52 protein-coding genes are annotated in these 44,449 nt (G+C 59.4%); 21 read left to right on the top strand and 31 right to left on the bottom strand.

Annotated elements, in window-relative coordinates; genetic code table 11:
- Positions 1–18: 18 nt before the first annotated feature.
- On the bottom strand, positions 19–303 hold the full coding sequence (gene rpmB / locus B2344_RS03600) for a 50S ribosomal protein L28 (protein WP_034817354.1): 285 nt from the start codon (positions 301–303) through the stop codon (positions 19–21).
- 251 nt (positions 304–554) lie between these two features.
- Between rpmB and B2344_RS03595 the strand changes: the two genes are divergently transcribed.
- Entirely contained in the window at positions 555–1,442 is an 888-nt protein-coding gene (locus B2344_RS03595; RefSeq protein ID WP_206991848.1) for a DUF3108 domain-containing protein, read from the top strand.
- A 5-nt stretch (positions 1,443–1,447) separates the two neighbouring features.
- On the opposite strand, the gene B2344_RS03590 is transcribed toward B2344_RS03595, so the two are convergent.
- The gene (locus B2344_RS03590; protein WP_206991847.1) at positions 1,448–2,467 is read right to left on the bottom strand and encodes an RluA family pseudouridine synthase; all 1,020 of its coding nucleotides are present in this window, start codon (positions 2,465–2,467) and stop codon (positions 1,448–1,450) included.
- Between the two features lie 88 nt (positions 2,468–2,555).
- Here B2344_RS03590 and B2344_RS03585 point away from each other — a divergent pair, with 88 nt between their 5' ends.
- A complete protein-coding gene (locus tag B2344_RS03585) occupies positions 2,556–4,265 on the top strand; it encodes an alkaline phosphatase D family protein (RefSeq protein ID WP_290484679.1) in 1,710 nt (569 codons plus the stop codon).
- Here the strand turns inward: B2344_RS03585 and B2344_RS03580 are convergent.
- The 4 genes from B2344_RS03580 to B2344_RS03565 form a co-directional block, all read right to left on the bottom strand.
- A complete protein-coding gene (locus tag B2344_RS03580) occupies positions 4,262–5,020 on the bottom strand; it encodes an SDR family oxidoreductase (protein WP_206991845.1) in 759 nt (252 codons plus the stop codon). The genes B2344_RS03585 and B2344_RS03580 overlap by 4 nt on opposite strands.
- Positions 5,021–5,025: 5 nt before the next feature.
- On the bottom strand, positions 5,026–5,355 hold the full coding sequence (locus tag B2344_RS03575; RefSeq protein ID WP_290484678.1) for a hypothetical protein: 330 nt from the start codon (positions 5,353–5,355) through the stop codon (positions 5,026–5,028).
- A gap of 65 nt (positions 5,356–5,420) precedes the next feature.
- The gene (locus tag B2344_RS03570) at positions 5,421–5,588 is read right to left on the bottom strand and encodes a YdcH family protein (protein ID WP_034817340.1); all 168 of its coding nucleotides are present in this window, start codon (positions 5,586–5,588) and stop codon (positions 5,421–5,423) included.
- Between the two features lie 111 nt (positions 5,589–5,699).
- Positions 5,700–6,389, bottom strand: a complete 690-nt coding sequence (locus B2344_RS03565; protein WP_290484677.1) for a GGDEF domain-containing protein — start codon at positions 6,387–6,389, stop codon at positions 5,700–5,702.
- Between the two features lie 124 nt (positions 6,390–6,513).
- Here B2344_RS03565 and purE point away from each other — a divergent pair, with 124 nt between their 5' ends.
- The 7 genes from purE (at position 6,514) to B2344_RS03530 (ending at position 13,357) form a co-directional block, all read left to right on the top strand.
- Positions 6,514–7,008: a 5-(carboxyamino)imidazole ribonucleotide mutase gene (gene purE, locus B2344_RS03560; RefSeq protein ID WP_290482357.1), complete on the top strand. Its 495-nt coding sequence runs from the start codon at positions 6,514–6,516 to the stop codon at positions 7,006–7,008.
- A complete protein-coding gene (locus tag B2344_RS03555) occupies positions 7,005–8,084 on the top strand; it encodes a 5-(carboxyamino)imidazole ribonucleotide synthase (RefSeq protein WP_206991841.1) in 1,080 nt (359 codons plus the stop codon). Before purE ends, B2344_RS03555 begins: the two co-directional genes overlap by 4 nt.
- Positions 8,085–8,088: 4 nt before the next feature.
- The gene (locus B2344_RS03550) at positions 8,089–8,844 is read left to right on the top strand and encodes a creatininase family protein (RefSeq protein ID WP_206991840.1); all 756 of its coding nucleotides are present in this window, start codon (positions 8,089–8,091) and stop codon (positions 8,842–8,844) included.
- Positions 8,845–8,930: 86 nt separating this feature from the next.
- Positions 8,931–9,662 (top strand): ABC transporter ATP-binding protein, encoded by a 732-nt coding sequence (locus B2344_RS03545; protein WP_034817328.1) that lies wholly within the window; start codon positions 8,931–8,933, stop codon positions 9,660–9,662.
- Entirely contained in the window at positions 9,659–10,414 is a 756-nt protein-coding gene (locus B2344_RS03540; protein WP_051608033.1) for an ABC transporter permease subunit, read from the top strand. Before B2344_RS03545 ends, B2344_RS03540 begins: the two co-directional genes overlap by 4 nt.
- 1 nt (position 10,415) lies before the next feature.
- A complete protein-coding gene (locus B2344_RS03535) occupies positions 10,416–12,308 on the top strand; it encodes a Gldg family protein (RefSeq protein ID WP_290482358.1) in 1,893 nt (630 codons plus the stop codon).
- Complete coding sequence (locus B2344_RS03530; RefSeq protein ID WP_206991837.1) at positions 12,305–13,357, top strand: DUF4340 domain-containing protein; 1,053 nt, start codon at positions 12,305–12,307, stop codon at positions 13,355–13,357. The genes B2344_RS03535 and B2344_RS03530 overlap by 4 nt, the downstream gene beginning before the upstream one ends.
- On the opposite strand, the gene B2344_RS03525 is transcribed toward B2344_RS03530, so the two are convergent.
- Positions 13,358–14,008 carry a DUF1223 domain-containing protein gene (locus tag B2344_RS03525; protein WP_206991836.1) on the bottom strand — a complete coding sequence of 217 codons (651 nt, stop codon included), beginning with the start codon at positions 14,006–14,008 and terminating at the stop codon, positions 13,358–13,360.
- A 117-nt stretch (positions 14,009–14,125) separates the two neighbouring features.
- Positions 14,126–16,813 (bottom strand): aconitate hydratase AcnA, encoded by a 2,688-nt coding sequence (gene acnA, locus B2344_RS03520; RefSeq protein ID WP_206991835.1) that lies wholly within the window; start codon positions 16,811–16,813, stop codon positions 14,126–14,128.
- 118 nt (positions 16,814–16,931) lie between these two features.
- Here acnA and ccmA point away from each other — a divergent pair, with 118 nt between their 5' ends.
- From ccmA to B2344_RS03495, 5 genes are read left to right on the top strand one after another with little or no spacing between them, the layout of a single operon-like run.
- Positions 16,932–17,510, top strand: coding sequence for a heme ABC exporter ATP-binding protein CcmA (ccmA, locus tag B2344_RS03515; protein WP_290484676.1), 579 nt, complete (start codon positions 16,932–16,934; stop codon positions 17,508–17,510).
- Entirely contained in the window at positions 17,507–18,172 is a 666-nt protein-coding gene (ccmB, locus tag B2344_RS03510) for a heme exporter protein CcmB (protein WP_290484675.1), read from the top strand. Before ccmA ends, ccmB begins: the two co-directional genes overlap by 4 nt.
- Positions 18,173–18,193: 21 nt before the next feature.
- Positions 18,194–18,925, top strand: coding sequence for a heme ABC transporter permease CcmC (ccmC, locus tag B2344_RS03505; RefSeq protein WP_290484674.1), 732 nt, complete (start codon positions 18,194–18,196; stop codon positions 18,923–18,925).
- A 4-nt stretch (positions 18,926–18,929) separates the two neighbouring features.
- Entirely contained in the window at positions 18,930–19,094 is a 165-nt protein-coding gene (locus B2344_RS03500; RefSeq protein ID WP_290484673.1) for a heme exporter protein CcmD, read from the top strand.
- Entirely contained in the window at positions 19,091–19,615 is a 525-nt protein-coding gene (locus tag B2344_RS03495; protein WP_290484672.1) for a redoxin family protein, read from the top strand. The genes B2344_RS03500 and B2344_RS03495 overlap by 4 nt, the downstream gene beginning before the upstream one ends.
- Before the next feature lie 16 nt (positions 19,616–19,631).
- Here B2344_RS03495 and B2344_RS03490 read toward each other — a convergent pair whose 3' ends face one another.
- The gene (locus B2344_RS03490; RefSeq protein WP_206991829.1) at positions 19,632–20,363 is read right to left on the bottom strand and encodes a MarR family winged helix-turn-helix transcriptional regulator; all 732 of its coding nucleotides are present in this window, start codon (positions 20,361–20,363) and stop codon (positions 19,632–19,634) included.
- A 127-nt stretch (positions 20,364–20,490) separates the two neighbouring features.
- Here B2344_RS03490 and B2344_RS03485 point away from each other — a divergent pair, with 127 nt between their 5' ends.
- Complete coding sequence (locus tag B2344_RS03485; protein ID WP_206991828.1) at positions 20,491–21,042, top strand: NUDIX hydrolase; 552 nt, start codon at positions 20,491–20,493, stop codon at positions 21,040–21,042.
- Here B2344_RS03485 and B2344_RS03480 read toward each other — a convergent pair.
- Together B2344_RS03480 and B2344_RS03475 are read right to left on the bottom strand one after the other, a co-directional pair.
- Positions 21,039–21,680, bottom strand: coding sequence for an inner membrane-spanning protein YciB (locus tag B2344_RS03480; RefSeq protein WP_206991827.1), 642 nt, complete (start codon positions 21,678–21,680; stop codon positions 21,039–21,041). The genes B2344_RS03485 and B2344_RS03480 overlap by 4 nt on opposite strands.
- Positions 21,681–21,790: 110 nt before the next feature.
- Complete coding sequence (locus tag B2344_RS03475) at positions 21,791–22,651, bottom strand: DMT family transporter (protein WP_206991826.1); 861 nt, start codon at positions 22,649–22,651, stop codon at positions 21,791–21,793.
- 104 nt (positions 22,652–22,755) lie between these two features.
- Between B2344_RS03475 and B2344_RS03470 the strand changes: the two genes are divergently transcribed.
- The gene (locus B2344_RS03470; protein ID WP_290484671.1) at positions 22,756–24,492 is read left to right on the top strand and encodes an N-acyl-D-amino-acid deacylase family protein; all 1,737 of its coding nucleotides are present in this window, start codon (positions 22,756–22,758) and stop codon (positions 24,490–24,492) included.
- Here B2344_RS03470 and ftsY read toward each other — a convergent pair whose 3' ends face one another.
- The 8 genes from ftsY to B2344_RS03430 form a co-directional block, all read right to left on the bottom strand.
- Positions 24,493–25,881 (bottom strand): signal recognition particle-docking protein FtsY, encoded by a 1,389-nt coding sequence (ftsY, locus tag B2344_RS03465; RefSeq protein WP_290482362.1) that lies wholly within the window; start codon positions 25,879–25,881, stop codon positions 24,493–24,495.
- Positions 25,878–27,155 carry a tRNA (N(6)-L-threonylcarbamoyladenosine(37)-C(2))-methylthiotransferase MtaB gene (gene mtaB, locus B2344_RS03460; RefSeq protein ID WP_290484670.1) on the bottom strand — a complete coding sequence of 426 codons (1,278 nt, stop codon included), beginning with the start codon at positions 27,153–27,155 and terminating at the stop codon, positions 25,878–25,880. The genes ftsY and mtaB overlap by 4 nt, the downstream gene beginning before the upstream one ends.
- A gap of 78 nt (positions 27,156–27,233) precedes the next feature.
- Positions 27,234–28,043 (bottom strand): diaminopimelate epimerase, encoded by an 810-nt coding sequence (dapF, locus tag B2344_RS03455; protein ID WP_206991823.1) that lies wholly within the window; start codon positions 28,041–28,043, stop codon positions 27,234–27,236.
- A 64-nt stretch (positions 28,044–28,107) separates the two neighbouring features.
- The gene (locus B2344_RS03450) at positions 28,108–28,524 is read right to left on the bottom strand and encodes a hypothetical protein (RefSeq protein WP_034817298.1); all 417 of its coding nucleotides are present in this window, start codon (positions 28,522–28,524) and stop codon (positions 28,108–28,110) included.
- Positions 28,525–28,564: 40 nt separating this feature from the next.
- Positions 28,565–29,617 carry a MaoC family dehydratase gene (locus B2344_RS03445; RefSeq protein ID WP_290480340.1) on the bottom strand — a complete coding sequence of 351 codons (1,053 nt, stop codon included), beginning with the start codon at positions 29,615–29,617 and terminating at the stop codon, positions 28,565–28,567.
- 38 nt (positions 29,618–29,655) lie between these two features.
- Positions 29,656–29,913, bottom strand: coding sequence for a hypothetical protein (locus B2344_RS03440; protein WP_034817295.1), 258 nt, complete (start codon positions 29,911–29,913; stop codon positions 29,656–29,658).
- 89 nt (positions 29,914–30,002) lie between these two features.
- On the bottom strand, positions 30,003–30,350 hold the full coding sequence (locus B2344_RS03435; RefSeq protein ID WP_290484669.1) for an ArsC/Spx/MgsR family protein: 348 nt from the start codon (positions 30,348–30,350) through the stop codon (positions 30,003–30,005).
- A 53-nt stretch (positions 30,351–30,403) separates the two neighbouring features.
- Complete coding sequence (locus B2344_RS03430) at positions 30,404–31,285, bottom strand: HpcH/HpaI aldolase/citrate lyase family protein (protein WP_206991820.1); 882 nt, start codon at positions 31,283–31,285, stop codon at positions 30,404–30,406.
- Between the two features lie 85 nt (positions 31,286–31,370).
- On the opposite strand from B2344_RS03430, the gene B2344_RS03425 reads away from it, so the two are divergent.
- From B2344_RS03425 to B2344_RS03415, 3 genes are read left to right on the top strand one after another with little or no spacing between them, the layout of a single operon-like run.
- Complete coding sequence (locus B2344_RS03425) at positions 31,371–31,886, top strand: hypothetical protein (RefSeq protein WP_290482364.1); 516 nt, start codon at positions 31,371–31,373, stop codon at positions 31,884–31,886.
- Between the two features lie 38 nt (positions 31,887–31,924).
- Positions 31,925–33,043: a serine hydrolase domain-containing protein gene (locus tag B2344_RS03420; protein ID WP_290484668.1), complete on the top strand. Its 1,119-nt coding sequence runs from the start codon at positions 31,925–31,927 to the stop codon at positions 33,041–33,043.
- Positions 33,044–33,046: 3 nt separating this feature from the next.
- Positions 33,047–33,670 (top strand): LysE family translocator, encoded by a 624-nt coding sequence (locus B2344_RS03415; RefSeq protein ID WP_290484667.1) that lies wholly within the window; start codon positions 33,047–33,049, stop codon positions 33,668–33,670.
- 92 nt (positions 33,671–33,762) lie between these two features.
- Here the strand turns inward: B2344_RS03415 and rarD are convergent, their stop codons facing one another.
- Positions 33,763–34,671, bottom strand: coding sequence for an EamA family transporter RarD (rarD, locus tag B2344_RS03410; RefSeq protein WP_290482366.1), 909 nt, complete (start codon positions 34,669–34,671; stop codon positions 33,763–33,765).
- 60 nt (positions 34,672–34,731) lie between these two features.
- Complete coding sequence (locus B2344_RS03405; RefSeq protein WP_206991815.1) at positions 34,732–35,775, bottom strand: aspartate-semialdehyde dehydrogenase; 1,044 nt, start codon at positions 35,773–35,775, stop codon at positions 34,732–34,734.
- A gap of 122 nt (positions 35,776–35,897) precedes the next feature.
- Between B2344_RS03405 and B2344_RS03400 the strand changes: the two genes are divergently transcribed.
- Complete coding sequence (locus B2344_RS03400; RefSeq protein ID WP_290480951.1) at positions 35,898–36,269, top strand: nuclear transport factor 2 family protein; 372 nt, start codon at positions 35,898–35,900, stop codon at positions 36,267–36,269.
- 5 nt (positions 36,270–36,274) lie between these two features.
- Positions 36,275–37,072, top strand: a complete 798-nt coding sequence (locus B2344_RS03395; protein ID WP_290484666.1) for a TIGR03084 family metal-binding protein — start codon at positions 36,275–36,277, stop codon at positions 37,070–37,072.
- On the opposite strand, the gene leuB is transcribed toward B2344_RS03395, so the two are convergent.
- The 10 genes from leuB to B2344_RS03345 all read right to left on the bottom strand — a co-directional run.
- Positions 37,069–38,121, bottom strand: coding sequence for a 3-isopropylmalate dehydrogenase (gene leuB, locus B2344_RS03390; RefSeq protein ID WP_290482368.1), 1,053 nt, complete (start codon positions 38,119–38,121; stop codon positions 37,069–37,071). The genes B2344_RS03395 and leuB overlap by 4 nt on opposite strands.
- Positions 38,122–38,264: 143 nt before the next feature.
- The gene (locus B2344_RS03385; protein WP_206991812.1) at positions 38,265–38,537 is read right to left on the bottom strand and encodes a hypothetical protein; all 273 of its coding nucleotides are present in this window, start codon (positions 38,535–38,537) and stop codon (positions 38,265–38,267) included.
- 116 nt (positions 38,538–38,653) lie between these two features.
- Positions 38,654–38,830 carry a hypothetical protein gene (locus B2344_RS03380; RefSeq protein ID WP_206991811.1) on the bottom strand — a complete coding sequence of 59 codons (177 nt, stop codon included), beginning with the start codon at positions 38,828–38,830 and terminating at the stop codon, positions 38,654–38,656.
- A 23-nt stretch (positions 38,831–38,853) separates the two neighbouring features.
- Positions 38,854–39,483: a 3-isopropylmalate dehydratase small subunit gene (gene leuD / locus B2344_RS03375; protein ID WP_290484665.1), complete on the bottom strand. Its 630-nt coding sequence runs from the start codon at positions 39,481–39,483 to the stop codon at positions 38,854–38,856.
- A gap of 10 nt (positions 39,484–39,493) precedes the next feature.
- A complete protein-coding gene (locus B2344_RS03370) occupies positions 39,494–40,336 on the bottom strand; it encodes a VOC family protein (protein ID WP_290484664.1) in 843 nt (280 codons plus the stop codon).
- A 6-nt stretch (positions 40,337–40,342) separates the two neighbouring features.
- Entirely contained in the window at positions 40,343–41,326 is a 984-nt protein-coding gene (gene cysK / locus B2344_RS03365) for a cysteine synthase A (RefSeq protein ID WP_206991808.1), read from the bottom strand.
- A 79-nt stretch (positions 41,327–41,405) separates the two neighbouring features.
- Positions 41,406–41,987: a hypothetical protein gene (locus B2344_RS03360; RefSeq protein ID WP_206991807.1), complete on the bottom strand. Its 582-nt coding sequence runs from the start codon at positions 41,985–41,987 to the stop codon at positions 41,406–41,408.
- 188 nt (positions 41,988–42,175) lie between these two features.
- The gene (gene leuC, locus B2344_RS03355) at positions 42,176–43,570 is read right to left on the bottom strand and encodes a 3-isopropylmalate dehydratase large subunit (protein WP_290482371.1); all 1,395 of its coding nucleotides are present in this window, start codon (positions 43,568–43,570) and stop codon (positions 42,176–42,178) included.
- 60 nt (positions 43,571–43,630) lie between these two features.
- Positions 43,631–44,065 carry a SecDF P1 head subdomain-containing protein gene (locus B2344_RS03350; protein WP_156947948.1) on the bottom strand — a complete coding sequence of 145 codons (435 nt, stop codon included), beginning with the start codon at positions 44,063–44,065 and terminating at the stop codon, positions 43,631–43,633.
- 99 nt (positions 44,066–44,164) lie between these two features.
- The coding region (locus B2344_RS03345) for a 50S ribosomal protein L19 (protein WP_290484663.1) at positions 44,165–44,449 on the bottom strand (285 nt) is incomplete at its 5' end.

The raw sequence follows: 44,449 nt of genomic DNA, 5'->3' as shown, positions 1-44,449 counted from the left end.
GCCCAAAAGGGCCAGACCTTAGGCGACAGCTTTCTTTTCGATGTCGCGCTTGATCTTCAGGGCCTTGGAAGACAGGGCATCTTCCTTTGCCTTCGCCAGGAACGCATCCAGGCCGCCGAGCTTGTCGACAGTGCGCAGGGCTTTCGCCGCGATGCGCATGCGGAAATTCTGGCCCAGTGCATCGGAATGCAGCGTAACCTGTACGAGGTTAGGGCGGAAAATCCGCTTGGTTTTCATTTGCGAGTGGCTCACATTGTGGCCAGTCATCGGCTTGGTGCCGGTAAGTTCACATTCGCGGGACATGGCCTCGCTCCGAATAGGTCTATAGGGATCTCGAAGGCGCGTCGTTACAGGGCAGATGGCCCCCGTGTCAACTCTGAGGATCAGGCATTTCGGCAGTTTTCCGGTTGCGGGTGTCATCCGCTGTCATACTTGTTGAATGCAAACCCCATCCGAATGAGGCATGATCAGGGCATGGCTGTTCAGGTGGTGTTGGAGAAGACGGGGTATAGGGGATGTTGTAACCTAGTGCTCCGGAAAGGATTCTGGTTCAGATGAAACGCGCTTTCCTTCTTGCCTCTGCTGCAGGACTCGCCCTCGCTGGTTTTTCAGCTGCCGATACGGCCCCAAGCAGTGCGGCCCCCGCTGTCCTTGCCAATGTTAAGGCCGGTGAGGCCACACGCATGGTCTATGAACTGGAGGCGAAAGCCTATGTCCTGTTCATCCCGGCAACCGGCCGGGCCCATTTCGATGTCGAGATGCGCCCCGATACCTACAATATCAAATCACGCGTCAAGGTGACCGGCATCGCCGACTGGTTCGTGAATTACGACATGCACCTGCAGGCCTCCGGCTATACGCGCGGCGACGAGCTGAAGACCTATAATTACGTGTCGCAGAACCGGGACGGTAAAAAGAACCGCCGGGTCAATCTGACAATCACGGATGACGATTTCTCGATGACTGCCAATCCGGTCTTCGGGAATCTGGGCGAACCCCCGGCCACGGTTGAGCAGGTCCTCAAGACGAATGACCCGATTACCGCGCTCATCACATTCGCGCTCGAGCCCCGCGCGCCAGGTGCTGACCCGTGCGGCGGTCCGATCCGTCTGTTCGATGGTCGCCAGCTGACCTATCTGCACCTTGAAAATGCCGGCACGAAACAGATTGATGTGAAGGCTTGGTCTGGTGAAGCCATCGAGTGTCACATCACGATGGAAAAGGTCGCTGGCTACAAGAAGGACAAGTCTGACAATGACAATCTGTCAGGCATCGACGGCCCGCTACGCATGTGGCTCGCACCCCTGCCAAATGGTGCGACCGTTCCGGTGAAAATCCAGGCCGATACAGACAAGATCGGCAAAGTCACCCTTCAAGCCTCGAAACTCTATTTTGAGCCGGTTGTAACATCAGAAGCCGCGCTGAATTCTGACGGCGGCTAAACTCGTTACTTTTCGATGGGCAGGCTTCGCAGCGCATCGATCAGCTCAGACATGTCTTCTGGAAGAGGCGCTTCGAACCGAAGCGCCTCTTTCGTTATGGGATGTACAAAGCCGAGCACAGCGGCGTGCAAGGCCTGACGGGGAAAGGCGCGCGCCGCATTGGTTCCCGCAATGTGCGCATCGCTTTGCCCATGGACTGTAATCCCCTTGTGACGTCCATAAACCGGATCACCAATCAGCGGTGCGCCGATATGCGCCATATGCACCCGTATCTGGTGGGTCCGGCCAGTTTCCAGCTGGCATTCCATCAGCGCCGCTGCAGGCAGCCGAGTGCCCTTGTCTCTGGTCCCGAACGTTTCGAGTGCCCGGTAGTGCGTGACGGCGTTGCGGCCAACACCGCTTTCAGGGTTACGCACCACCGCCATCTTCTTCCGGTCTGCAGTGGACCGGGCGATCGGCATGTCCACCGTACCCGACAATGGCCGCGGCGCGCCGCGCGTCACCGCAAGGTATTTGCGTTCAATATCGTGTTTCTGGAACAGTTCAGACAGGCCGAGATGCGCCGCCTCGGTCTTGGCCGCGACCAGAACGCCGGTCGTCAGCTTGTCGATCCGGTGAACAATGCCCGGCCGCTCTACCCCGCCAATTCCCGAGAGTTGTCCCCGGCAATGATGGAGCAGCGCGTTGACCAATGTGCCGTCCCAGCTGCCGGGTGCCGGGTGGACTGCCATACCGGATGGCTTGTTGATGAGGATCAGGTGCTCGTCCTCAAACAGGACGTCGAGCGGGATGTCTTCCGGGTCTGGTGTTGCAGGAACAGGCTCCGGCAGCTTTATCAGATAGCTGGCACCGGCGATGGCACTGCGCTTCGGGTCCAGCACGGCCTCCCCGTCGAGCGTAACCGCGCCTTCAAGAATCAACGCTTTCACGCGCGAGCGCGACAATTGCTCAGCCTTTGAGGCGAGAAAAGTATCAAGCCGGGTGCCGGTATCGTCCGCAGTAGCAGTAATTTTCAGGGTGTCCATTGTGGCGCTTATAGACGAACTTCCGACTGATCGTCATGCTATTGTCAACAGACCGGACTAGGGGAGGTTCGGAACACGGGAGAGAACCATGACCAAGATCACTCGACGCGGCCTGCTGGGCGCTGCTGCTACCGGAACCCTGAGTGTTGCCGCCTGCGCAACCACGGCTACCAATGTTGCGCCAAAGCCGGCGCCATATGCAGGCGAGGTTGAGTTCCTCCATGGAGTCGCATCCGGTGACCCACTCAGTGATCGGGTCATTATCTGGACCCGCGCCACCCCCAAGACCGGCACTGGCCCGATCCCTGTCTCCTACAGCGTTACCGATCCCGAAAATCCCTCCGCCCCACCTATCACCGGCACAGCTATGGCAACTGCATCGCGAGATTATTGCGTGAAGGTCGACGTTGCCGGGCTCAAGCCGGGCAAGGCCTATTCCTACGCCTTCAGCGTTGCGACCGAAGCGGGCAATGTCGACTCGCCGGAAGGTCGCCTGAAAACAACGGCGCTTCATGGGGACGCCCCCGTGCGCATGGGCGTAGTTTCCTGCTCAAACTGGCAGTTTGGATATTTCAACGCCTATGAAGCGTTGTCGAAGGAAGAAGACCTCGACGTCATTCTTCATCTTGGTGACTATCTGTACGAATATGGCGTGGATGGTTACGGAGCCGAAGTGGCGACCGAGATTGGCCGCGTTCATGATCCGATCACGGAGATGGTCACGCTCTCCGATTACCGGATGCGCCACGCGCAATACAGGAGCGACCCTGCCCTGCAGGCTGCACATGCGCTCGCGCCATGGATTTGCACATGGGATGATCATGAAAGCACAAACAATTCCTATCGGACGGGCGCCCAGAATCACAATCCAGAAGAAGGCGAAGGCGATTGGTCGGATCGCAAACAGGCTGCCATTCAAGCCTACTTCGAGTGGATTCCATTGCGTGAGCCCGCTGCGGGTGAAATCACATCCGCCGTCTGGCGGAGTTTCACCTTTGGCGATGTCGCCACCATCCATGCCCTGGAAAGCCGCCTGACGGGGCGCTCACCCGATGTCAGCTGGTTTGATGCGCTCACCGGCGTTACCGACCAGGACGTCATGATGCAACGCGTCGCCGAGACCCTGGAGACAATCAATGATCCAGCCCGCACCATGCTTGGATCAGAGCAGGAAGCCTGGCTGTCCGGCGAGCTCAAAAGCTCGGTCGAGCGCGGCAAGGCCTGGCAGGTTCTCGCCAACCAGGTCGTGATGGCCCGGACAAAACTGCCGAATTTCCAGGAAACTCTGACGCCTGAACAACTCGCCGCGCAAGACAACGGCTTTGTCCAGACCATGGTTGGCTTTTCAGCGCTGGGCCTGCCATTCAATCTGGATGCGTGGTCCGGGTTCCCTGCTGCTCGCGAACGGCTCTACGCGGGCGCCGCTGCGGCAGATGCGAAACTGATCACACTGGCAGGAGACACACACACGGCCTGGGTGAACACACTCTATGACGCCGAGGGTGGCAAACGCGGCGTCGAGTTCGGGTGCACCTCGATCACTTCACCGGGCACAGGCGCCTACATTAAGGGAATCCCCGATCTGGGCGAACAATTCGCCGACGCAAACCCGGAAGTGAATTGGCACGATCCGTTCAATCGTGGTTACACAATCGTCACCCTGTCGAAGGACACGGCGCGCGCAGAGTATCGCACCGTGTCGAACATCCTGAGCCGAGACTATGCGGTTGAAACGGTAGCTGTGTACGAAACAAGCCAGGAAAATGGCACACTGAGCGATCTGGTAAGCGTCGCCTAGTCGAGGATACCGGCGAGGCTGGAGCGTCCACCGTCCAGCTTCAGCAGCTCGCCGGTAACAATGGCGGCTTCTGGAGAAGACAAGTACCGGGCAGCATCTGCAATTTCATCAGCAATCGCTGCGCGCCCCAAGGGGGTGCGCCGGGTTGTCCAGCTTTCAATACGCTCTTCACGAGGGCGGATGGCGATGATGCCGTTGACGCGTATTTGTTGTTCAGCCAGCTCGACAGCGCCGGCCTTGATGACACCCAGTACGGCAGATTGGGTAATCGTCTCAGTGAACCGTCCTGGCATGGTTGCCATGGCCGAATAGGACAGGACGAACGTGACGGCCCCCTTCTGGCGGATGCGTTCAACACCAGACTCAGGCAGGTCTTCTTGCTCAGAAATCCGTTCGGAAAAGACCTTCAACGCCAAGGCCGCGCCGCGTGTGGCCTTGGCCACCGCCTTGTCGAATTTCTCCTGCGCGAAGTCTTCCAGTGAATCTGCAGCTTCAATATCCGGAATGACGATCAGATTGTCGACTCGGCCAAACGCCTCGACCGCTACGGTTAGCGCGTTGCGCAGACCGAGCCGCGTATGCAACTCACCATGATGGAGCAATACTTCGTCTGGCACAGCGTTACGTGAGGCGGCTATCCGGTCATCAGAAGGGTCAGCCGCGACGACATGATGACCAAACTTGCTGAACCGACGTGCGACAGCGTCTCCAACCTCACGGCCGAGACCCAGGATGACCGTGACGGGCTGAGCCATAGCCCCTAGGCCCTGGTATCTGTTGTTGGATCAGCGACAGGTCGGCTACGCCTTGTGCGGATGTCATCTCCGACCACGGACAGACGGTCGTTCAGCCGGTGTAGCGCTGCCAGAATTTCGGCCAACAAGCGTACGACGATGTAAAGAAAGCCGAGTACAGCCAAACTGGCGACGATACGTCCGATTCCATGGAAGACATGGCCGCTGAAGATCTGTCCCAACCCTGATAGCACAGCGAACGCTGCGGCTATGACGAACAGTATGGCGAGGACGCCCGTAGCCTGTTTGACGGCTCCAAGCGTCATCGCTCTTTCCTGATCAAAAATCTCGCGCATGCGTTTTCCTTATGCCTGCTGAAATTCAGGCTAGGGCACAAAGATGAAGGCGAGGTTTCGAGGCCCTAGCTCGCTTCCAACACGTGAAGCTGTTGCTTGATCTGCAGTTTTTCGCGCTTAAGGCGTTTTAATCGAAGGGCATCTGCCGACGGTCGTTTCTGTTCCTCGTGGATAATCTCGTCGAGTTTGCGGTGCTTGTTGGCGAGCTCATTGATCCGGCCTTTAAGCGACATGGCAGTCTCCTTCTTGCTGTTAAGTTGTTGTGTCTTAACGGCAACAGTAAATCACAAGAGGTTGGGGGCGTCACGGGGGGCGGCCCCCGGAATCGCGCTCAAACGCGTGAATTATTGTTTACCTGCCTGCTGGCTGGTTTTCCTGCGCGCTTTCTGGGCGAACATCGCCTGGTCGGCCAGTGCCAGCAGGCTTTCAGCGTTCTGGCCCACCTGCCATTCGACCACACCACAGGACGCGCCGATCCGGACTCCCGGATGGGCATCATCGCCATCACTCCGCACCACCAGCTGGTCGACTTCATGTGTGAGCTGCTCTGCCTTCAGCCGGCTGTCGTCCACATTGGCCTGCGCCAAAACGATTCCGAATTCATCCCCGCCTAGTCTGCCCACGATATCGGTCTCGCGCGTATGGCGCAGCAACAGCTCCGCGATACGGATCAGCACCTCATCGCCCGCCGCATGCCCGAACACGTCATTGACCTGTTTGAAGTGGTCGAGATCGATATAGATCATCGAAAGCGGTGTTCGGAACCGCGCCGCAAGGGCGATTTCACGCCGGATCTCTCGTTTGAAGGCCCGCCGGTTGAAGACGGGACACAGTGCGTCATTGTCGGCGAGTGAAACCGCCTCATCAAGCGCGTCTCGCAACTCATCTGCGTCTTCGCGCAAAACCAACACTTCATCACAGAGGGCTTCAATGGCGGCGCGGGCCCTGAAATCCAATGCTGACAGGTCAACGCCCAGCACATTCAGCAGTGCCAATCGTTCCGTCGCCTTTGGAGTGTAGAAGTCGTCCGCCATGTCGGAAGGTTAAGCAAATATTACGCCGAGATACAGTCATTCCTGCCGCGTGAGCCAACACGCTGGCAGTTGACGCCGCAACCCGCTTACTTATGTTGCGCGTTTTCCAGCGGCGAGGCTTCCCATGACGGACACAGATTCCCCACAGGTCGGCATTATTATGGGTAGCCAGTCTGACTGGCCAATCATGCGATTGGCCGCTGAGATCCTCGAGGAACTGGGTGTTACGCACGAAACCCGCATCGTGTCCGCCCACCGCACACCTGACCGATTGGTTGAGTATGCAAAATCCGCGCGCGGACGCGGCATGAAGGTCATTATCGCTGGCGCTGGCGGCGCTGCCCATCTGCCCGGCATGGCCGCGTCGATGACCCCCCTTCCCGTGCTTGGTGTGCCAGTTCAGTCGCGGGCCTTGTCCGGCATGGATAGCCTGCTTTCCATTGTCCAGATGCCGAAAGGTGTGCCCGTCGGCACGCTGGCCATCGGTGAGGCTGGCGCGTCGAATGCCGGACTGCTGGCTGCGTCGATCATCGCCCTTCAGGATCCTGTCGTCGCAGACAAGCTGGATGCGTTCCGCCAGGCCCAGACGGACAAGATTGGCGAGTCTCCAGAGGCATGACGATGATCGCGCCCGGTCGCACCATCGGGATACTGGGCGGCGGCCAGCTCGGCCGTATGCTGGCTAGCGCCGCGAACCAGCTTGGCTTTGATGTCCACATTTTTTGCCCGGAAACGGACTCCCCGGCGTCGCGCGGTGCGCGCAAGACTTGGAATGCCGATTACCTCGACGCCGATGCAATGCGTGAATTCGCAAAATCCTGCGATGTCGTCACACTCGAGTTCGAGAACATCCCGGTCGAAGCAACAGACCTGATTGCGTCATGCGGAGTCGCGCTGCATCCCGGGCCCAGATCTCTCGCCATCTCGCAGGACCGCGCCGAAGAGAAGGCATTCCTGAACCGGATCGGCATTCCAACAGCGCCCTACGAAGTCATTGAGTCGGCAGCTGACATTCCTCCTGCCCTGAAGCGTGTCGGGGGCACGGGCGTGCTGAAGACCCGCCGCGATGGATACGATGGCAAGGGGCAGACTTGGGTCCGTGCGGCTGACGAGGCCCAGGCGGCATGGTCCGCCATTGGAGAGGCCCCAGCAGTGCTGGAAGCAGCCATCCCCTTCGAGTGTGAAATTTCAGTCATTGTCGCCCGTTCCAGCGCCGGTCAAACGCTGAGTTGGGCACCCCCACGCAACATGCATGAAGACGGCATTCTGGCCCGGTCGGTCGCGCCATCCGGTCTCAGCAAAGCCGTTGAAACCGAAGCCCGCGAAAAGGCCATGAAACTGGTCGACGCCCTCGACCATGTCGGCGTCCTCGCCCTTGAATTCTTTGTACTTTCAGACGGGACGCTTCTGGCCAACGAGTTCGCCCCAAGGGTTCACAATTCCGGTCATTGGACACCGGAAGCCTGCCAGACAGGCCAGTTCGAACAGCATATCCGCGCCATCTGCGGCTGGCCCCTCGGCGATACCCGCCGCCTCCATGACGCAGAGATGCGAAATCTGATCGGTAATGAAGGCTTGGTTGACCCGACGAAGCTGAACGCCGATGAGACTCTGACCCTGTATGGAAAGAGAGACGCCCGACCCGGCCGCAAGATGGGACACATCACGCGCCGGATTGCCCCCAGAAAGGACTGAATGCATGCTGCTTCCCGTTTCGACCTGGACTGACATCGAAACCTGGCTGAAGACGTCCAAGACCATCGTCATCCCGATTGGCTCCATGGAGCAGCACGGGCCTAATGGTTTCATCGGGACGGATGCGCTGTGCCCTGAAATCATTGCCCACGAAGCCGAAAAGCTAGCGCCGGAGGACATGCTGGTCGGCCCAACCTTCAGTGTCGGCTGTGCCCAGCACCATCTCGGCTTTCCCGGCACGATCACGTTGCGCCCCTCAACCATGATCGCTGCAATGGCGGACTGGACCGAAAGCCTGATGCGGCACGGCTTTGAGCGTATCTACTGGCTGAACGGCCATGGAGGAAACATCGCCACGATTGAAGCGGCCTTCTCTGAAATTCACGCCCGGCGCAGCTTTGACCCGCGCGGCGAGGACAATCGTCACGGCCTGAGTTTGAAACGTCGCGACTGGTGGGATTTCAAATCCGTCATGTCCTTGTGCAACCAGCTCTACCCGGTCGGTCATGGCAGCCACGCCACCGCATCGGAAGTTTCGGTGACATATTACGGCTACCCCGATCATGCCCGCACAGATGTGGAAATGACGCCAAAAATCGCCCCGAACGGCAAGATTGGTGATGCCGTGCAATATCGCCGCGACTTCCCGGATGGCCGTATCGGATCGGACCCCACGCAATCGAATGTGGAAGACGGCGGAAAGATCGTGGCAGCCGCTGCGCAGGCGGTGCTGGACGAGGTACGCCGCTTCTCCGCATAGAGCGGGTCGCTTCTACTTTAGGCCACTGGCCAGACTCGCCGAAGAACGGTATCACGAGGCTCCCGGGAAAGGATCTGTCGCGAAGAATGCTGGACATTCAGAAGCTGGAGAAATCCTTTGGTGAAAAGCGGGCCGTGCAGGGCCTGTCCTTCACCGTAGAAAAGGGAACCGTGCTCGGTTTTCTCGGCCCGAACGGGGCGGGAAAGTCGACCACGATGCGTATGATCGCGGGTGTGTTGGAGCCGGACTCCGGCGACGCCACGATTGACGGCAAGTCAATCGTCTCAGCCCGTCGCGAGGCGCAGGCCGCTTTGGGCTACCTGCCCGAGGGCGCGCCGCTATATGACGACATGACCCCACCAGAATTCCTCGCCTTCATGGCGGCTGCTCGGTCCCTCCCCCGGTCCGAACGTAAATCGGCAATCGAACGCGCCATTGCGGACTCTCGCATTTCCACCGTTTGCGGACAAAGGATCGGATCGCTCTCCAAGGGCTATCGCCGCCGTGTCGGCCTGGCCGGCGCCATCCTGCATGATCCACCAGTCTTGCTGCTGGACGAGCCCACCGATGGCCTAGACCCCAACCAGAAGCGAGCTGTGCGCGCCCTGATCGCGCGTATGGCGCCGCGCAAGGCGATTGTCATCTCCACGCACACGCTGACCGAAGTTCCGGCCATGTGTACCCGCGCCATTGTTGTGGATCGCGGCCGTATTGTTGCCGACGAGACGCCCGAAGGCCTGTTGAAGCAATCTGCAGATGGCACGCTTGAAAGCGCGTTTACGCGGCTAACCGACCAGGCAGAGGCCGAATCCGCATGAACCGGTTCCGTCAACAATTCGACAGTTTCCTGCCGACCTTCCGGCGCGAGCTTGGCGCATACTTCGCAACACCTATGGCCTATGTTTTCCTCGCCGTGTTCCTGCTCTCTATTGGCATGTTCACATGGGAGGCCGCCCGCTTCTTCGATACAGGCACTGCAGACCTGTCCCCGTTCTTCGTCTGGCATCCCTGGATCTACATGATCTTCCTGCCAGCGCTCGCCATGCGCCTCTGGGCAGATGAAACCAGTGCCGGAACCGACGAGCTGCTGCTTTCCCTGCCCCTCGGCATGCCGGGCCTGGTGCTGGGAAAGCTCTGCGCCGCATGGACCGTCGCGGCTGTCGGGCTGGTCCTGACGCTACCGATGTGGATCACCGTCAATTATCTCGGCAATCCGGACAATGCTGCCATCGCGCTGACCTATTTTGTCAGCCTTCTGATGGCTGGCTCCTACCTCTCCATTGGGGCCGCTATCTCCGCCCTCACCCGCAGTCAGGTCACCGCCTTTGTTATGAGTGTTGTCGTGGCCTTCGTGTTCACAGCCGCTGGATGGCCCCTCGTCTTGTCCGGTGTGAAGAGCCTGTTCGGCGCGGGCCTTGCCGACCTGGTGGCCCAATTCTCATTCCTGTCGCATTTTGAGGCTGCGCAGCGCGGCGTGCTGGAATTGCGGGCCGTTCTGTTCTTCGTCGGCTTCATGACGCTGTGGACCATCCTCAACGGCCTGTGGGCATCTCGTCAGAGGCTCGGCTGACATGAAGGCGAAACACTACCTCATCATCGCAACAGCGCTCACGGCAATCATTTTCGTTGCGGCAAACCTTCTTGTACAGAAGGTCTTCACTGGCGCGCGCATCGATTTTACCGAGAACAATCTCTACACACTCTCGGACGCGACAAAGTCGACATTGGAGTCCGTGGCAGAACCAGTCGATCTGACTTTTGTCTACACACGTAGCGCCGGGCAGGATTTCCCGGCCATCCGCGCCTATGCCGCGCGTGTACGCGAATTGCTGCAAGTCTATGAGAGCCAGTCCGGTGGCAATGTCCGCGTGACCGAGATCGACCCCCTTCCCTTCTCGCCGGCTGAAGACCAAGCGCTCGCCGCGGGCATCACTGCGATCGATACAAACGGCAGCGATCCGCTCTATTTCGGCATCATCGGTCGCAACTCCATTGACGACCAGCGGGTCATTCCCTTCCTCGCACCCGAACGGGAGGTGACACTAGAATACGACCTGACCCGTATGGTTGCGCGGCTGGACGATCCAGATCCGCCCAGAGTCGGGATCCTGTCTTCGCTGCCCGGCATGACCGCACCCGGAGGTGAAGGCGGGTACACGCTCCTGCGCGACATACACAAATCGTTCGATGTCGAACCAATCGCGGAAACTTTTCAGTCATTGCCTGAAGACCTGGACGTCTTGCTCATCGCTCAGCCGCCACTTCTGTCCCCACGCCAGGAATGGCTGATCGACCAGTTTATCTTGCGAACAGGTCGCGCCGTGATTCTCGTGGACCCCGCTGCCAAGACGGTCGCAAGCACGGGTCCGTTCAACATGAGTGACGCGGCCACGTCCTCCTCCCTCATGGCTTGGGGAGATGCCTGGGGTGTGGAACTGTCGACCGCCGCGGTCGCTGACGCCGCCAGCGCCCTGCCCGTTCCGGTCGATACCGGTGGCGGACGCATAGAGGAACTGGCGCATCCGCTGTTTCTTGGCATACCAGCCGGAGACATGAATCAGGATGACCTGATTACCGCAGACCTCAGCCGAGCAGTCAATTTCGGCGCACCGGGAGCTTTCTCTACTGAAGACTTGGCCGCGACCCTTGAGATGACGCCCTTGCTCTCCACAGGGCCAAGCCCTTCCTTCATTGATGCATCGGACGCCATCACCGACATGGCGCCCCAGCAGGTGCTGCGTCAGTATCAAACTGAGCCAGCCCCGCTCGTCCTAGCCGCAAGACTGTCCGGCAGGCTGAGCACGGCCTTCCCGCAAGGTGCGCCGGCTTTCGATGAACCATCCGATCCAATGCTGGCAGAGATCGCGCGCGCTGAAGCCGCCGCGGCCCTGCCCCACATTTCGCAAAGTGAAACCGATGCACAAATCGTCCTCGTCGCTGATGTCGATTTCATTGCAGATGACTTCTACATAATTCCCAACGAACAGATCGTCGTTGCCGACAATGGCGCGCTGGTCCTGAATGCGTTGGACGCACTGGCTGGGAGTGGAGAACTCTCACGCCTCCGGTCGCGTGCGCCCAGCCTGCGCCGCATGGGGCGAATAGACCGTATGCGGGAAAATGCCGAAGCGATCTATTTCCGCCAGCAATCAGCTCTGCAGGACAATCTCCAGACGGCGCAGGCGCGATTGGAAGAGTTGCAGGCCATCGGTGCAACGGATGGATTTTTCTCTGGCGACCTCGAGGCCGATCTGACCGAAGCCGAGCGTACGGAACTTTTGGACCTCCGCCAGAAGATCGTCGAGTTGCGCGCCCGATTGCGGGAAATCGAGCGCAACTACCGGCGCGACATCGACCGTCTCGAAGGCACGCTCAAAGCCATCAATATCTGGGGCGGCCCATTTCTGGTCTGTTTGATCGGACTATTCGTCTGGTATCGCCAGAAGCGGAAAGCGACAGCATGAGCGATGTGAGATCAAAACAGCGGATTCGTCGTCTCCAGATTATGGGAGGCATTGCGATTGGCCTGACTGCACTGACATTTACTGCTCATAGTCTTCACGGCCCATCTGCGCGGTCGTCTGAACGCGACGGCCAGCGGGTGATCCCCGATTTTGCCGCCATTCGCGCCGATGCCAGCGAGATTCGTGTGACCTTGTCTGATGAAGCCTACACGCTGGCCAACACGCAGGATGGCTGGAAAATGGGAGGCCCGGACGGTTATCCCATCCGCCCCGACCGGCTTGCGGAACTTGCAACGGGCCTTGAAGGCCTGAGCTGGGGCGAAGGGCGCACGCGCGATCCCGACAAGCTGAATCGTATCGGTCTTGGTGACCCGCGAGATGGCGGCACTGGTGCATTGGTCGAAATTCTTGATGAGGATGGCAAGATCACGGCCGCCCTGATTACGGGGCGCAAGGACAGCCGCGTCTATGGTCGCCTGCCAAGCGAGGAACAGGCCTTTCAGGTCAACGGGGACTTGCCGCCACTCTATAGTCATGACGCTTGGCTCGATTTCGATATTCTGGACATCAATTCAGACGCCATCTCGGCCGTAAGGCTCTTCGATTCCATGGGCGAGAGTCTGTATTTGCAGCGCTCTGTCGGATCGAGCGACCGCAGCTTTGTCCCTGGTCCGCCTTTTCAGGACTTCAGATTGGTCAGCCGTCTTGCTGCCTCTACGCCCGCCCTCGCCCTGACGCGGTTTGCACCCATTGGGGTGAAGCCAGCCAGCAAACTGCAAACGCGCACTGTCGCGCGCCATATCACCGAGACCCATGACGGGTTGGAAGTCGAGCTTCGCGCTTTCAGGGAGCCTGATGGGTATTTCGTGACCCTGCGGGCCATTGAAGCCGGCGAAGGCGCCCATCGCGGCAGCACGATCAATGACAAGGCCGAAGGCTGGGCCTATCAGCTGGCAGAGTATGACTGGAATGAATTCACGCCGCGCGTGTCCTCAATTGTGAGAGCGCCGGTCATGGCTATCGAGACCGGACAGCCTGCCCAGCCCTGATCAGGGCGCGATCACCATTGTTTCGAGAACGGGGCCGAAACCAGCTTCCTGGACAATAATCGCACAACCAGACTCACAATGCGGAACACTGAGTTCGACTGGATTTCCCAACCATGGCCCAAGTGCAGATACCCGCGTAACCGGATGGAGCATATCGGTCGTGTTGGCTTCACCGGACAGGTAATCAACAAGCCAGATATCAGCCAGATCCGGCACTTGCCCCGACAGACGAATTTTGTCGCCGGTACGCACAAGTTGGACATCGAAATCTGACTTGTCCTGAATCTTCGCAAGCGCCCGCTCGACATAGTGGCGCTTGTTGCCTGCGCATTGTTCCTGTCCATTATAAACCGTTTGCGGCGTATAAGGGCCGCGCAATCGGAAGCGATCTGTATAGCCCCGCTGTCGATCCTTGGACTCCGTCATCGCCATCGGGTCCTTGTCGCCAAGATAGTCCCAATAGTCGACGGACCAGGTCAGCACGAGCAGGTCATCGCGCTCGGCATTCACCGCCTTCAACGTTTTGTGGGCTTTTGGGCAGGCGCGGCAATTCTGGGACGCAAACAGCTCCACCAATACCGGACCTTCGGCAAAGGCGGGTGCCACCATGAGTTCCATGGCAAGCAGGAGGGAAAGCACAATTCGTATCATTTCAGTCCCAGTTTATAGAGCCAACTCCGCTTCCGTGACAGTCACAGGGATGTGAGGGCTGCAAAAAAGCCCCCACAGCACGCTGCAGGGGCTCTCTGATCAGAAATCGCGAACCGCTCAGGCTGCTGCGCGGGCGAGGTTCCGCAGCACATAGTGCAGGATGCCGCCATTGCGGTAATAGTCGAGTTCGTTCTCGGTATCGATGCGAACCGTCGTATTGGCGGTGAAGCTCGTACCGTCTTCGCGTGTGATCTCCACGGCGAGCGTCTGGCGCGGCTTGATTGAATCGATTCCCTTGATGGTCACCTGCTCTTTACCGGTCAGGCCGAGCGACGCGGCACTCTCCCCGTCAGCAAATTCGAGTGGCAGAACACCCATGCCGATCAGGTTTGACCGGTGGATCCGTTCAAAACTGCCCGCGATGACGGCGCGAACGCCCAGCAGGACCGTACCCTTGGCCGCCCAGTCACGCGACGACCCATTGCCGTAAAGATCGCCAGCAAACACAACCAGCGGTGTACCTTCGGCTTCATACTTCATGGCCGCATCATAGATCGGCATCTGCTCAGCGTCCGGATAGTGTACCGTTACGCCGCCTTCGACACCCGGAACCATCTGGTTCTTGATGCGGATATTGGCGAACGTGCCGCGCATCATGACTTCATGGTTGCCGCGGCGCGAGCCGTAGGAGTTGAAGTCCAGCGGAGAGACCTGGTGTTCCTGCAAGTACACACCAGCCGGGCTGGAGGCCTTGATCGATCCGGCCGGAGAGATGTGGTCGGTCGTGATGGAATCACCAAACAGTGCCAGGACGCGCGCATTCTCGACGTCCGCCGGTGCGTCGATATCCAGGCCCATACCTTCAAAGTAAGGCGGGTTCTGAACATAGGTGGAGGCTGGGGGCCAGCTATAGGTCTGGCCACCGGACACTTCGATGCCCTGCCAGTGCTCGTCGCCCTTGAAGACGTCGGAATAGCGCTCGGCAAACATTTGCGGCGTCACGGCTTTCGACATAATCTCGGCAATCTCGTGCGAGGTTGGCCAGATGTCTTTCAGGAAGACGTCATTGCCGTTCTTGTCCTTGCCCAGCGGATCCGTGGTCAGGTTCACGCGCAGCGAACCTGCGATGGCATAGGCGACGACCAGCGGTGGAGAGGCAAGATAGTTGGCCTTGATGTCCGGGCCGATCCGGCCTTCGAAGTTACGGTTGCCCGACAACACCGAACAGGACACGAGATCGCCATCGGCGATCGCTTTCGCCAGTGGGGCTTCGAGTGGACCGGAATTACCGATACACGTCGTGCAACCATATCCGACGAGGTTGAACCCGAGCGCATCGAGTTCATCCGACAGGCCGGCCTTGTCGAGATAGTCAGTGACAACCTGCGAGCCCGGCGCAAGGGATGTCTTCACCCAGGGCTTGCGGTTCAGGCCCAATTCGCGCGCTTTCTTGGCCACAAGGCCAGCAGCAATGAGAACGGACGGGTTGGACGTATTCGTACAAGATGTAATCGCCGCAATGAACACGTCACCATGCGTGACGGTGTAGTCCTTGCCTTCGACCGCGATTGGTTCAGCGGCATCGGCTGCCTTGCTGAATTCCTTCGCCATGGCTTCGGCAAAGGCGGTGTCGCCTTCGGACAGCAGGACGCGATCCTGCGGACGCTTCGGGCCGGAAATCGACGGCACAACTGCGCCAAGGTCAAGTTCCAGCGTATCAGTGAAGATCGGCTCAGCCTGTTCCGGACGCCAGTAGCCCTGTGCCTTGGCATAGGCCTCGACGAGGGCAACACGCTCGGCGTCACGGCCGGTATTGGTGAGGTATTTGACGGTGTCCTCATCAACCGGGAAGAAGCCACAGGTCGCGCCATATTCCGGCGCCATGTTGGAGATCGTCGCCTGGTCTTCGAGGGTCAGGTTCGACAGGCCCGGGCCGTAGAATTCGACGAATTTGCCGACGACGCCCTTGGCGCGCAGCATTTGCACAACTGTGAGCACGAGGTCGGTCGCTGTGGCGCCTTCTGCCATCTTGCCGTCAAGACGGAAGCCGATGACTTCCGGGATCAGCATGGAGACTGGCTGACCCAGCATGGCTGCTTCGGCTTCAATGCCGCCAACGCCCCAACCGAGCACGGCGAGGCCGTTGATCATGGTCGTGTGCGAGTCGGTGCCGACGCAGGTGTCAGGATAGGCAACGGTTTCGCCGTCTTCATCTTTTGTCCAGACCGTCTGGCCCAGATATTCGAGGTTCACCTGGTGGCAGATGCCGGTGCCCGGTGGCACAACGCGGAAATTCTTGAACGCAGTGGAACCCCAACGCAGGAACTCATACCGCTCCTGGTTGCGCTTGTATTCGATTTCGACGTTCTTTTCGAAGCTGTTCTCGCCGCCGAAGCTGTCGACCATGACCGAGTGGTCGATGACGAGGTCGACCGGGACTTGCGGGTTGATCGCGTCTGCTGACGCGCCGAGCTTCTGCGCGGCATCGCGCATGGCTGCAAGGTCAACCACAGCCGGAACCCCGGTGAAATCCTGCATCAGCACACGAGCCGGACGGTAGGCGATCTCGTGGCTGACACCGCCCTTGTTCTCAAGCCAGGATTTGAATGCGAGAATGTCGTCCTTGGTGACGGTCTTGCCGTCCTCATGGCGCAACATGTTCTCAAGCAGGACCTTGAGGGACGCAGGCAGGCGGGAAACGTCGCCAAGACCGTTTTCTGCGGCTGCGGACAGCGAGAAATACGTGTAGGTCTTGCTACCGACGGTAAGTGTGCGTTTTGACTTGAAGCTGTCGAGGGACGGCATGGGGAGGGAACCTCGCGTCTGAAATTATCGATCTGCGGCGATGAGCCGCCGCGCTGGTCTGTCTCATATAGGCCCTAGTGCATTGAGGCAATTGGGACAAAGGGTCTAAACGGGACATATGAGCGCCAGCGCCCTCCTTTCCGCAGCCGATATCGGCATGATCCGCGGCGAACGCCTCCTGTTCCGGGAGGTGTCCCTGTCCTTGGCGCCGGGCGAAGCAATTGTCCTGCGCGGCCCGAATGGCGCGGGCAAGACGACGCTGCTGCGTATTCTCGCAGGCCTGACGCAGGCCGAGACCGGCACAATTGACCGCAACGCGCCGCATCATTGGGTGGCCCACCGGGACGGATTGAAACCGCATGAAACGCCGCGAGAGCATTTGACCCTCTGGGCACGCGCATGGGGACAATCCACAACAGACATCGAGCCTCTCCTGGACAAAATGGGGCTTTCGCGTCCGTCAGATGTGCCCGCCAAGCACCTATCGGCCGGACAGCGCCGCCGGACCGCCCTTGCCCGTCTGCACCTCGAATACCGCCCTGTCTGGCTACTGGACGAACCCCTGACCGCCCTCGATACTGACGGAAAGGCTCTTCTACTCAACATGATCGCCGCCCATCGCGCCCAAGGGGGCGGGATCATTGCAGCCATTCATGGCAATGCTGAGTTCGAAATTGATATGCAGGTGGATATTTGAGCCCCACACCCATCCTCTCCGCCTTCCGGCAAGCGCTGGGCGAAGCCTGGGCGGGCGGCGCCGGCGCGCTGCTGCCGGTGGGCTTCTTCGCAGGCGCCGCAGTTCTCGTGCCACTCGGCGTCGGAACGGATCCGGCAACCCTGCGCACGATTGGTCCCGGCATTCTGTGGGTCTCGCTGGCGCTTTCCAGTCTCGTAACATTGGAGCGCATCTTTCAGGCGGACGCCGAAGATGGCTCGCTGGATCTCTGGTTACAGACCAGCGCCCCCGCCGCCTCTATTGCCGCAGCAAAGACATTTGCGCACTGGCTGACCGCTGGCCTGCCCCTCGCCCTGCTCTCCCCCTTGCTGCTCCTGATGTTCCAGGCCCAGATTGGCGGCGCATTGCTTGAGAACATGCTGTACTATGCGATTGGCGGGCTGGCCTTTTACTTCTGGGGCGGCGTAGGGGCAGCACTCGCCGCGACCGTACGCCGAGGCGGACTGTTGATCAGCCTGATCGCCCTGCCCCTTTACGTCCCCACCGCCATATTTGGCGCCCTCGCCATGGGAGACGGCCCAAGCAGCGCCGCCGCCCCATTATTTCTCGCTGCCTCAACGCTGTTTGCGTTGGCTGTCGCACCATTTGCCATGGGTGCAGCCCTGCGCTTGGCGGCAGACTGAGGGAAGGGTATTCCGAACGCGATGTTTTCCTGGTTCGCCAATCCGCACCGTTTCCTGATGCTGTCCAGCTGGCTCGCGCCCCTGTTCTATGCGGCCGCAGCCCTGTTGATTGCATGGGGGCTCTGGCAAGGCCTCTGGATGGTCCCAAAGGATGACTATCAAGGCGGCGACATCATGCGAGTCATGTTCATTCATGTCCCGGCCGCATGGCTTGCCATGGCCAGCTATGTCGGCATGGCCGTGATGAGTTTCGTCTGGTTTATCTGGCGCCACGAGGTTGCCGACATTGCCGCCAAGGCGATCGCCCCGCTCGGCGCGACATGGACAGCACTTTGCCTTGCCACCGGCGCCATCTGGGGCAAGCCGACTTGGGGCACCTGGTGGCAATGGGACGACGCCCGGATGATGTCTGTCCTCTTCATGTTTTTCCTCTTCCTCGGCTACATGGCCCTGCGCGCCGCGATGGATACGCGCCAGAAGGCCGCGCGGGCCGGCGCCATCCTTGCCATGGTGGGCGCGCTGAATGTGCCATTGATCAAGTTTTCCGTGGACCTCTTCACGTCCCTGCACCAAGACGCCAGCGTCATCACGCCGGAAGGCCCAAAAATGGCCGCTGTCTATCTCTGGCCATTGCTGATCAGCTCGCTGGGTCATTCGCTACTGTTTGCCGCCCTTGTCATGACGCTGATGCGGGCCGAAATATGGACCAGACGCGCTGCCCAGTCCCGGGCTCGCCTGATGACAGGAGACTGATCCCATGCTGCCAGATTTTGATTCCAATGCCGCATTCATCTGGGCGAGCTATTCCGTTGGCCTGCTCCTTATCGGCGGCGCGATGGCGAGTGTCTGGCTGAAAGCCCGCGCGGCAAAGACTGAATTGATCCGTATCGAAGCGCGCATCCGGGCCCAGAAACGCGGATGAAGCGCTGGCTCGCAATTGTTCCGGTCGGAGCGCTCGTCGCTTTTGGAGTCATTGCAGCCGGACAATTGATCAATCCCAAAAAGGGCGACTTCAAGCGCAATTTGCGCAGCGCGCCCGATACGGCATTCCCAACCCTCGATTCCGCCCCCCTCAGCTTCGCTCCCTCGCCGACCGGCGGCACTATTGCCGTAAACCTGTTCGCAAGCTGGTGCGCCCCCTGCGAAGCGGAGCACAAATACATTTCCGAACTGTCCGCCGCATATCCGGACCAAGTATTCGGCGTGCTCTACAAGGACATACTGGACGACGGCCTCGCCTTCCTCGACCGGCTGGGCAATCCATACACGCGGATTGCACTTGATCCGGACGGTCAGGGGGGACTCGATTTCGGCCTGACCGGCGTGCCGGAAACGTTTGTTATCTCAGCTGACGGTGAGATCATTGACCATGTCCAGGGTCCGCTGGACGAAGATTCGGTCAAAAAAATAGGCGAGGCGCTGAAGAGCGCCCCGCCGAATTAGATCCGTTTCCGGAGCCTTACTTCTTCGTCGCTTTGCGAGCTTTCTTCACCGGAGCCTTTTTGACGGCCTTGGTGGTCGTGGCTGGCTTCGCTTTCGGTGCTGCTTTCGCTTTGGCTTTAGGCGCAGCTTTCTTGGCTGGCGCTTTTTTCACCGCAGGCTTCGGAGCGGCTTTTGCAGCTGGAGCTTTCTTGGCAGCGGGCTTTTTAGCCGGAGCCTTCTTTGCAGCAGGCTTCTTGGCTGGAGCTTTCTTCACTGCAGGCTTCGGAGCAGCTTTTGCGGCCGGCGCAGGAGCAGCAGGCTTTGGCGCAACAGCGGCTTCAGCCTTGTCAGCCTCAGCAACCATATCCTTCAGACCGGATACCAGCGTGGCTTGCTTGGTTTTCGGCAGGGCTTCGAAGATGGCTGCATCAGCCTTCTCAACAGCTGGAAGAGCTTTCTCGTAAGCTTTCTTGCCTTTCGCCATCAGCGAAACGACCTTGGCGCGCTTGTCCGTTTTGGAAGCGACGCGCTTGATGAGGCCAGCCTTTTCCATACGAGCGACCATGTCGGCCAGCGTCGAACGGTCGATTCCGGTTGCGTTGACGAGGTCGGACTGGCTGACGCCATCATTGCCTGAGAGAGCGGCAAGGACAGAGAACTGGCGCAGGGTGATACCTGCTGCGGCAAGCGCAGAAGCCGATTCATTGGCGGCAATTTGCTGGGCACGATGGAGCAGATGGCTCGGTGAGGTTTTAAGATTGTAGGTCATGATGGTAGTCTTTCTGTGTTTATTTAGGCGTTGGGCGCGATGGATAATCCGGTTATTGGTCTGTTAAGTATACGACCCGTGTGCGGATCAACATTCACCCCAATACAAGCAAGAGGCTTAAGGTTCGATGACGGAGGAATTATCAAATGGTTTCTTTTCTCAAGATTTCAAACTGAAAATACCTTCTGGCGACGACCGAATACGCCGTGTTTGCTCACATTGCCAGTTCGTAGACTACATAAATCCGAAAATTATTGCAGCTTCAGTTGCGACAAAAGGTGACAAAATCCTGCTTTGCAGGCGCGCGATTGATCCGCGTAAGGGATTCTGGACGCTTCCAGCCGGGTTCATGGAGGTCGGGGAGACCGTTGAAGACGCCGCTAAACGAGAGGCTCGGGAAGAGGCAAATGCCGATATCAGCCTGGGTCAAGTTCTTGCCGTCTACTCCGTTCCCCGCATTGCGCAAGTCCATGTCATGTTCAGAGCAGAGTTGGTGTCGGATATTTCGCCTGGGCCCGAGAGTGAGGAAGTCGCCCTGTTTGACTGGAAAGACCTACCGTGGGCGAATCTTGCCTTTCCGACCGTCGTCTGGGCCTTGACCCATTTTTCCAGCGTTCGAAACCGCGCGGCATTCGTGCCGTTCTCAAATCCGCCCGGCACCGAGCAATTGACCCGCTAGGTATCTGCTTCCTCGGGCTTTCGCATATGCTTCAGCGTATACGGCGTATTCGCCAGCGCAAAAACCACACCGATCACGATGTTGCCGAGCTTCCAGTTCGCCCACGTCGCCTCGGAAAAGTTACGCCAGAGAAACTCGTTCCACGCCGCCATGGCAACAAAATAGAGCCCCCAGCGAATAGCCAGGGTTTTCCAGGCGTGATCTGGCAGATCAAATACGGTGTGGAACAACATTTTCCAGATGTTCCGTCCCACGGCGAGCCCGCCAAAGATCACGCCTGCATAAAGCAGATTGATGATCGTCGGCTTGATAAACAGGAACAGCTTCGACTGAAGCAGGATACCTGCCGTACCGAACGCCCCAATCAAGGCGGATGAGACAATCAGGAATGGCGGGATTCTTTCACCGCGGATCAATTTCTGAATAATCACGAAAGCGGTGAAGACGATGAGTACGCCGGTCGCCCAATAAAGCGCGGTATCCTTGGTAAACAACCCTTCGCCTTCCGGGAATCTCAACATCACGTTGTAGATACCGATAAACGCCAGCGTCGGGCCGAGTTCGGTCCAGATGCTGCCAGCTTTGGCCGTCGCATCGCTCAGCTCAGCTGAGCCTTCCGTGTTCTGTTTCTTTGTCATCACTTCTCTACGCGTCTCGGCTGCTGCTGGATTGGTCACAAGCTGTAGCTCCCCTCAGACAATAGTCGACCTAATAAATCACGAACGCAGATGCAGCGATCTGAAACAAGCTATGCCCCGACTTGCATGGAGAGGAGCCCCGCGGCCAGCAAAGCGGCGGCACATATTCGTCTGTACCCGAATCCCTCCTTCAGGAATATAGCCCCAAGGGCCGCAGCGAACACGACCGATGTTTCCCGCAAGGCGGTTACAATGGCGGCATCTGTCAGTGTGTAGGCATAGATGGCGAGCGCATATGAGAACGTGCCCAAAATCCCACCTGCGAGCCCTCCCTTCCATTGTTTCGCAATGGCAGCGCGTATACGTCCCCTGCGCTGCATGCAAGCGACGACGGTTACGCCGATCCAGTCCAGCAGGAATAGCCAAACCACAAAAGTCATCGGATTCGGCATAGCGCGAGCGGCGCGCGTGTCCGCCACAGCATAAAGACCAACGCCCAGTGCAGTGAGCACGGCCCAGATCAGGGCGTCCCGATCAAGCCGCCGCGTTGAGGCTGTCGTTCCCGTCGGCAGGGCAAACAGAATGATGGCAAAGCTGGCCACGGCCAGCCCGGCCATCTGGAGTGCCGTCAGATGCTCGTGCAACGCAAAGACAGCAAAGCAGGCGGTCGCGAGCGGCGCCAGGCCTCGCATCACGGGGAAGACCAGAGACAAGTCGCCCCTGTGCAGCGCTCGTACGAGACAGAACTGGTAAATCCAGTGAACCACGACCGAAACGCAAATGAGCGGCCAGGTCTCTCTCGGCGGGGTGGGAACAAAGGGCGCAAAGGGCAGGACGCTTAGCCCCATGACGATCGCAACCGCCATGCGCGCTGTCAGGACGTCGCCGCCCCGCTTCACGAACATGTTGGTGGCGGCAACCGTCACTGCAGACAAAAGGCACAGAACCACAGGCAGAAGCGTCATCGACATTGCGGCGACCTATGCACGACTTGCTGACGCGTGGGAAGGATTTGACTCTTGCCCGGTTGAGGGTCTGACTCGCCTCAAACAAGAAACTCCGGAGGAAACCCATCATGACGCACGATCTGGTCTTGCGCGGCGGAACGATCATAGACGGCACAGGCGGCGAAAGCTTCGAGGGCGACGTCGCTGTTTCAAATGGGATGATTACGGAAGTCGGAAAAGTCTCTGGCCGCGGCATCGAGGAAATCGACGCGCGCGGACAAATCGTGACTCCCGGCTTTGTCGACGTCCACACGCACTATGATGGTCAGGCAACCTGGACCGGATCAATCAGCCCGTCATCCCTGCACGGCGTCACGACAGTGGTGATGGGAAATTGCGGCGTCGGATTCGCTCCGTGCAAGCCTGAAGATCATGATCGCCTCATTCGTCTGATGGAAGGCGTGGAGGATATCCCCTTCCCTGTTCTGGCCGAAGGCCTGCCTTGGAACTGGGAGAGCTTTCCCGACTATCTCGACAGCCTGTCGAATGGACAATTCGACGCTGACATCTGTGCGCAGCTGCCTCATGCGGCCCTGCGGGTCTATGTGATGGGCGAACGCGGCGCCAATCGGGAGCCGGCCACTGAGGACGACATCCGCCAGATGCGGGCTTTGGCAACCGAGGCTATCCGCGCAGGCGCGATCGGCTTTTCGACCTCCCGCACACTGAACCACCGTACCAGCGACGGTCAGCCTACGCCCACCCTCACCGCGAGCGAAGCCGAACTCACGGGCATCTCGCAAGGCGTGGCAGACGCCGGACGGGGCGTCCTGCAATTCGTGTCGGACTTCGATGATCCGGAAAAGGAAGCAGCCATGCTGCGCCGTATTGTCGAAGCGAGCGGCCGGCCATTATCTGTCTCGCTGGCCCAGGCAGATATTGCCCCGGAAGGCTGGCGGCGCTTGTTGGGCGCCATCGAACAGGCCGCCGAGGATGGCCTGCCAATGCGTGCACAGGTCGCCCCCCGTCCGGTCGGCGTGTTGCTTGGCTTTGAATTGACGCTGAATCCATTCAGCGCCTACCCGGTTTACCGTGAAATCGCGAACCTGCCTTTTGAAGAGCGCATAAAACTGCTGCGCACTGAAGACTTTCGCAAACGATTGCTGGCCGACGCACCGGACACAGATAATCCCTTCCTGAAAGTCATGTTGCGAAGCCTCGGAAAGATCTTTCAGCTTGACGATCCAGTAGATTATGAGCCCACACCTGATCGTACGCTGGAAGCCATTGCAGCCCGGCGAGGCATATCGCCAGAAGAAGCCGCACTCGACCTGATGCTGGAACGGAAGGGGCATGGCATGCTCTACCTGCCCTTTCTGAACTATTCCGGTGGCTCGCTTGACCCATCCTACGAGATGATGCTCAGCCCTGCGACACTGCCCGGCCTGTCAGACGGCGGCGCGCACGTCGGCATGATCTGTGATGGCTCTTTCACCACCACGATGCTGACCCATTGGGTCCGCGACCGAACACGGGGCCCACGCATTCCCATTGAGCACATCGTGCACCGTCAGACCCGCGCCACGGCACAATGGATCGGACTGAATGATCGCGGACTGGTAGCCCCGGGCTACCGTGCCGATCTGAATGTGATCGACCTCACAAACCTGAAGCTCCACTTGCCTCGCGTGGACTATGACCTCCCCGCTGGCGGTCGGCGCCTGATGCAAACTGCCTCCGGCTACACAGCAACAATACTAAACGGACAAATTACCCACCGAGACGGAGATCCCACCGGTGCACGCCCCGGCCGCCTGCTGCGAGGAGCCAGGGAACCCCAATCGACCGCCATCGCCGCCGAATAGTCAGTCCTGAATTCCGACCAAAGCCTTCGAGAAGGCCTCCGCGCTGAATGGGCGGAGGTCTTCTGCTTTTTCGCCGATGCCGATGAAGTGGATCGGCAGGTCAAACGCCTCCGCAATGGCCACCAGCACACCGCCCTTGGCCGTGCCATCGAGTTTGGTCATGACGAGACCTGTGACGCCCGCCGTATTTCTGAATGCCTCGACCTGGGACAGCGCGTTCTGGCCAACGGTCGCGTCCAGCACGAGAATGACATCATGCGGCGCAGTCGGGTCCAGCTTACGGACAACACGGACGACTTTTTCAAGCTCGGCCATCAACTCAGCCTTGTTCTGCAGCCGTCCAGCCGTGTCGACCAGCACAAGATCGAGATCGTCCGCCTTCGCCTGTTCCATCGCCTCGTAAACAAGGCCTGCCGCATCGGCGCCCGTAGGCTTTGACATGACAGGAATACCGGCCCGCTCGCCCCAGACCGTAAGTTGCTCAATCGCCGCCGCCCGGAATGTGTCACCTGCGACGAGCAGCGCCTTAGCCCCCTGCTCTGTCAGCTTGGACGCAATCTTGCCGATTGTGGTCGTCTTGCCGGAGCCGTTGACCCCGACGAACAAGACAATGCGCGGACGCGGACCGTCTGAGAAGTCCACGATCTTTTCGCGAGGTTTCAGAACGTCGGTGATTTCATCCGCCAGCGCCTGTCGGATTTCGTCTTCGCTGATTTCCTTGTCGAACCGTTCCTTGGCGAGATTGCCCGTCACCCGCATCGCTACCTTTGCGCCCAGATCTGACGTGATCAGCAGGTCTTCGAGTTCTTCAAGAGTCTCATCATCAAGTTTCCTTCGGCCGAATACAGCCAAGCCGGACGTCAATCGCGCCGAAGACCGGGACAGGCCGGATCCGAGCTTGGCCACGAACCCCGGATCATTGGCTTCCGCTTCCATGGCCGCCCGCGCAGCAGCTTCACGCTCAGCGCGCATGCGTTCGGCCTCGCGCCGATCTTCGAGCAGTTTGAGTTCTGCAGCCGCCTTCGCCTGCGCCGCTTCGCGCTCTTCCTTGGCCTTGCGGGCCCGTTCGGCCTCTTCCGCAAGACGCGCGGCTTCCGCATCATCCGCACGCGCCTGAGCGGCGGCACGTGCCTCATCAGCTTTGCGGACTTCCTCATCCAGCCGCTTTGCTTCTGCGGCCGCTGCCTCGGCCTCGCGCGCCTGTCGCTCTTCCCAGGCCTTGTTAGCCTCGGCGACCTTGCGCTCGATCTCTTCCTGTTCGGCAATCTTTTGCGCAGCTTCAGCTTCCCTGGCCGCCAGTTCATCCGCTGACAACTCCGGCGATTCCATTGCTGCGCCAGCCTCTTTCAGCTCTTCTTCTTTTTTCTTTTTTCCGAACCAAAGGATCATGCGGTCAGCGCTCCGATCAGCTGTTTTCCATCCTGCCGGACTATACGTGCGCGTACCGGGCGTCCAGCTTCGCCCGGATCACTCTCGAACTGTACCGGCGTGAAGTCCGGCAGACGCGCGGAGTTCCCGCGCTCGACCAGAGCTTCAACAGTCTGGCCGTCATATTTCCTGAGATGCCGCTCCAACGCCGCCGCGCCGACGTCTCTCAGACGCGCGGCGCGCGTTTTCACCATGGCCTTGTCGAGTTGCGGCATGCGCGCAGCCGGGGTGCCGGGACGGGGCGAATACGGGAAGACGTGCAGGAAGGACAAGCCGCACTCTTCCACGAGCCGGGCCGAATTCTCGAAATGGGCTTCGGTCTCGGTCGGGAAACCGGCAATGATGTCCGCGCCGAAGGCGATGTCAGGCCGAACCGCGCGGAGACGGTCTGTCAGCGCGATAGCATCGGCGCGCAGATGCCGCCGTTTCATGCGCTTCAGGATCAAATCGTCTCCGTGCTGAAGGGACAGATGCATGAAAGGCGCAAGTCGAGGTTCCGCCATGGTCTCCATCAAGGCATCATCTATCTCGATGGCGTCGATGGAGGAAATACGCAGCTGCTTCAGCTCCGGCGCCAGTTTCAGGATGCGCTGGACCAGATTGCCGAGTTGCGGCGCGCCCGGCAGGTCTGCGCCCCAGCTTGTGAGGTCCACGCCGGTCAGCACAACTTCATAATGGCCGGTCTCGACGAGGCGTCGAACCTGATTGACCACCTCCCCTGCCGGGACAGACCGGGAATTCCCACGGCCATAAGGAATGATGCAGAACGTGCAGCGATGGTCACATCCATTTTGGACCTGGACATAAGCGCGGGCGCGACCTTCCATGCCATCAATCAGGTGTGCAGCGGTTTCCCGCACTGACATGATGTCATTCACGCGGACCTTTTCGTGCCCGCCCAGCAATTCGGCCGGCCGCCAGGTTTCCGCCTGCATCTTTTCATGATTGCCGATGACGCGGGTGACTTCCGGCATCTTTGCAAACATGTCCGGATCGATCTGCGCAGCACACCCTGTCACGAGGATCGGCGCGCCCGGATTGTCTTTTGCCGCCCGCCGGATGGTCTGGCGCGCACTGCGGACGGCTTCCGATGTGACGGCGCATGTATTGATGATCACCGCATCATTCAGGCCAGCATCGGTCGCATGCCCGCGCATCACCTCGGATTCATAGGTGTTCAGGCGGCATCCGAGCGTGATCAGCTGCGGGCTGGAAGGGGATTTGGTCTCAGTCATCGCGATGTGTTGCAGCGGACATCGCGCCGTCAGCCCCGCAAATCAAGGGATCTGTGCAGGATGAATCCTTTGCCCAGTTCAGATTTCGGTCTCGAATTCCAGCTGCACAGGTCCGGTCATGTAAACCCGGTCATCGGATTCCTGCCAGTCGATGATCAGCGTGCCACCATCGAGAATGAGGTTGGCGCGGCGGTCGGTGAGCTTTGCCCGGGCGGCGCACACGAGCGCCGCACACGCTCCGGTGCCACACGCCTTGGTCAGGCCTGCCCCCCGCTCCCAGACACGAAGGCGAATGTTCTGCCGGTCAATGACCTGCGCAAACCCGACATTCACCCCCTCAGGAAAGGTCGGGTGCCATTCAACGAGCGGCCCGATGGCCGGAATGTCGTAATCGTCGATATTCTTCACGAAGAACACGGCGTGCGGATTGCCCATCGAGACCACTGCCGGACGGGAGAGCCAGGGATTGTCGATCGGCCCGACTTTCACATCAACGCCGCGAACGTCCATTTTCTCGGAAAGCGGAATGTCTTCCCACCCCATCAGGGGCGAACCCATGTCGACGGTTATCTGGCCATCCTCTGCGGCAAACGCTTTCAGAACATCCGCTTCGGTCTGGATGGACACCCGGTCCTTGCCGGTTTCAGCCAGTAACAGTTTGCCTACACAACGGGAGGCGTTGCCACAGGCAAAGACTTCGCTGCCATCGGCGTTCCAGATGCGCATGAATACGTCGCGCGCGACATCACGCTCCAGCGCAATGATCTGATCGGCTTTTAGGTCTTCGGCAATCTGGCGCACCTGGTCGGTGCTCGGCACGAACGCAGTCGAGCGGGCGTCGAATATGGCAAACGCGTTGCCAGCACCATTCATCTTCCAGACTTTCATTCGCCTGCCCTTAAAGGGTTTCCCCCGTCCCGAAAAGCGGAACCTCGTCAGATATTTCGCGCGTCTACTTGGGTAGCCCGAACGACACAATCCATCCAGCCACCTGGATGACCAGCGCTGCCACCAGCCCCGCCCCGACAAAGGGATGCGACACGAAGATGGCGAGCGCCACAATGCCCAGACACGCATAGTCGACGATATCGCTCGACATCAGCCATCCCTGAGGTTGCCGGAAGCGCCGCACGTCAAAGAGTGTGACCGTGCGCCAGACGCGGCCCATGTCGGGCGGGCCAAAGGCTTCCTGTAGCTTCTTGGGATCCCGGATACCGGTCATCTCCGCAAGATCGGCGACGGTCGCCTCGCCAAGCGCAACATTCCGCTTGCGAGCGGACGTGCCGATCAGGCTGACAATTGCCGACAGCACCACCGCAATTGCGATGGCGAACAGCGTGAAATCGTCAAAAGGCCCATATCCGCTCATGCGGCATCATATAGGGAGCGCGCGCCGAAACGGAAGCGCCTTACCGCTTGCGTGGAATGGCGGCCCAATAGTCGAAGTCGAGCAGAACACCATCGGCATACTTCCCATCCTCGCCCTTATAGGCGAACGCGCCCGGATCCTGATCCTTCACTGCCACGAGGCGCAAGCGCAACCCGCCAACCTTGTCGGACAGCTCAGCTTTCTCAAGCACTTCGCTCCAGGCATAGATCGTGTCACCGGCAAATAGCGGACTGACATGGCTGCCGGCATTGATCGCCAGCATATGGCCCGCATTGGCGAGACCATTGAAGGCCAGCGACCGCGCGATGGAAATTACCACACCGCCATAGATCAGGCGCTTGCCGAACCGGCTGGACTTCTGGCCATGCGCATCGAAATGAACCTTGGCGGTGTTCTGGTAGAGGCGTGTCGCAATCTGGTGCTCCGCCTCTTCCACGGTCATGCCGTCGACATGATTGATCTTCTCGCCAACCGCATAGTCTTCGAACATGTATTCGCTGCCGGCGAGGGATGTATCCCAAGCCTCCATGGAGGCAAACCCGGACAATTCGGCCCCGGGCACACTCTTTGGCAGGTCGGGTATCACCACGTCTGGCGCGGGTGAGTTGGCATCCCGCTTGTTGACCATGACCCAGCGCACAAAGGACATGACTTCTTCGCCGCGCTGATTGGTGCCGCGCGTGCGCACCCAGACGACGCCGGTCTTGCCATTGGAGTTTTCTTTGACGCCGATCACTTCCGAAACCGTGTTCAGCGTATCGCCTGGCAGGACGGGTTGAGAGAAGCGACCATCGGCATAGCCAAGGTTCGCCACCGCATTCAACGAAACATCCGGCACGGACTTGCCGAACACGACATGGAAAGCGTGCAGCGGATCAATCGTGAGGCCCGGATAGCCGGCGGCTTTGGCGAATTCAGATGAGGAATACTGGACAAACCGGCCGCCGGTCAGCGCGCGATAGAGGGCGATGTCGCCTTCAGTCAGCGTCTGCGGCGTCGCATGCGCGAGGGGCATGCCCACGAAAAAATCTTCGAAGAAATGGCCGGGATTGGATTTCGATGTGCTGGTCATGCGCCCCTCAGATGGAAAAGGGGCAAGACTTCCCGGCGTCAGGCCTGGATTTGCCCCATATACAGATCAGCCAGCACCTGACCGTCACTGGGCGAGGAAATCAAGGCGGGTGAGACGAAGGGCAGCAGGAAAAGTGCGATGATCGCGGCCCCCAACAGGCCAGCCATCATTTGCTGCTCACGGTTCTCGGAGAACTCATCGAGCATGCGTGGTCCCGCCAACATGTACGGCACCCCAAGAGTGCAAAATGCAGAAAAGGCGATCAACACCGCCGCAAGAGTCATGAACACGATCATGCCCACAGCCTTGCCATGCAGATATTGAATCTTCGCGTGAGAGATCGATGAAATTTCATCGATCTCCCCGCAATATCAGCCGTGTAATACTATTTCAGCTCGAGCAGTTTCTCGATCGGACGGCCCAGCACGGCCTGCTTGCCGACAATGCCGATGGGGCGCTGGATGATCTTTGGATCGGCGGCCATCGCCTGGAAGATCTCGTCATCTGTCGAAGTCGCATCGATGCCGAATTCGGCAGCATTCTTGTCGCGCAAGAACTCGCGCGGCGAACTGGCACCCATCTTTTTGGCGATGTCCTTCAGCTCATCCAGGCTGAGTTGCTCGGAAGCATTCATGTATTTCCGGACCTCCGGCTCGACGCCGTTCTCCTGCAACAAGGCGAGCCCCTTGCGCGACGTGCTGCAGCCGGAATGGTGAAGGAGAGTGTAGGTCATGCGTATTCCTGAATGTGTTGGTTTACCATATGAATGCCCGAGAGCATTGAGGATCAGCTCTCAAAAGCCCGGATGGCTTCATCCATGGCCACAGTCCGGCGGGCTTCGTCGAGATGGAGCAATTCGGTCATCTTGCCGTTTACCTTCAATACGCCCTTGCCGGCATTCTGAGGGTCTGCGAACGCCTCAATCACGGCCTGTGCATGTTCCACATCATGCGGGCTCGGCGCGAAGACGCGGTTGGCCGTGTCGAGTTGCGATGGATGGATCAGCGTCTTGCCGTCGAAGCCGAGGTCACGCCCCTGTTCACACTCGTCGATCAGGCCCTGCTCGTTCTTGATGTCATTGTAGACGCCATCAATCGCGACGATGTTGTAGGCGCGGGCCGCAGCCATGCTCATGCCCAGAGCCGTCTGGAAAGCCAGCCGGTCCGGCGTCATCCGCGCGCGGTATTCCTTGGCGAGATCGTTCGTTCCCATCACGAACGTCGTCATACGGGTGCGGCCAACGGCTTCGGCAATGTCCTGGATGTTCAGGATCGCCTTGGGCATCTCGATCATCACCCAAAGCCCCATCTCGGCCGGGGCGCCGGCGCGGCTCATCGCGTCGTCGAGACGATCAATGTCGCTGCCATCAATCACTTTGGGTGCAAGCAGCGCATGTGCGCCCGCTTCAACCGCCATCTTGAGGTCGGCTTGGCCCCATTCGGTATCCAGCCCGTTCATCCGGACCACGATTTCACGGTGGCCATAACCCCCTGCGGTCACGGCCGCGCGGATCGTATCACGCGCGGTCTCCTTGGCTTCCGGCGCCACGGCATCTTCCAGGTCCATGATGACCGTGTCCGCGGGTAGCGTTTTCGCCTTTTCCAAGGCGCGCTCATTGGCGCCGGGCATGTAGAGGCAGGATCGGCGGGGACGGTGAACGTGGGACATATGTGACAACTCCTTGACCTGAACTGTCCATTTGATGCGTGATTGCGAGCCGAATACTCGTCCCGCACTGCACCGAGATGGATCAATGATGTTTCGCCTGCTCTTACTGGCTCAAATCTTCCTGTTTTGCGAGCCTACCTTTGCGAAACCCATTACGCTGATCGAGTTTCGCAACGAATTCCTCATACGCGAATTCCAGTCCGTCAAAATCGGGTATATCGACACGCACCCCACAATGTCCGCAGCGATGGACAAACAGGGGTTCGAGGCCGTGCTTCGGGAGTGCTCCCAGATCGACGGCACCTGCCAGACGGCCCGCTTTACGGCCTGCCGGGACCTGCCTGGTTATTCGCGACTGGAAACGCTGGAACTTGCCAATCAGATGAATGAGGGCTTCAACCCCGGAACCGCCTACGCGAAAAAGGGTCCTTCTCCGAGTGGGATATGCGTGAGATTCCACGTCTCCTTTAGGGGAGAGGATGAGTTCGGCCTCAGGCAGATCTTCGAATGGCAGCAGGCGCTCGAGGATTTTACAGCCTCCGTAGACAGCGACCTCACCAGCCGTGTTGCCGCCGATGTGCGGGCCTTGGTTCAGCCGTAACGCTTGTCGGCCAGTTCGGTTTATGCGAGCCAACACCGATGACTGATACAACATCTGACAGCTGGCCAATGGCCGGACATGCCGACAGCGGATTTGAATCTGTTCGCCGCGTCTTCGAAAAAAACTTCGAGAATGGCGAGGAGCTCGGCGCCGGATTCGCCGTCATCAAGGACGGCAAGGTCGTCGTGAACCTGGTCGGCGGCTGGGCTGACCGGAAGAAGGAACACCCATGGTCAGACACCACCCTCATCCCGGTCTATTCGACCACCAAAGGTATCGCAGCCATCGTCCTGGCCCATCTGGTGGAGCGCCTGCCGGGCGGCTTTGAGACGCCCGTGGCCGATGTATGGCCCGAATTTGCAGCCAATGGAAAAGGCGCGGTCACAATTGCCGAAGTTGCGAGTCACCAAGCGGGCCTGCCCGGCTTTCCGGAAGAGATCGACCCTGAGCTCTGGCTCGATCCGCCCGCCTGCGCCGCCGCACTGGCGGAATTGGCTCCGATGTGGTCACCGGGCAGCGCGCATGGCTATCATCCCCTGACCTGGGGCTATCTCGTCGGAGAGATTGCACGGCGCATCAGCGGCGAAACGCTCGGTACGACGCTAAATTTGCTGTTTCCGAACGTCGACTTCATGATCGGCACACCCGCCAGCGAGCATGATCGCTGTGCCGACATCCAGCGACCGCGAGAATTGGCAGAACTTGGAGAGATTACCCCGCCGCGACGCGCAGCATTTGTCAGCAAATGGGCCGCCCCAAATCGCGGCGGAGCCATTTGGCGCGAGATCGAAATTCCGTCGGCAAACGGCCACGGAACAGCGCTCTCGGTCGCGCAACTCTATGAGACCTACACGACCAATGGCGAGGGTGTCATGAGCGACGCCACTTTCGAGGCACTCAGCACGGCGCGAACACATGGACCGGATCTGGTTCTGCCCATGATCACCAGCTTCGGCGCTGGCATCATGCACAATACCCACGGCATGTTCGGACCCGAACCCACCACGCTCGGCCATTGTGGCTGGGGGGGCTCCATGGCGATAGCTGATCAGCGCAATGGTTTGACGTGCGCCTATGTCATGAACAAGCAATCCAATATTCTCGTGGGTGACCCGCGTGCGGTACGACTGGTTGAAGCGGTCTATGACTGCCTCTGATCCATGCTGAACCATATTGACTGGGCCGCATTCCTGATTGCCATGGCGGCAGTGGAATTGACGCCTGGTCCCAATATGGGATGGCTCGCCGCGCTGTCGGCGCAGCAGGGCCGCGCAGCGGGAATGCGCGCTGTCGCAGGCATCACACTGGGGCTGGCGGCCCAGTTGGTGGCTGCGGCCACAGGCCTGTCGGCTCTGCTCGCCGGAATGCCCATGCTCTACGACACGCTACGATGGGCAGGCGTCGTATTCATGGTCTATCTCGCCGTTGAGGCTTGGCGGGATACCGGATCCGTCTCACCACTCAATCGAAACAAGGCGGCGGGCTTCTGGCGGGGTCTGGTTGCGAATTTGTTGAATCCCAAAGCGCTTGTGTTCTATCTCGTCGTCGTCGGGCAGTTTGCCAGCGATACCGCAGGACCAATCTGGTTGCAGATTGTTGCGCTGGGCGTCATCCACCTGGTGGTCGCGACGACCATCCATACGAGTATTGTACTTGCCGGGTCCCGTTTTGGCCAAAAACTGGAAGCTTATCGGACCGCTCCCCTCCTGCGCGGCACCTTTGCCATCATGCTGCTTGGAATCGCCGTGTGGATCGCCGTCTCGACCGGACGTTCGGTCTCCTGACTGGCACAGTCCTTGCGGAGGTGAAATCGGAGGCAACTCCAATCATGCAAAACATCTTCCTGCTCCGGGTGCTCACCGCCCGGAGCATTTTTTCAGCTGACTCGCGCTGCGCGGGCGAGCCGCCGGGCCTTGGCGTCGCCCATGACACTGTCGGCGGTGAAGATCGCCAACGCCGTCCAGATGAAACCGAAAGCCGCCGCATGGGTCCAGCCAAATGGTTCGCGGAACACGAGAACCGCGATCAGGAACTGCAAGGTCGGCCCGATATATTGCATCATGCCGATGGTCGAGAGCTTCAGACGACGTGCTGACAAGGCAAACAGGATGAGGGGCACAGACGTGATCGGGCCGGCCGCCATCAATAGTGCGACATCCCATCCCCCATTGCCGAATACTTGCGCATCCGGTTGGCGCGAGAGCCAGGCCAACCAGGCCAGGGCGACGGGCGCCAATAGCAGGACCTCCATCAGAAATCCCGCTCGACTATCAATGGCGACCTGCTTCCGGATCAGCGAGTAACAGGCAAAGGTTACGCAGAGAAACAGGGCGACCCACGGCACCTGTCCGAAAGCCACTGTCATGATGGCAACGCCGATAGCGGCGATGCTTACTGCGCCCCATTGCGCCGGCCGAAGGCGCTCGGAAAAGAAGATCATGCCGAAGATCACGTTCACAATCGGATTGATGTAATAACCGAGCGACGCTTCCATCGTCCGGCCAGCATTTACCGCCCAGATGTAACATCCCCAATTGGACCCGATCAGGGCGCCTGAGATAAGCAGCCATTTCAGCTTGTCCCATTTCAGGGCTGTCCGAACGTCCCGCCAGTTCGCAGCAATCGCAATGAAGATCAGCGCAGTCGGTATGGACCAGACCACGCGATGTGCCAGCAGGTCCGCCGCACCGATGTGCTGCATCAGCCGGATGTAGAGCGGCAGGCTCCCCCAGATAAAAAAGGCCCCCAGGCCAGCAAAGAATCCGAGGCGAGTTTCAGTGTTCATGGCCCAGCGCGTAGCACTGAGCCATGAGGCAACGCCACCCAATTATTGCTGCGAAGCGTTTCAGTTTGTCGAAACGGGCTGTTTCTCTGGCTTCAGGACGCCGCGATTGAGGAGTTCTTCGGCAATCTGGATTGCGTTGAGGGCGGCGCCTTTGCGCAGATTGTCGGAGACACACCAGAAGGCGATGCCGTTTTCGACCGTCGGGTCCTTGCGGACGCGGGAGATATAGGTCGCCCATTCGCCCACGCATTCCTTCGGCGTGATGTAGAGCTCGTCTTCAGGATCATCGACCAGCATGATGCCCGGGCTCTCGCGCAGAATTTCCTTGGCTTTCTTGGCGCTCAGGGGGCCGGCCAATTCGACATTCACGGCTTCGGAATGGCCGACAAAGACCGGCACGCGCACACAGGTCGCGACCAGTTCGATGGACTCGTCGAGGATTTTCTTCGTCTCGACGCGCATCTTCCACTCTTCCTTGGTGAAACCATCATCCATGAAAACGTCGATCTGCGGGATGACGTTGAAGGCAATTTCCTTCTGGAAGACTTCCGGGGTCGGCTCGTCATTGACGAATACGCCGCGTGTCTGATTCCACAGCTCGTCCATCGCCTCCTTGCCGGCGCCGGATACGGACTGGTAAGTCGAACAGACAACGCGGGTGATACCGACGGCATCATGCAGCGGCTTCAGCGCCACAACGAGCTGTGCAGTCGAGCAGTTGGGGTTCGCGATGATCATCTTCTTTTCGTAACCCATCACGGCTTCGCCGTTGCACTCTGGCACGACGAGCGGCACGTCCGGATCCATCCGCCATGCGGACGAGTTGTCGATCGTGATCGCGCCGGCTTTGGCAATTTTCGGTGCCCATTCCTTGGCGGTGGCGCCGCCAGCCGACATCAGGACGAGGTCTACCTGTGTGAAGTCGAATTGTTCAATATCGTGGCATTTCAGCGTGCGATCGCCATAGGACACTTCCTTGCCGAGCGACCGGCGGGACGCAACGGCAAAGACTTCGTCGGCTGGGAACATACGTTCTTCCAGAATGTTCAGCAGTTCGCGTCCGACATTACCTGTTGCACCGACGACTGCGATCCGAGTGGCCATGATATTTCTACTCCTGAGATTGAACCGGGCTTATGGCGCATCTTCGACGCCATTTAAAGCCTGTTGCCAACGTCTCGCTGCTGAGGCAGACCGGATTGAACCCGGAACTGGGAGCCGCCCTCGTGCTTGATGACGTAATCAACCGCTACCTCGCCTGTTACAATGCCCGTGATATCGACGGAATGCTCGATTGCGTGACGGAAGACGTGGTGTTCGAAAATATCTCCAACACGGGTCAGTCCATGCGTCTGGATGGCAGGGACATGATGCGTCAGGTCGCGGAATTGTCAGGAAATGCCTTCTCCTATCGCCGTCAGCGACTGGTCAACATTGTCAGTGGAGGCAGCAAGGCTGCGGCCGAGATCGAATTTGAAGGCAAGGCCGCCGTAGACCTGCCCAATGGCATCAAGTCCGGCGAGACCGTAAAAGTACGCGGCGCGAGCTTTTTCGAATTTCGCGGCAACCTGCTCTGCCGCATCGCGGATTATAGCTGATCTTCATGCAACAAGCCGCAGACTTCCTCGATGAATCGCTGGCCCTGTCCGAGCTGATCGCACCCCTGTCCGATACGGACTATACGCAGAAAACCGCATTCAAGGACTGGACCATCGACATGGTTCTCCGCCACCTGCATTTCTGGAACACCGCAGCGCTATTATCGGTAAAAGACGAGGCGGCATTTCAAGCGCTTGTATCCGGCCTGACGGACGCGCTCCGCGAAGGCGCACTTCCAGACCATGAATATGCGTACTTCGAGGGCCTGTCAGGCCGCGCCTTGCGGGAGGACTGGCTTGTCATGGCAGACCGTACGGCAGATGTCTTCGCTCAAACCGATCCATCCCAGCGCCTGCAATGGGTGGGCCCAAGCATGAGCGCGCGGTCTTCGATCACGGCGCGACTTATGGAAACCTGGGCGCACGGTCAGGAAGTCTATGACCAGCTGGGCGTCGTCCGTGAGAATAACGACCGTATCCGCAATATCGTGGTGCTGGGCGTGAACACCTATGGGTGGACTTTTGCCAACCGGAAACTCCCGGCTCCGGGGCCAATGCCCTTCCTGTCCCTTACCGCGCCGTCCGGCGAAATCTGGACGTATGGCGAAGAACAAGATGATGAGCGTATTGCAGGCCGCGCAGAAGAATTCTGCCAAGTCGTAACGCAGGTACGCAACGTGACGGACACAAGTCTTTCCGTATGCGGAAATATTGCTCAATCCTGGATGACACAAGCGCAGTGCTTTGCGGGCCCTCCGCAGCCGCCACCAGCGGCCGGGACACGGAAGACGCGCACGGCCTAAAGCGCTGCGATAATTGCATCCGTCATCTGGTGAGTCTTGAGCTCTCCCCCAAGATCTCGCGTACGGGCGCCATCTTCCAAAGCCTTGCCCACTGCTGCGAAGAGCCTGTCGGCGATTTTTTCACGCCCCAGAGACCAGCGGAGGGCCATTTCAAGCGACAGAATGGCTGCACACGGATTTGCGATACCCTGTCCCGCAATGTCCGGCGCCGAACCGTGCACCGGCTCATAGAGGCCCGGCGTACCATCCGCTCCAAGGGACGCTGAAGGCAGCATTCCGATGGACCCGGTCAGCATGGCGGCTTCGTCAGAGAGAATATCCCCGAACAGATTACCGGCAAGAATCACATCGAACTGTTTCGGCGCTCGGACGAGCTCCATTGCACAAGCATCCGCATACATGTGGCTGAGTTCGACGCCAGCGCCGAACTCGGCATGCGCCAATGTGACTTCCTGACGCCAGAACAGGCCGGTCTCCATGACGTTCGATTTTTCCACCGAACAGACACGGCCATCCCTGCCACGCGCGATTTCGAAAGCAACACGCGTAACACGTTCGACTTCCGGGTGCGTGTAGATCGACGTGTCATACCCCCGGCGCAGTCCGCCTTTCTCATCAATGCCGCGCGGCGTGCCGAAATAGACACCCCCTGTCAGCTCTCGGACGATCATGATGTCCAGGCCTTCGACCACTTCAGGCTTCAGGCTGGAGGCGCTGACCAATGCCGGGAAACAGAAAGCGGGCCGCAAGTTCGCAAAAACATCGAGGCCTTTGCGCAAAGCCAGCAGGCCAGCTTCCGGGCGCTTGTCGCGCGCCGTACCCGCCCATTTCGGCCCACCAACCGCGCCGAGCAGAACCGCATCCGATCGACGGGCCTGCTCCAGCGTATCCTCGTTCAACGGCGTCCCGTGGGCATCAAAGGATGCTCCGCCAACAAGCCCCTCTTCCAACAGGAGATCTGGAGCCAGAACGTCCACCAGGCGCCGAACTTCGGCCACAACTTCTGGGCCAATCCCGTCTCCTGGCAATAACAGTAAGGTCTGTTTCACTTCCGCGCTCCACTCATGTTCGGACAAGTTTGTTTTGTGGCACCTAGTAGCCACCACAACACAACCGAGCAATACTGTCGCGTGTGGTCGGCGGCCGGGCCAGATCGACCTGGGAAAGTTGAGCCACCCGAGAGTGGAAGGGCCTACATGCCGGGTTCGCGTGGTATGGGTGTGTAGCGGCTATCAATCTTGTCCTTGAATTCCTTGGCCTGTTCTTCGTTCCGCTCATCTATGTCGGCCCAGGTTGCCTTGTTGTTGCAAATCCGTTTTGGCAGCATCGAGCCGAACTCCTTGATGGAGCGGCACTCTCTTTCGGCGCCTTCCGCCAATGTCATTTCCTCAGACCCGGTTGAACTCGCGCAGCCCGCGAGAGAAACCATCAATCCAGCTGCAAGCACAGAACCCGCAAATTTCATCTTTATCTCCCAAAGTGTGCAATTCAGAACCGCGTCCACCACTAATGGTTGTAACCAGCGGGCGCAACGCCATCTACGTCTCCACCAAACAAGAACGAAACCCGCTCGTGCGACTCTCAGGTCTCGGGGTCACGCTTTTCTTCGGTTGAGGCGCCCGCTTCGTCGGACGGCGCGGACTGAGCCTCTGGCAGGGTGACATTGACTTCAGGCTGCGTGCCGAATGGATCCGTATGACAGGCCGCGACAGACGCCAGCACCAATCCCCCCAGAATTATCAGGCTTAATCTCTTCATGACCATCCTCTTCGCTTTCCGGGTCAGCTGGCCTTTTCGAGCCATGGCATGGAGACGCGTCGACGCGCTTCGAACGTGTCGATCTCGCTTGCTGCAGTCATCGAACTGCCAATCTCGTCAAGGCCTTCCATGAGGTTTGCCTTACGGCCTGCATCCACTTCAAACGCATACACTTCGCCATCCGGCCCGGTGACGATCTGGGCTTCAAGGTCCACGGTGAAGACATGGTTGGAGCCTCCCGCCTGATCTGCCAATTTCTGGCATACATCTACTGGCAGGCGCACCGGCAGGATGCCGTTCTTGTAGCAATTATTATGGAAGATATCGGCGAAACTCGGCGCGATGACACAGGTGATCCCTTGGTCCAGCAGTGCCCAGGGCGCATGCTCGCGCGAAGACCCGCAGCCGAAATTCTCGCCCGCAATCAGGATGCTCGCAGTGGCGTATTCTGGCCGGTTCAATACGAAATCGGACCGAGGCGAGCCGTCAGACAGCGTTTTCAGTTCGTGGAACAGGCCCTTGGACAGGCCTGTGCGTTCGGTCGTCTTAAGGAACTGCTTGGGAATGATCATGTCGGTATCGACATTGGACATCGGCTTGCCCTTTTCGAGCAGCGGCGCAGCGGTTCCGGTGAGTTGCGTAAAGGCTTTCATGAGGCGTGTCCTACCTTGAAGAATGCGCGATGAACAGGGTCGGCACGCCCAATGTGCCATCCCTTATAGTGAAAACGGCAGACCCCGGTTTGCGACCTGTCCGTTGTTCGGAAACATTGAAGCCAGCCTCCGTGAGGCGTGCATGTGCCGCCGAAAGATCATCCACGGTCCATGTCAGGCCCCAGATACTGTCCGGCGCGGCTGGGTCATGATCTTCCCCGAGGCGGTTGATGACCTCAAAGGTCAGCCCACCTGTGCGGAAGAACAAAAAGCGCGTCTTCCACTCTTCCCGCGTCCGGTCGAGCGCCAGATCCAGCCCCAACCGTGCGCCATAAAGCCCTAATGCCCGGTCGGGATTGGGCGTGTTGATGACAATATGGTCCAGCGATGTGACGCAGCCAGACGGCGCGTCCGCCACGGGCAAGGCTTGTTCCGGCGAGATGATGAAAGTCTTCACGCCAGCAGTTTGCGCGTCCGCGCACCGGAAGCGCGTCCATTTCCGGGTTTCGCCGTTGATTGCGTTTGTACTGCTTCCATCGGCGATCTCGCCCGGCATCAAGCCACGACGGGTCAGCTTGTGATGCGCGGCGGAAATATCTCCCGTTCCAAAAGCGAGGCTTTTCAGGCCGGGGCCTTCGTCGGAGATGATTTCCCGCAAACGATCGGCCACCGTCCCCTCCCCGTCAGGGGCCATCAGTTCAAGACTGGTATTCTCCAATTGGAAAATTGCTGTTGCGGCACCGTCGGCTGAGGCGCGCCAATCTGCCGGCCGCCCGAGCAATTGCTCATAGACGGCCGTCGCGGAGCTGATCTCCGGACAGACCAGCACAAAATGGTCTAGACCCGTAATCATGCTATCCTAGAGACCCTCAAACAGGGCTGTCGATACATACCGTTCGGCGAAGCTTGGCAGAATGACGACGAGGGTCTTGCCGGCCATGTCGTCACGCGCGCCAACTTTGACCGCTGCAGCCGCTGCCGCGCCGGAGGAGATACCGCCGGGTATGCCTTCGAGCCGCGCAAGTTTGCGGGCCGTTGCAAAGGATTCCTCATTCGAAACTTTCACGACTTCATCAATCAGGCTCGTATCCGCGTTGCCGGGGATGAAGCCTGCGCCGATGCCCTGGATCATGTGCGGGCCGGGCTCGCCCCCGGAGAGGACCGGGCTGCCTTCCGGCTCAATCGCCATCATTTTCAGGCCCGGCTTGCGGGCCTTCAATACGCGGCCTGTGCCCGTAAACGTGCCACCAGTACCTATGCCGGACAGGACAGCATCGACCGCGCCGTCTGTGTCCGCCCAGATTTCTTCTGCTGTGGTCAGCTCATGGATGGCCGGATTGGCGGGATTGTCGAACTGGCTTGGCATCACCGCGCCGGGCGTCGCCTCAAGGATTTCCTTCGCCTTCGCGATAGCACCGCCCATGCCCTTCTCTTTTGGCGTCAGCTCCAGCTCCGCGCCGAGATAGGCCAGCATCTTGCGGCGCTCGATGGACATGGATTCCGGCATGGTCAGGATGAGGCGGTATCCCCGGCTCGCCGCCGCAAAGGCCAGGCCGATGCCGGTATTGCCTGAGGTCGGCTCGACCAGCACACCACCGGGCTTCAGCTTGCCGTCGGCTTCCAGCTGCAACACCATGTTCAGGCCGATCCGGTCTTTCACGCTGGCGAGTGGATTGAAGAATTCGCATTTGAACAGCAGGTTCGCCTTGATGCCTTCGGCCTCGGCGAACTTCGGCGCAGCAACCAGCGGCGTCGATCCGACCGTTTCGAGGATAGACGCGTAGGTACGACCGCGCGGGCCATCCAGCGAAACATTTCCGGGCAGGCTGACAGTATTGCTCATGGGTCCACTCCATTTGTTGCAGGGCAAGGTTGGCCGGACTATCTGCCCTCACCCTTCGAGAGGCAACTGAAGGATGTGTTTAGTCGGCGGCACGCCCTTTTATGTCTTCAAGTATTTGCCGCCCAATCTCCCTACGCTCTACGTACTTGGCGGCTGCTTTCGAGGTTTTGAACAAATTCCACTTCAGATGAGGCTTAAGATCCGTGACATCGCGCCCAGTCAAATCACAAAAGATCGCCAGATTGAACGCCCACTCGTCCAGCGACAAATAGCCGAATTTCTCACTGGACCACCCCTGGCTCTCGAAATCCTGAGTTTGGATAAACTCGAATGCGGAATTAGCCCCGAATACTCCAAAGCCCAGAAAGACAGACGTGACATCCGTTGCCGGCTCGATCAGCTCCCAGCCGCCTGGTGGGGCTTCCTGAAATCCTTCATTCAGATAGTGACTGAGTTCGTGCGCAAAGGTTGCGATCAGCTTTACCGGTGTATGAACATGGCTCGGATCATACGTAATCTGACCAGAATTTCCGGTGTGGGAGAAGGTTCCTGCCGCTGTCCCCGAATGTTGAACTCTGCCCAGTGTGGATACCCTTCCGGCAAGCTCGGCTTGCGGCACCAATTGGACTGGCCATTCTGACATTCCGGCCAGATCACGCACATGCTCAAATATGAATTCAGCGCGCTCGCGCCCACTCGAATCGGTTGGCGGAAAGAAGTCCGGGGTTGGAAGCACGAGCGGCGTCTCTCGAAGGGCTTCCCGCCCACCAGTGCACTTCAATAGCCATGCCCAACACAGAACATGGAATGCCTCCACATCCTCATCGAGAAAGTGGCTGCGTCCAAACACTAGCCAATCACACCTTGGATCGCGGCGCGCGCTGCGAGGGTAGGGCTCATCAGATGGGTGCGGCCATCGCGGCCCTGGCGGCCTTCGAAGTTCCGGTTGGAGGTGGACGCGCACCGCTCGCCCGGCGCCAGCGTGTCGGGATTCATGCCGAGACACATGGAACAGCCCGGCTCGCGCCATTCAAACCCGGCTTCGAGAAAGATCTCGTCCAGCCCTTCGGATTCGGCTTGCGCACGGACGAGGCCAGACCCCGGCACGACCATGGCACGCACGCCTTCGGCCACTTTGTTGCCCTTGGCGACTTCAGCGGCGGCGCGAAGATCTTCGATCCGGCTGTTCGTGCACGAGCCGATGAAGACGCGCTGCACCGGTGTGCCCTTGATCGGTGTACCACCTTCAAGGCCCATATAGGACAGTGCGCGCTCACACGCACCTGCCTTGATTGGATCACTGAAATCTTCCGGCTTCGGAATAATACCCGACAACGGAATCGCCTGTTCCGGGCTCGTGCCCCAGGTCAATGTCGGCTCGACCGCTTCGCCCTTGATGTGGACGACTTCATCAAATACGGCATCCTCATCGGAATAGAGCGTCGTCCAAAAAGATTTCGCGACATCCCATGCGCCACCCTTGGGCGCGGCCGGGCGGCCCTTGATGTATTCGAACGTCGTCTCGTCTGGAGCCACCAGACCCGCACGGGCACCGCCCTCAATGGCGAGATTGCACAGCGTCATGCGCCCTTCCATGGAGAGGCTCCGAACTGCGTCACCGCGATACTCCATGACGTATCCCGTGCCACCGGCCGTACCGATGACGGAAATTATGTGGAGGGCGAGATCCTTGGCGGTCACGCCATCTTTCAGGCTGCCAGATACTTCGATTGCCATGTTCTTGGATTTCTGCGCACGCAAGGTCTGCGTGGCGAGCACATGCTCAACTTCCGATGTGCCGATACCATGCGCCAGCGCGCCGAACGCGCCATGCGTGGACGTGTGGCTGTCACCGCAGACAATCGTCATGCCGGGCTGGGTGCGCCCCTGCTCCGGCCCCACGACATGGACGATGCCATTGCGGATGTCGCCCATCGGGAAATACTCGATATCGTGCTCGGCCACATTGCGGGTCAGCGTTTCCAGCTGGTTGCGCGCATCGGGGTCTGTCACGCCAGCAAGGCCGGCGGCCTGGTTCTCGGTCGGGGTGTTGTGGTCAGCGACGGCCAGGGTCAGGTCCCGGCGGCGCACGCCGCGTCCGGCCGCTTTCAGTCCGGCAAAAGCCTGGGGCGTCGTCACTTCGTGAATCAGGTGGAGATCGATATAGAGCAGGCTTTCACCGCCCTCATCGGTGTGCACCACATGCGCGTCCCAGATCTTGTCGTAAAGTGTCTTGCCAGCCATGGGGCCTCTTCCTGTCATATCGCGGCGCACCATAGCGGCGCGCGCCCGGCTGGGAAGGGGTCAATTGGCGATTGGCGACTCTTGATCACAGGGCGGAGACAGGCGCACGGCCAGCGCCTTCAACTCGTCCATCTCGAAATCGCCGGAAACGAGTATTTCACCGCCTGTGATCCGTTCCAGCACTCTGGGAGACATGATGGTTTCCTCGTCCACCCGCAAGGGGAGGACTTCACCCATATTGGCCACCGTGAGGGCTTCCAGCTTGGATGCGCCGGACTCGTCCATACGGATGGAAAGCGCCGGTCGACCCGCCGAATCCGTCACGGCCGAAGCCTGAACCTGATAGGGTGCAAAGCGGGTATCACCGATGAAGAGAATACCCTGCGCTATGTCAGGCGGGCGGCAAGCCGGCATTGTGAGGCGCAGCGTGTCGTCGGCGGGTTCGCAGGCAGCAAGCAATGAAACGGCGAAAAGTGTGAGGCAGAGGCGTTTCATGCGTCCGAACGTGCCACAGAAATACCAGCCCCAAAAGTGAAAACGCCCCAACCATGAGGCGGGGCGTTTCTTCAATTCCTGACTGAAGTGTCGGAACGTCTATTCTTCAGCAGCGCCTTCATCAGCGGAGGCAGCCGCAGCGGCCTCTGCTTCAGCGGCAGCAGCAGCTGCAGCCTCTTCAGCGGCTTTCGCCTTGGCAGCCTCTTCGCGAGCCTTGGCAGCAGCTTCCTTGCGGGCGGCTTTCTCTGCATCTTTCTGGCGGCGGCGCTCGGTTTTCGACACGGCGATTTCGACCGTTTCGATGCCGTGGCCGGTGGTACGCTCAGCGATACGGGCAGACTTACCGCGACGATCGCGCAGATAGTAGAGTTTCGCACGGCGCAC

This window comes from Hyphomonas sp. UBA3195, from assembly GCF_002366485.1.
GTDB lineage: Bacteria > Pseudomonadota > Alphaproteobacteria > Caulobacterales > Hyphomonadaceae > Hyphomonas.
Note: the sequence above shows the minus strand (reverse complement) of the source record. Positions and strands in the feature narration are given on the sequence as shown.

Bases quoted from the DNA above. Each gene is read 5' to 3' on its own strand.
- rpmB (WP_034817354.1), bottom strand. From the start codon at position 303: ATGTCCCGCGAATGTGAACTTACCGGCACCAAGCCGATGACTGGCCAC.
- B2344_RS03595 (WP_206991848.1), top strand. From the start codon at position 555: ATGAAACGCGCTTTCCTTCTTGCCTCTGCTGCAGGACTCGCCCTCGCT.
- B2344_RS03590 (WP_206991847.1), bottom strand. From the start codon at position 2,467: ATGGACACCCTGAAAATTACTGCTACTGCGGACGATACCGGCACCCGG.
- B2344_RS03585 (WP_290484679.1), top strand. From the start codon at position 2,556: ATGACCAAGATCACTCGACGCGGCCTGCTGGGCGCTGCTGCTACCGGA.
- B2344_RS03580 (WP_206991845.1), bottom strand. From the start codon at position 5,020: ATGGCTCAGCCCGTCACGGTCATCCTGGGTCTCGGCCGTGAGGTTGGA.
- B2344_RS03575 (WP_290484678.1), bottom strand. From the start codon at position 5,355: ATGCGCGAGATTTTTGATCAGGAAAGAGCGATGACGCTTGGAGCCGTC.
- B2344_RS03570 (WP_034817340.1), bottom strand. From the start codon at position 5,588: ATGTCGCTTAAAGGCCGGATCAATGAGCTCGCCAACAAGCACCGCAAA.
- B2344_RS03565 (WP_290484677.1), bottom strand. From the start codon at position 6,389: ATGGCGGACGACTTCTACACTCCAAAGGCGACGGAACGATTGGCACTG.
- purE (WP_290482357.1), top strand. From the start codon at position 6,514: ATGACGGACACAGATTCCCCACAGGTCGGCATTATTATGGGTAGCCAG.
- B2344_RS03555 (WP_206991841.1), top strand. From the start codon at position 7,005: ATGACGATGATCGCGCCCGGTCGCACCATCGGGATACTGGGCGGCGGC.
- B2344_RS03550 (WP_206991840.1), top strand. From the start codon at position 8,089: ATGCTGCTTCCCGTTTCGACCTGGACTGACATCGAAACCTGGCTGAAG.
- B2344_RS03545 (WP_034817328.1), top strand. From the start codon at position 8,931: ATGCTGGACATTCAGAAGCTGGAGAAATCCTTTGGTGAAAAGCGGGCC.
- B2344_RS03540 (WP_051608033.1), top strand. From the start codon at position 9,659: ATGAACCGGTTCCGTCAACAATTCGACAGTTTCCTGCCGACCTTCCGG.
- B2344_RS03535 (WP_290482358.1), top strand. From the start codon at position 10,416: ATGAAGGCGAAACACTACCTCATCATCGCAACAGCGCTCACGGCAATC.
- B2344_RS03530 (WP_206991837.1), top strand. From the start codon at position 12,305: ATGAGCGATGTGAGATCAAAACAGCGGATTCGTCGTCTCCAGATTATG.
- B2344_RS03525 (WP_206991836.1), bottom strand. From the start codon at position 14,008: ATGATACGAATTGTGCTTTCCCTCCTGCTTGCCATGGAACTCATGGTG.
- acnA (WP_206991835.1), bottom strand. From the start codon at position 16,813: ATGCCGTCCCTCGACAGCTTCAAGTCAAAACGCACACTTACCGTCGGT.
- ccmA (WP_290484676.1), top strand. From the start codon at position 16,932: ATGAGCGCCAGCGCCCTCCTTTCCGCAGCCGATATCGGCATGATCCGC.
- ccmC (WP_290484674.1), top strand. From the start codon at position 18,194: ATGTTTTCCTGGTTCGCCAATCCGCACCGTTTCCTGATGCTGTCCAGC.
- B2344_RS03500 (WP_290484673.1), top strand. From the start codon at position 18,930: ATGCTGCCAGATTTTGATTCCAATGCCGCATTCATCTGGGCGAGCTAT.
- B2344_RS03495 (WP_290484672.1), top strand. From the start codon at position 19,091: ATGAAGCGCTGGCTCGCAATTGTTCCGGTCGGAGCGCTCGTCGCTTTT.
- B2344_RS03490 (WP_206991829.1), bottom strand. From the start codon at position 20,363: ATGACCTACAATCTTAAAACCTCACCGAGCCATCTGCTCCATCGTGCC.
- B2344_RS03485 (WP_206991828.1), top strand. From the start codon at position 20,491: ATGACGGAGGAATTATCAAATGGTTTCTTTTCTCAAGATTTCAAACTG.
- B2344_RS03480 (WP_206991827.1), bottom strand. From the start codon at position 21,680: ATGACAAAGAAACAGAACACGGAAGGCTCAGCTGAGCTGAGCGATGCG.
- B2344_RS03475 (WP_206991826.1), bottom strand. From the start codon at position 22,651: ATGTCGATGACGCTTCTGCCTGTGGTTCTGTGCCTTTTGTCTGCAGTG.
- B2344_RS03470 (WP_290484671.1), top strand. From the start codon at position 22,756: ATGACGCACGATCTGGTCTTGCGCGGCGGAACGATCATAGACGGCACA.
- ftsY (WP_290482362.1), bottom strand. From the start codon at position 25,881: ATGATCCTTTGGTTCGGAAAAAAGAAAAAAGAAGAAGAGCTGAAAGAG.
- mtaB (WP_290484670.1), bottom strand. From the start codon at position 27,155: ATGACTGAGACCAAATCCCCTTCCAGCCCGCAGCTGATCACGCTCGGA.
- dapF (WP_206991823.1), bottom strand. From the start codon at position 28,043: ATGAAAGTCTGGAAGATGAATGGTGCTGGCAACGCGTTTGCCATATTC.
- B2344_RS03450 (WP_034817298.1), bottom strand. From the start codon at position 28,524: ATGAGCGGATATGGGCCTTTTGACGATTTCACGCTGTTCGCCATCGCA.
- B2344_RS03445 (WP_290480340.1), bottom strand. From the start codon at position 29,617: ATGACCAGCACATCGAAATCCAATCCCGGCCATTTCTTCGAAGATTTT.
- B2344_RS03440 (WP_034817295.1), bottom strand. From the start codon at position 29,913: ATGATCGTGTTCATGACTCTTGCGGCGGTGTTGATCGCCTTTTCTGCA.
- B2344_RS03435 (WP_290484669.1), bottom strand. From the start codon at position 30,350: ATGACCTACACTCTCCTTCACCATTCCGGCTGCAGCACGTCGCGCAAG.
- B2344_RS03430 (WP_206991820.1), bottom strand. From the start codon at position 31,285: ATGTCCCACGTTCACCGTCCCCGCCGATCCTGCCTCTACATGCCCGGC.
- B2344_RS03425 (WP_290482364.1), top strand. From the start codon at position 31,371: ATGATGTTTCGCCTGCTCTTACTGGCTCAAATCTTCCTGTTTTGCGAG.
- B2344_RS03420 (WP_290484668.1), top strand. From the start codon at position 31,925: ATGACTGATACAACATCTGACAGCTGGCCAATGGCCGGACATGCCGAC.
- B2344_RS03415 (WP_290484667.1), top strand. From the start codon at position 33,047: ATGCTGAACCATATTGACTGGGCCGCATTCCTGATTGCCATGGCGGCA.
- rarD (WP_290482366.1), bottom strand. From the start codon at position 34,671: ATGAACACTGAAACTCGCCTCGGATTCTTTGCTGGCCTGGGGGCCTTT.
- B2344_RS03405 (WP_206991815.1), bottom strand. From the start codon at position 35,775: ATGGCCACTCGGATCGCAGTCGTCGGTGCAACAGGTAATGTCGGACGC.
- B2344_RS03395 (WP_290484666.1), top strand. From the start codon at position 36,275: ATGCAACAAGCCGCAGACTTCCTCGATGAATCGCTGGCCCTGTCCGAG.
- B2344_RS03385 (WP_206991812.1), bottom strand. From the start codon at position 38,537: ATGAAATTTGCGGGTTCTGTGCTTGCAGCTGGATTGATGGTTTCTCTC.
- B2344_RS03380 (WP_206991811.1), bottom strand. From the start codon at position 38,830: ATGAAGAGATTAAGCCTGATAATTCTGGGGGGATTGGTGCTGGCGTCT.
- leuD (WP_290484665.1), bottom strand. From the start codon at position 39,483: ATGAAAGCCTTTACGCAACTCACCGGAACCGCTGCGCCGCTGCTCGAA.
- B2344_RS03370 (WP_290484664.1), bottom strand. From the start codon at position 40,336: ATGATTACGGGTCTAGACCATTTTGTGCTGGTCTGTCCGGAGATCAGC.
- cysK (WP_206991808.1), bottom strand. From the start codon at position 41,326: ATGAGCAATACTGTCAGCCTGCCCGGAAATGTTTCGCTGGATGGCCCG.
- leuC (WP_290482371.1), bottom strand. From the start codon at position 43,570: ATGGCTGGCAAGACACTTTACGACAAGATCTGGGACGCGCATGTGGTG.
- B2344_RS03350 (WP_156947948.1), bottom strand. From the start codon at position 44,065: ATGAAACGCCTCTGCCTCACACTTTTCGCCGTTTCATTGCTTGCTGCC.